Annotated in this window: 53 protein-coding genes (1 of these 53 only partly in view); 27 read left to right on the top strand and 26 right to left on the bottom strand. The window is 68.8% G+C overall.

Going from position 1 to position 55,727, the window contains the following annotated elements:
- From QZ607_RS02335 to QZ607_RS02265, 15 genes are all read left to right on the top strand, one after another.
- Positions 1-510 carry the 3' portion of an N-6 DNA methylase gene (locus QZ607_RS02335; protein ID WP_295879213.1) on the top strand. It extends 1,251 nt beyond the left edge of the window, so 510 of the gene's 1,761 nt are visible here — the last part of the coding sequence; the start codon falls outside the window, past its left edge; its stop codon occupies positions 508-510.
- A complete protein-coding gene (locus QZ607_RS02330; RefSeq protein ID WP_295879209.1) occupies positions 507-2,435 on the top strand; it encodes a restriction endonuclease subunit S in 1,929 nt (642 codons plus the stop codon). The genes QZ607_RS02335 and QZ607_RS02330 overlap by 4 nt, the downstream gene beginning before the upstream one ends.
- A complete protein-coding gene (locus QZ607_RS02325) occupies positions 2,435-4,141 on the top strand; it encodes an AAA family ATPase (RefSeq protein ID WP_295879207.1) in 1,707 nt (568 codons plus the stop codon). The genes QZ607_RS02330 and QZ607_RS02325 overlap by 1 nt, the downstream gene beginning before the upstream one ends.
- On the top strand, positions 4,138-5,037 hold the full coding sequence (locus QZ607_RS02320) for a hypothetical protein (RefSeq protein ID WP_295879204.1): 900 nt from the start codon (positions 4,138-4,140) through the stop codon (positions 5,035-5,037). The genes QZ607_RS02325 and QZ607_RS02320 overlap by 4 nt, the downstream gene beginning before the upstream one ends.
- Positions 5,034-6,437: an AAA family ATPase gene (locus tag QZ607_RS02315; RefSeq protein WP_295879201.1), complete on the top strand. Its 1,404-nt coding sequence runs from the start codon at positions 5,034-5,036 to the stop codon at positions 6,435-6,437. Before QZ607_RS02320 ends, QZ607_RS02315 begins: the two co-directional genes overlap by 4 nt.
- Positions 6,434-7,123: an HNH endonuclease gene (locus QZ607_RS02310; protein WP_295879199.1), complete on the top strand. Its 690-nt coding sequence runs from the start codon at positions 6,434-6,436 to the stop codon at positions 7,121-7,123. The genes QZ607_RS02315 and QZ607_RS02310 overlap by 4 nt, the downstream gene beginning before the upstream one ends.
- A gap of 202 nt (positions 7,124-7,325) precedes the next feature.
- Positions 7,326-7,625 (top strand): nucleotidyltransferase domain-containing protein, encoded by a 300-nt coding sequence (locus QZ607_RS02305; RefSeq protein ID WP_295879197.1) that lies wholly within the window; start codon positions 7,326-7,328, stop codon positions 7,623-7,625.
- A complete protein-coding gene (locus QZ607_RS02300) occupies positions 7,622-7,771 on the top strand; it encodes a hypothetical protein (RefSeq protein ID WP_295879195.1) in 150 nt (49 codons plus the stop codon). Before QZ607_RS02305 ends, QZ607_RS02300 begins: the two co-directional genes overlap by 4 nt.
- 278 nt (positions 7,772-8,049) lie before the next feature.
- Entirely contained in the window at positions 8,050-8,643 is a 594-nt protein-coding gene (locus QZ607_RS02295) for an ankyrin repeat domain-containing protein (RefSeq protein WP_295879193.1), read from the top strand.
- A 143-nt stretch (positions 8,644-8,786) separates the two neighbouring features.
- Positions 8,787-9,641, top strand: coding sequence for a hypothetical protein (locus QZ607_RS02290; RefSeq protein ID WP_295879191.1), 855 nt, complete (start codon positions 8,787-8,789; stop codon positions 9,639-9,641).
- A 205-nt stretch (positions 9,642-9,846) separates the two neighbouring features.
- Entirely contained in the window at positions 9,847-11,976 is a 2,130-nt protein-coding gene (locus QZ607_RS02285) for an adenylate/guanylate cyclase domain-containing protein (RefSeq protein ID WP_295879190.1), read from the top strand.
- A gap of 12 nt (positions 11,977-11,988) precedes the next feature.
- Entirely contained in the window at positions 11,989-12,534 is a 546-nt protein-coding gene (locus tag QZ607_RS02280) for a hypothetical protein (protein WP_295879188.1), read from the top strand.
- Positions 12,531-13,067: a hypothetical protein gene (locus tag QZ607_RS02275; protein WP_295879186.1), complete on the top strand. Its 537-nt coding sequence runs from the start codon at positions 12,531-12,533 to the stop codon at positions 13,065-13,067. Before QZ607_RS02280 ends, QZ607_RS02275 begins: the two co-directional genes overlap by 4 nt.
- Before the next feature lie 421 nt (positions 13,068-13,488).
- Complete coding sequence (locus QZ607_RS02270) at positions 13,489-13,935, top strand: DUF2189 domain-containing protein (protein ID WP_295879184.1); 447 nt, start codon at positions 13,489-13,491, stop codon at positions 13,933-13,935.
- An 89-nt stretch (positions 13,936-14,024) separates the two neighbouring features.
- Positions 14,025-14,471 (top strand): nuclear transport factor 2 family protein, encoded by a 447-nt coding sequence (locus tag QZ607_RS02265; protein WP_295879182.1) that lies wholly within the window; start codon positions 14,025-14,027, stop codon positions 14,469-14,471.
- Between the two features lie 21 nt (positions 14,472-14,492).
- Here the strand turns inward: QZ607_RS02265 and QZ607_RS02260 are convergent, their stop codons facing one another.
- The 5 genes from QZ607_RS02260 to QZ607_RS02240 form a co-directional block, all read right to left on the bottom strand.
- On the bottom strand, positions 14,493-16,055 hold the full coding sequence (locus QZ607_RS02260; protein WP_295879179.1) for a sodium/solute symporter: 1,563 nt from the start codon (positions 16,053-16,055) through the stop codon (positions 14,493-14,495).
- Positions 16,056-16,140: 85 nt separating this feature from the next.
- Entirely contained in the window at positions 16,141-16,734 is a 594-nt protein-coding gene (locus QZ607_RS02255; protein ID WP_295879177.1) for a hypothetical protein, read from the bottom strand.
- Positions 16,735-16,743: 9 nt separating this feature from the next.
- Positions 16,744-17,136, bottom strand: coding sequence for a glutathione S-transferase N-terminal domain-containing protein (locus QZ607_RS02250; RefSeq protein WP_295879176.1), 393 nt, complete (start codon positions 17,134-17,136; stop codon positions 16,744-16,746).
- Positions 17,137-17,461: 325 nt separating this feature from the next.
- Positions 17,462-17,926: a DUF4870 domain-containing protein gene (locus QZ607_RS02245; RefSeq protein WP_295879174.1), complete on the bottom strand. Its 465-nt coding sequence runs from the start codon at positions 17,924-17,926 to the stop codon at positions 17,462-17,464.
- A gap of 35 nt (positions 17,927-17,961) precedes the next feature.
- Positions 17,962-18,651, bottom strand: a complete 690-nt coding sequence (locus tag QZ607_RS02240; RefSeq protein WP_295879172.1) for a tellurite resistance TerB family protein — start codon at positions 18,649-18,651, stop codon at positions 17,962-17,964.
- Positions 18,652-18,755: 104 nt separating this feature from the next.
- Here QZ607_RS02240 and QZ607_RS02235 point away from each other — a divergent pair, with 104 nt between their 5' ends.
- The 3 genes from QZ607_RS02235 to QZ607_RS02225 all read left to right on the top strand — a co-directional run bounded on the left by QZ607_RS02235 (position 18,756) and on the right by QZ607_RS02225 (position 21,051).
- Entirely contained in the window at positions 18,756-19,364 is a 609-nt protein-coding gene (locus tag QZ607_RS02235; RefSeq protein WP_295879171.1) for a nucleotidyltransferase family protein, read from the top strand.
- 150 nt (positions 19,365-19,514) lie between these two features.
- Positions 19,515-20,228, top strand: coding sequence for a VWA domain-containing protein (locus tag QZ607_RS02230; protein ID WP_295879169.1), 714 nt, complete (start codon positions 19,515-19,517; stop codon positions 20,226-20,228).
- Between the two features lie 37 nt (positions 20,229-20,265).
- Complete coding sequence (locus tag QZ607_RS02225; RefSeq protein WP_295879167.1) at positions 20,266-21,051, top strand: DnaJ domain-containing protein; 786 nt, start codon at positions 20,266-20,268, stop codon at positions 21,049-21,051.
- Positions 21,052-21,083: 32 nt separating this feature from the next.
- Here QZ607_RS02225 and QZ607_RS02220 read toward each other — a convergent pair whose 3' ends face one another.
- Positions 21,084-21,254, bottom strand: coding sequence for a hypothetical protein (locus tag QZ607_RS02220; RefSeq protein ID WP_295879164.1), 171 nt, complete (start codon positions 21,252-21,254; stop codon positions 21,084-21,086).
- 11 nt (positions 21,255-21,265) lie between these two features.
- Here QZ607_RS02220 and QZ607_RS02215 point away from each other — a divergent pair, with 11 nt between their 5' ends.
- Positions 21,266-22,576: an alpha/beta hydrolase gene (locus QZ607_RS02215; RefSeq protein WP_295879162.1), complete on the top strand. Its 1,311-nt coding sequence runs from the start codon at positions 21,266-21,268 to the stop codon at positions 22,574-22,576.
- Positions 22,577-23,416: 840 nt separating this feature from the next.
- On the opposite strand, the gene QZ607_RS02210 is transcribed toward QZ607_RS02215, so the two are convergent.
- The 17 genes from QZ607_RS02210 to cutA form a co-directional block, all read right to left on the bottom strand.
- On the bottom strand, positions 23,417-24,004 hold the full coding sequence (locus QZ607_RS02210; protein WP_295879160.1) for a hypothetical protein: 588 nt from the start codon (positions 24,002-24,004) through the stop codon (positions 23,417-23,419).
- 237 nt (positions 24,005-24,241) lie between these two features.
- Entirely contained in the window at positions 24,242-25,426 is a 1,185-nt protein-coding gene (locus QZ607_RS02205) for a penicillin-binding protein activator (protein WP_295879158.1), read from the bottom strand.
- A 260-nt stretch (positions 25,427-25,686) separates the two neighbouring features.
- Positions 25,687-26,337, bottom strand: coding sequence for a L,D-transpeptidase (locus tag QZ607_RS02200; RefSeq protein WP_295879156.1), 651 nt, complete (start codon positions 26,335-26,337; stop codon positions 25,687-25,689).
- A gap of 161 nt (positions 26,338-26,498) precedes the next feature.
- The gene (locus QZ607_RS02195) at positions 26,499-28,559 is read right to left on the bottom strand and encodes a transglutaminase domain-containing protein (protein WP_295879154.1); all 2,061 of its coding nucleotides are present in this window, start codon (positions 28,557-28,559) and stop codon (positions 26,499-26,501) included.
- 39 nt (positions 28,560-28,598) lie between these two features.
- A complete protein-coding gene (locus tag QZ607_RS02190; RefSeq protein WP_295879152.1) occupies positions 28,599-29,432 on the bottom strand; it encodes a symmetrical bis(5'-nucleosyl)-tetraphosphatase in 834 nt (277 codons plus the stop codon).
- Between the two features lie 214 nt (positions 29,433-29,646).
- Positions 29,647-30,030 (bottom strand): Co2+/Mg2+ efflux protein ApaG, encoded by a 384-nt coding sequence (gene apaG / locus QZ607_RS02185; protein ID WP_295879151.1) that lies wholly within the window; start codon positions 30,028-30,030, stop codon positions 29,647-29,649.
- A 123-nt stretch (positions 30,031-30,153) separates the two neighbouring features.
- Positions 30,154-30,930, bottom strand: a complete 777-nt coding sequence (lpxA, locus tag QZ607_RS02180) for an acyl-ACP--UDP-N-acetylglucosamine O-acyltransferase (protein ID WP_295879149.1) — start codon at positions 30,928-30,930, stop codon at positions 30,154-30,156.
- A gap of 112 nt (positions 30,931-31,042) precedes the next feature.
- Positions 31,043-32,611: a bifunctional phosphoribosylaminoimidazolecarboxamide formyltransferase/IMP cyclohydrolase gene (purH, locus tag QZ607_RS02175; RefSeq protein ID WP_295879148.1), complete on the bottom strand. Its 1,569-nt coding sequence runs from the start codon at positions 32,609-32,611 to the stop codon at positions 31,043-31,045.
- Positions 32,612-32,923: 312 nt separating this feature from the next.
- Positions 32,924-33,256: a helix-turn-helix domain-containing protein gene (locus QZ607_RS02170; protein ID WP_295879145.1), complete on the bottom strand. Its 333-nt coding sequence runs from the start codon at positions 33,254-33,256 to the stop codon at positions 32,924-32,926.
- On the bottom strand, positions 33,253-34,506 hold the full coding sequence (gene dusB, locus QZ607_RS02165; RefSeq protein WP_295879143.1) for a tRNA dihydrouridine synthase DusB: 1,254 nt from the start codon (positions 34,504-34,506) through the stop codon (positions 33,253-33,255). Before dusB ends, QZ607_RS02170 begins: the two co-directional genes overlap by 4 nt.
- Positions 34,507-34,716: 210 nt before the next feature.
- The gene (prmA, locus tag QZ607_RS02160) at positions 34,717-35,643 is read right to left on the bottom strand and encodes a 50S ribosomal protein L11 methyltransferase (RefSeq protein WP_295879140.1); all 927 of its coding nucleotides are present in this window, start codon (positions 35,641-35,643) and stop codon (positions 34,717-34,719) included.
- A 143-nt stretch (positions 35,644-35,786) separates the two neighbouring features.
- Positions 35,787-37,127 (bottom strand): acetyl-CoA carboxylase biotin carboxylase subunit, encoded by a 1,341-nt coding sequence (accC, locus tag QZ607_RS02155; RefSeq protein WP_295879138.1) that lies wholly within the window; start codon positions 37,125-37,127, stop codon positions 35,787-35,789.
- Entirely contained in the window at positions 37,124-37,585 is a 462-nt protein-coding gene (gene accB / locus QZ607_RS02150; protein WP_295879134.1) for an acetyl-CoA carboxylase biotin carboxyl carrier protein, read from the bottom strand. The genes accC and accB overlap by 4 nt, the downstream gene beginning before the upstream one ends.
- A gap of 67 nt (positions 37,586-37,652) precedes the next feature.
- Complete coding sequence (gene aroQ / locus QZ607_RS02145; protein ID WP_295879131.1) at positions 37,653-38,102, bottom strand: type II 3-dehydroquinate dehydratase; 450 nt, start codon at positions 38,100-38,102, stop codon at positions 37,653-37,655.
- Between the two features lie 359 nt (positions 38,103-38,461).
- On the bottom strand, positions 38,462-39,022 hold the full coding sequence (locus QZ607_RS02140) for a TlpA disulfide reductase family protein (protein ID WP_295879129.1): 561 nt from the start codon (positions 39,020-39,022) through the stop codon (positions 38,462-38,464).
- Positions 39,019-41,385, bottom strand: coding sequence for a protein-disulfide reductase DsbD (dsbD, locus tag QZ607_RS02135; RefSeq protein ID WP_295879127.1), 2,367 nt, complete (start codon positions 41,383-41,385; stop codon positions 39,019-39,021). The genes QZ607_RS02140 and dsbD overlap by 4 nt, the downstream gene beginning before the upstream one ends.
- Before the next feature lie 140 nt (positions 41,386-41,525).
- Entirely contained in the window at positions 41,526-41,867 is a 342-nt protein-coding gene (gene cutA / locus QZ607_RS02130; protein WP_295879125.1) for a divalent-cation tolerance protein CutA, read from the bottom strand.
- A gap of 300 nt (positions 41,868-42,167) precedes the next feature.
- Between cutA and QZ607_RS02125 the strand changes: the two genes are divergently transcribed.
- From QZ607_RS02125 to QZ607_RS02105, 5 genes are all read left to right on the top strand, one after another.
- On the top strand, positions 42,168-42,599 hold the full coding sequence (locus QZ607_RS02125) for an FxsA family protein (RefSeq protein WP_295879123.1): 432 nt from the start codon (positions 42,168-42,170) through the stop codon (positions 42,597-42,599).
- A 415-nt stretch (positions 42,600-43,014) separates the two neighbouring features.
- Entirely contained in the window at positions 43,015-43,305 is a 291-nt protein-coding gene (gene groES, locus QZ607_RS02120) for a co-chaperone GroES (protein WP_295879120.1), read from the top strand.
- A gap of 82 nt (positions 43,306-43,387) precedes the next feature.
- The gene (gene groL / locus QZ607_RS02115) at positions 43,388-45,031 is read left to right on the top strand and encodes a chaperonin GroEL (RefSeq protein WP_295879117.1); all 1,644 of its coding nucleotides are present in this window, start codon (positions 43,388-43,390) and stop codon (positions 45,029-45,031) included.
- Between the two features lie 280 nt (positions 45,032-45,311).
- Entirely contained in the window at positions 45,312-46,634 is a 1,323-nt protein-coding gene (locus tag QZ607_RS02110; RefSeq protein ID WP_295879114.1) for an AAA family ATPase, read from the top strand.
- Between the two features lies 1 nt (position 46,635).
- Entirely contained in the window at positions 46,636-47,418 is a 783-nt protein-coding gene (locus tag QZ607_RS02105; protein ID WP_295879112.1) for a hypothetical protein, read from the top strand.
- Between the two features lie 113 nt (positions 47,419-47,531).
- On the opposite strand, the gene QZ607_RS02100 is transcribed toward QZ607_RS02105, so the two are convergent.
- Together QZ607_RS02100 and QZ607_RS02095 are read right to left on the bottom strand one after the other, a co-directional pair.
- Positions 47,532-50,204 carry a hypothetical protein gene (locus QZ607_RS02100; protein WP_295879109.1) on the bottom strand — a complete coding sequence of 891 codons (2,673 nt, stop codon included), beginning with the start codon at positions 50,202-50,204 and terminating at the stop codon, positions 47,532-47,534.
- A 15-nt stretch (positions 50,205-50,219) separates the two neighbouring features.
- Positions 50,220-52,511: a right-handed parallel beta-helix repeat-containing protein gene (locus QZ607_RS02095; RefSeq protein ID WP_295879106.1), complete on the bottom strand. Its 2,292-nt coding sequence runs from the start codon at positions 52,509-52,511 to the stop codon at positions 50,220-50,222.
- Between the two features lie 766 nt (positions 52,512-53,277).
- Here QZ607_RS02095 and QZ607_RS02090 point away from each other — a divergent pair.
- Positions 53,278-53,829 carry a Uma2 family endonuclease gene (locus QZ607_RS02090; protein WP_295879103.1) on the top strand — a complete coding sequence of 184 codons (552 nt, stop codon included), beginning with the start codon at positions 53,278-53,280 and terminating at the stop codon, positions 53,827-53,829.
- 135 nt (positions 53,830-53,964) lie between these two features.
- Here QZ607_RS02090 and QZ607_RS02085 read toward each other — a convergent pair whose 3' ends face one another.
- The gene (locus tag QZ607_RS02085) at positions 53,965-54,435 is read right to left on the bottom strand and encodes a hypothetical protein (protein ID WP_295879098.1); all 471 of its coding nucleotides are present in this window, start codon (positions 54,433-54,435) and stop codon (positions 53,965-53,967) included.
- A 218-nt stretch (positions 54,436-54,653) separates the two neighbouring features.
- Between QZ607_RS02085 and QZ607_RS02080 the strand changes: the two genes are divergently transcribed.
- Together QZ607_RS02080 and QZ607_RS02075 are read left to right on the top strand one after the other, a co-directional pair.
- On the top strand, positions 54,654-55,259 hold the full coding sequence (locus QZ607_RS02080; protein WP_295879095.1) for a DUF6036 family nucleotidyltransferase: 606 nt from the start codon (positions 54,654-54,656) through the stop codon (positions 55,257-55,259).
- Positions 55,256-55,717, top strand: a complete 462-nt coding sequence (locus QZ607_RS02075) for a hypothetical protein (RefSeq protein WP_295879092.1) — start codon at positions 55,256-55,258, stop codon at positions 55,715-55,717. Before QZ607_RS02080 ends, QZ607_RS02075 begins: the two co-directional genes overlap by 4 nt.
- Positions 55,718-55,727 lie beyond the last annotated feature (10 nt).

Genomic DNA, 55,727 nt, shown 5'->3' with positions numbered 1-55,727 from the left:
AAACCCATTCAGGACTGGTGGGGCAGCGAGACCGACGGCTTCGCCAGCCGCGTTGAGACCGAGCAGGCCTGGCGCGTCGACTTCAAAACGCTAAAGGCCGAAGCAATCGCGAAGGCGCAGCCCCACTGGGACGAGGCCGACCGGCTCAACGTCGAGGCCAACGACCTCAACGAGCAGGCCAAGACCCTGCGCGCCTCCATCCGCGGCGAAAAGGACGCCCACGAATGCCGGCCCGTCGAGGACCAGCTCGCCGAACTGACCCAACGCATCGAGACCCTGCGCCAACAGGCCAAGGAGGCCCAAGCCGCCGGCGACCGCCACTACTGGCCCATCTACAACCTGGACCGCAAGAACCACAACGCCCCGGAGGAAGAGAGCCACGACCCGGACGTCCTGCTGGCCAAATACAAACAGCTCCTGGCCGAGATCGAGCAGACCGAGAACCAGCTACGCGACGAGTTGGCCGAGGCGCTGGCACATCGGATCGAGGCGGAGGAAGCCGGGTCGTGAAGGTTTCGGAGTTCTTGGAGAACTTTCGGTATGTGGCGGAGGCACCGAACGGCGTCACGAAGCTTCGCGAGCTGGTCTTGAGTCTTGCGATGAGAGGTGAGCTCGTCCCGCAGAACGCCAACGACACTTCAGCTCAGCAGGTCATTCGCCAAATGGAACAGGAGAGGCGGGCAGCACACAGAAATGTACGAAGGAGGCCGCCAAAACAGCAGAGCGATCTAAGGGCCACGGACATACCATACCCAATACCCGAAACCTGGCAGTGGGTCGCCTTCGGCAGCATTGCCCGTCACAATGCCGGCAAGACTCTGGACAAGGGCCGCAATTCTGGTCGTCCGCGGAAGTACATCACCACATCCAACCTCTATTGGGGACGATTCGATCTCAACGACGTTAGAGAAATGTTGATCCGCGACGACGAGCTAGATCGTTGCACAGCTCGCCGGGGTGATCTTCTGATTTGCGAGGGCGGCGAGGCTGGCAGGGCCGCCGTCTGGGATTCCGACGAGGAGATCTGTTTTCAGAACCACATCCATCGTGCGCGCCTGCTGGGTGGTATCGATCCCTACTATGCCTTTCGTTACTTACAGAAGCTGGACGCGACACAAGAAATCAATAAGTATCGCAAAGGCGTAGGAATCTCAAATCTGTCAGGCAAGGCGCTGTCGTCCATTCCGTTCCCGCTTGCACCTGTTGCAGAGCAAAAACGCATCGTCGCCAAAGTGGATGCGCTGATGGCGCTGTGCGACAAGCTGGATGCACAGAAGCAAAAGCTTGAAACGCGATACTTCTCGCTTTCCAATGCTCGTGAAGCCCAATTCTCTGAAGCTTCTACACATCAAAATTTGTTGCAGTTATCTGTGCCTCCCGTTTCCGGAGATTCGATCCGAAACGCCCTGCTCCTCGCGGCATTCAAAGGTTTGATCTCGCAAAGACTCCCTGAAGATCAGAGCGTCGCAGAGATGCTTGCGAACGCTGCCTCCGAACAAGAAAACTTGCTTGCAGCCAGCAAGCGAAGGCGCCCGCAGTGGCAGCGCAAGCTTGCGAGAGCAAGAGCGATCTTTGCCCTGCCGTCGAGCTGGACCTGGGTAAGGGTCGCAGATGTTGTCGAGCGTGTTACGGTCGGTTTCGTAGGTTCGATGGTTCAGCACTATCGAACGGAGGGGATACCATTCCTGAGGTCCCAAAACGTACGCCGGAATCGTTTCGACGCGACGGGGATGGTCTTTATTTCTAAGGAATTTCATGACTCCATTGCGAAGTCTGCGCTCGCGCCGAACGACGTCGTAGTAACTAGGTCAGGCAGCGTTGGGGTAAGCTGCGTGATCCCAAAGGCAGTCAAAGAAGCGAACTGTTCTGATTTGGTTGTGATCAAAAATCCAATTGCTGTGGTGCCAGAATTTCTCTGCTACTACTTAAACTCGGTGGCGAGCACGCACATCGCAGCGGGAAAGGTCGGTATCGCTCTGACCCATTTCAATACAAAATCTGTTGCTGAGCTTTCTCTGCCCCTACCGCCGTACAACGAACAAGTACGTATCGTTGAAACGATTGACGCGGTTCTCAATACCATCGCTTACTTCGAGAACCAGCAACTAAGGCGACGGAAGCTTGGGACGCAACTCGCGCAAGCGTTCGTCGCCGCCATCACCGGCACCACCAGCGAGGACGCCAAGCCTATGAAAGCCCCAAAGACCGAGCTGATCACACGCTTGGAGGTCGAAGCCAGGGATGCGCGGCCGGGCACCGACCAGCCACTGGCCATCCTGCTGGCTGAGGCAGACGGCCCGCTATCGGCCAAGGCGCTATGGCAACGCTCCGGCCTCCCGATAGAGACGTTCTACCAACAGCTCAAGACGGAGAAAGCCGCCGGCTGGATCATCGAGCCGGAGCCGGCCCGAGTGCGCGAGATCAAGGAGGACTGATGCACCTGCAACGTCTCAAGCTGCGCGCCTTCCGCAACCTCCGAGACTTGGAGGTCCGCTTCTCGGCGTCGGCGCGGGATGCCGAGGGCCGGGACCTGCGGCTGCAAAGCCACGCCATCATCGGGCCGAACGGCTCCGGCAAGTCCAACCTGCTGGAGGCCCTGGTCACGATCTTTCGCGATCTGGACCTGAACCAGCCGCCGGGCTTCGACTACGAGCTGGACTACGAAATCCGCGGCTATTCGGTCGCCATCCGGGCGACCGCCGGCGAGCCGCCGCGGGTGCAGATCGACGGCGTGGCGACCGACCCCTTCGAGCTGAGCGATATACGCCGCGAGCATCCGGAGACGGGCCGGATGGAGCGAGGCAAAGCACGGCGCTACCTACCGTCCAACGTCTTCACCTACTACTCCGGGAAGAACGAGCGCCTGGAGGCCCTGTTCCGGGAGCACCAACAGGCGTTCATCAACAATCTGAACGAGGTCGACGCGCACTGCGACGATGCCACAGGCTTCGACGACACCTCGGCCGCCGATGCCCTGGTCCGGCGCCTGTTTTACTGCCGCCATCCCCACGCCAAACTCGTGCTGCTCTCCCTGCTGCTGGCACCGGAGCAGCCGCTGAAGGAGATTCTGGACGATCTGCGCATCGTCGACCTGGACTCGGCCCTTTTCGTGCTCAAGCAGCCCTGGCGCTTGACCGCTGAGAAGCTGACCCGCGAGGACATCCGTCAGGGCAGCCCGCGCTTCTGGTACGACCGCACTCGCTTCACGGAAGAGCTGCTGGAGAAGCTATGGGAGCTCGCGGTCGCCCCTATCGACCATACCGCGGAGCAAACCATCGACTTCCGCGGCCGGGTGGAGGAGCAGGCGCTGCTGTACCTGTTCGTGGACTCTCGGGACAAGCTCACCGAGCTAAAGAACCACGTCGGCGACTCCTACCGCTTCTTCCGCTTCCTGGAGGGCGCCTACATCGCCGACCTGCTGGAGGACCTGCACCTCTATGTGCGTCACCAACAAGCGGACGGGCTGATGACCTTCGACCAGCTCTCCGAGGGCGAGCTGCAACTGCTGACCGTGCTCGGCCTGATGCGCCTGATCCACGGCAGCGACTGGGACCAATGCCTGTTTCTGCTCGACGAGCCGGACACCCACCTGAACCCGCTTTGGAAGCTGCGCTACTTCGAGCGCGTCGAGCAGGTCCTGCGGGAACAGTCCGACGGCCCACTGAAGGGCGACTCGCAGATCATCGTCACCACCCACGACCCGATGATGATCGGCAGCCTGCGCCGGGAGCAGGTGCACATCCTGCGTCAAGGGTCGCGCGGCGTAATCGAGGTGGACCAGCCCATCGTGGACCCCAGGGGCATGGGTGTCGCCGGGCTGCTGAAGAGCGAGCTGTTCGGCCTGCGCTCAACCGTAGACACGGAGACGCTGCGCCGGCTGGACCGGCGCAATCTGCTGTTCGCCAGGGGAGAAGAGCGCACCGCCGAGGAAACTGCCGAGATGCAACGTCTCAGCGATGAGCTCTCTGAGCTCGGCTTCGCCCAGGACTTCAAGGAACCGTACTACGCCTTGTTCGTCCGCAAGATGGCCCAGCACACACGGTTCCACCAGCCCACGCTGACGCCGGAGCAGATGGCGGACCAAGAGGCCATCGCGGAGCGCATTATCAGAGAGGTCTTGGCGGAGGACGCTGGCAAATGAGGTGGATCGAGTTTGATAACAAGCGACCGACGGATGCATTTCCGGGCTGGGAGCCTTGGAGTCAGGAGGAATGGGACGCCTGGCTGCAGCGCTCCGCGACTTTTTTGGCGCAGGTGAAGTTGATGACCGAAGAGGCCGATGCTTTGCGGCGATCTGGAGACGAGGAGTCTGCAAGGGAGAAGCTGAAGGCGCGCAACGACTTTATGCGGAAGAAGAGCAACCACTGGGGCAAGCTGAAACCCTGGCTGCTTGCGCTGTCGCACGGCAAGTGCTGGTTCTCCGAGTCCAAGGATATCTACTCTGACTACCACGTCGAGCACTTTCGACCTAAATCCGAGGCCAAGGACCTAGATGGCAATACTCGCGACGGCTACTGGTGGCTGGCCTTCGACTACAGCAACTACCGAATCTGCGGCAGCGTCGGAAACAGTAAGAAGGGCGGGTGGTTTCCGTTGCGGGAGGGTTCAATGCGTTCTTGCTTTGCGAACCAGTGCGAAGAATCCGAAGCCCCCTACTTGTTGGATCCGACAGACCCAGTGGACGTGGAACTGCTTGCGTTTGACGAGGAAGGCAAGGCGATCGTGGCGCCGCACGTGGACGACGCTTGGGAAATCCGGCGGGTGGATGTATCGATCCACCGGTTGAAGCTGAACGAGCATGAGGCGCTGACCGAGGCACGTCGGGCAAAGTGGCAGGAAGTCGTACGCGAGATCGACGGCTACTATCGAGACAAGCAGCGCTGCGCCTCAGGCTGCAACCCTGCGGCGAAAGAGCGCTTAAAAAACCGTATTCGTACGATCAAGCGCTTGGCGAGCGCGGAGGAGCCCTTGTCGTCAGTCGTACGCTGGTGCCTGAGCTTTCGGAACGACAAACAGTTGCTGAGACTCGCCTCATGACCCTGCGGGTCGGCGTTTCGCTTACCACGTCTAAAGCCGCGAGGTACGATCCCATGCGAATCGACCGGCTCAATGTCCAGAACTTCAAGCGCTTCGAGGAGCTTCGCCTGGATCTCGACCCCCGCTTCACGTTGCTGGTCGGGGACAACGGCGCGGGCAAGACGTCGGTTCTGGACGCGCTCGCGGTGGCCGCGAGCATTTGGCTGGTAACCCCTCCTGACCGGAGCCTCTCCGGCAGTCGCCGCGGTATCCTGCCGAGCGAGATTCGGTTGGAGCCGGTGGTCGCCGGCGACCGGACTCAGTTCGTCGAGCGGAAGCCAGTGTTGGTGCACGCCATCGGTGAGATTGCCGGCGAGCCGCTTCAGTGGACGCGCGGGATTCCGAAGGGTGGAGTCAAGACATCCAGCAAGCAGGCCGGGAAGGCGACCGCGTTGATCCAGGAGGTCTTCGAGGTCGGTGCCGACGGCGCCGGGGTGCTGTGCCCGGTGCTGGCCTATTACGGCGCGGGGCGCGCGTGGCTGCCGTCCCGGGCGCGTGTCGAGAAGGGCGCTCCGTCTGGTCCGGCCCGGCGCTGGGACGCCTTCTATGATTGCTTCGAAGAGCGGATTCGCATTGGCGACTTGGTGCAGTGGTTCCAGCGCGAGGCCATCGCCGCCGGCAACCGCAAGGGCCGCTGGCGGCCCGGCTTCGATGCCGTGCGGCTCGCCATCCTGCGCTGTGTGCCGGAGGCGGATGCGCTCTGGTTCGACGGCGACCGCTCGGACATTGTGTTGTCGATGAGCGGCGAGGCGTGCCCGTTCTCGAACCTCAGCGCGGGACAGAAGATGATGGTGGCGCTGATCGCGGACATCGCCATCAAGGCGGTGACGCAGAACGCCTATCTGCTGCCGGAGGATGAGCTGGACACGGATGGGGAGGACCTGCCGGACGTGCTGCGCCGCACGCCCGGTCTGATCCTCATTGATGAGCTGGACACCCACCTGCATCCCATCTGGCAGCGGCGCGTGGTGGGCGACCTGAAGGAAACCTTTCCGGCGATGCAGTTCGTCTGCACGTCGCATTCCCCGTTCGTGATCCAGTCCTTGCAGCCCGGCGAGCTGCGCACCCTGGACGCATCCGGCCCGGTGCTGGTGGAGTACGCCAATCAATCCATCGAGGACATCGCCGAGGATGTGCAGCACGTCCCCGTGCCGCAGAAGAGCCGGCGGGCGCAGGAGCTTGCCCGGGCAACGGGGCGCTATTTCGATCTGCTGGAACGGGCTGGTGACATGAGCTCCGAGGATTTCCGGAACGCGGAACGGGACTATCGCACCGCTGTAGAACGCTACTCCGACAACCCCGGGCTCAGCGCATTTCTGAAGCTTCAGGCCATGGCCGCGGAGAAGGAGGGCAAGGAATGAGGCCCATCGAGCGCGGGCCGGCGCCGCGTGTTTATGCCGAGTACGGCGATGCCATCGACGACTTGGTTGACCGACTCGGGCGCTATTGCAGCTATTGTGAGCGCCGGCTCCCGGTGAGCCTGGCGGTCGAGCACATGACGCCCAAGCACCTCCATCCGGACCAGGAGCTGGACTGGGACAATTTCCTGCTGGGCTGCACCAACTGCAATTCTACGAAGTCGAACAAGGACTTGAGCGATGATGAGACGCTGTGGCCGGACCGGGACAACACGCTGCTCGCGCTGACCTATGCCCGGGGCGGCTTCGTCTCCACCTCCGACGGGATCGACGACCCGGACCTTCGAGCACGGGTCAGGATGCTGCTTGATCTGGTCGGGCTCGATCGGCACGCCGCACGCGGTTGGCCACCGCCGACAGACAAAGACAAGCGTTGGCAGCAACGCGAAGAGATCTGGGAGATCGCCGAGGAGACCTTGGGGTCGTACGAGGCGCTCGAGCGCTCACAGGCCGCCTTATCGCTGATCGTCACCGCGGCGCTGGGCTACGGGTTTCCCTCGGTGTGGCTGACGGTGTTCGATGCCTACCCCGAGGTCAGGCTCGCACTCCTGGATGCCTTTCCCGGTACATCGAAGGGCAGCTTCGACGACTTGGGCCAGCCTGTGAATCGGGCCGGGGGCGTACTGTAGGACTCAGCGGTGCGGCAGACTCCGATCGAACGGCGGCGCTCAGTCCCGTTGGATACACGCGCGCAGGCTTTCTTGGCCGGCCGAGGCCGGTGTGCGGACGCCGCCGTGGCGGCGGAGACGCCGCTCCCACAGTCCGCGAGGCACGCTATCCTTCGCCAACTTTGTCCTGACGCGCCGAACTGCGCCTTGCGAGCCGAGCATTGTGCAACTCACCACCGAGCAGGCCTTGACCATTCGCCGCCCCACCGCCGAGATCTTTGGCCCTGATGCGCGGGTGGGCCTGTTCGGCTCGCGGCTCGACGATGCGGCCCGCGGGGGCAACATCGGTCTCCTGGTGGAATGCGACCAGCCCGTGGCGGACCTGGCGCACAAGCGCGTGCAGCTTGTGGCACGGCTGCAGCTGCGGCTCGGCGACCAGCCCATCGATGTGCTGGTGCGTGCCCCGGGCGCGCCGCAGGGCCCGGTGCACGCGGCAGCCGCGCGCTCAGGGGTGCGGCTGTGACGCTCGATGACCTGCTGCCCATCGAGCGCTTCCGGCAGACCCTGGACGTGGTCGGCCGCGAGGCCGGTCACCTTGCCTACAGCCGCTCGCGGCTCGCCGCGGATCAGCGCGTGCGCGATTTCGCCGCCACACGGATGCCGCAGTGATTGCCGGGCGAAGGCGGCGGATGCGCTGCGCTGAAATTTTGAACCTAGAAAGAGCAGTCAACCACGAAGTACACGAATAGCACGAAGAAGAACACGAAGGAAGACAGAGAATTAGCGACAAAAACCTCGCCTGGGTGTTCTTCACCATGTGGGTGAATGCGCAAATTTGCGTATACGCTTGGACTCCTTCGTGTTCTTCGTGCTCTTCGTGGTTCAAATCCCGGATCTAGGATCATGGTGCCATTGTCACGCAAACGCATCCCATTGCCATTTGAGCCATGCCGAAGATCCTCTGGCTGCTGCCCGTTCTGCTGATTCTGCCTGCGCTGCTGCTGGTGGGCGGGGACGACGGGGAGAGCTTGCCCCAAAGCCGTGCGCCTGATCTGCTTCAGGTGGCCGAGCGCGGCGATGTCTCGGCGCTCGACGCCCTGCTCAAGCGCCGCGCCGATGCCAACGTCCGCGACAGTTGTGACTGGACGCCGCTGATGAAGGCCGCGGTGAACGGCCATGTCGAAGCCGCAGAGCGCCTCCTCGCCGCCGGCGCAGACGTGGACGCCGCGGACAAGGGCGGTTACACGGCGCTCCTGCTGGCCGCCTCCAACAACCACGCGGCGCTGGTGGACCTGCTGCTTGCCCACGGCGCCATGATCGACGCCCAGGAGCGTACCCAGGGCTATACGCCGCTCATCTGGGCGGCGCACCGCGGCCACGCCGAGGCGCTCAAGGTGCTGCTTGCCCACGGCGCGGACGCAACCCTGCCGGACTTCGACGGCCACGCCGCCGCCTGGCATGCCGCCGCCGAGGCGCATCCCGAGGTCGAAGCTCTGCTGCAGGACACTGGGGCACCGGCCACGGCACAGGCGGGGGGCTGAGCCTTCCGCAGTCTGACGTTTGAAGTCTGAAAGAGGAGGCGGCGTCGCGGTCGCCCTTGTGGCCGCGGGATAATCGTTGCGCGCAGGCAGGTGTGCTTCAAGCTTCACGCTTCGTCTTTCAGACTTTCTTTATCATCCCGGCCATGGCCAGCCTGCGCGAAACCATGGCCCGCAACGGGTTCGAGTCCAACGACGACTACGAATTCCAGGTCCGCTGCCTGCTCCAGGGCCCCGCGGACGGCATCCGCACCTTAAGCATCGAAGGCGACGGCGAGCGCCGCAAGACCGCCTTTGCAACGGCGCTGGCCCACGCGCTGGAGCGCCCGCACGTGCTCTACCACGACTTCGCGGACCGCACCCGGGCGCTGCCCGAGGTGATCCTGCCCGAGGCGCAGGACGAGTACGGCCGCAAGGAGCCGCCCATCGAGCCCCTGGACGACATCGTGAGCCACGCCTGTGCGCTGAGCGAGGCCGAGGGCGTGGTGCTGATCCTGGACCAGCTGCAGGCGGCGGACTTCCGCGAGCACATCCGCATCCACCGGCTGGTGCGCGACCGCCGCTGGCAGGTGCGCGACGCCGGCTACGACGCCAACCCCAGGCACCTGCTGTTGTTCCTGATCAGCGAAGAGCCGCTGTACCACGCCCTGCAGCGGGCGAGCTTTCGGGTCTGGGTGAGCCGGGTCTCGGAGCGCAGGCTTATCTTCCGGCCGGCGGAATTCGGCCTGGCGTCCGATGCGGTGCCGCTGTTCGCCGCCCTGGGCGAGCTGTTCCGGGCGCTGGCGGCGGCGCCCACGCGCAGTGAGATGCAGAAGCTCCTGCACGACCTCATCCATCAGGTGCAGACGGAAGCCGACCTCTGCCACGCCGTCTTCGGGCGCTGCGAGGGGATCGACCGTCAGCGCCTCTTCGCCGCCGACACCGCGCCGGCGCTGACCGCCGTCATCGACGCGCTGCGCGCCTACATCGGCACCGAGCAGATCGAGATCGGCGGCGACTGACGCTGCCCCGTCGTCGCCGGCGGCCGGCCCCGTGGGAAGCTGGTCGCTCTGCCGGCGCCATGCGGCGTCTGTGGCGCGGTGCGAGAGTGCGCAGCAGATGCACAGGCCCCTGACCCGATTGCAAGCCGCGGTGCGGCGCCTAGGCTCAAAGGAGTGACACCGCGTTGTCCGGCGGCATGCGTCGGCGCGCGGCGCAGGAGCAGCCATGTTCGCGCCGAGCTACAAACTGGCCTTCGTCGTCCTGTTCCTGGTGCTGTTGACGGTGACGGTGGCCGGGGTCTCCAGCAATGCCTATCGGCGCGCGACCCGGGTCTCGCTGGACCTGTCCGCCGACATCCTGGCGGAGATGTCGGAGAAGCTCACCAACTGCACCGTGGGGCTGTTCGAGCGCGCGCGCGGGCTCTTGGAGTGCGACGCCGTGGCGCTGCAGACCGGGGGCGGACCGCTTGCCCAGCAGGAGCTGCTGCTGACCCTGTTCGCGCAGCAGCTGGCGCTGGTGCCGCAGATCCAGGCCCTGTACGTGGGGGATGCCGACGGCAACCTCGTGCAGATGCGCCGCTCGCCGCAGCCGGTTTCCCGCGTCATCACGCGGGTGACCGCGGACGGCCGGGCGCTTGCCCGGCCGCACGAGCGGATCATCTACCGGGATGCGGCGCTGCGCCCGCTCACAAGGCTCACGGGCAGCGGGCGGGAAGACCCGCGGCAGCAGGCGTGGTACCGCCGCGCCGTGACCGAGCAGCTGCACATCTCGGAGCTGCACCGCTTCGCCGCCGACGACCGCCCGGGGGTCACGCTGGTAAAGGCAGTGCAGACCGCGGACGGACGGCTGCGGGCGGCGCTGGGGGCGGACGTGACGGTGGCGGGCATCTCTGAGCTGCTGGCGGCGCAGCGGCTCGCGGCGGGCGGTGTCGTCGTCCTGGTGGACGCTGAGCACCGGCTGGTGGCCTTTCCGCCCTGGCTCAAGCTCACCGGCGCTGGGGCGGACGGCCTGCCGCGGGTGGAGCACCTGGATGCGCAATGGCTGGTGGACGCCTACCAGGGCTCCATGGCCGGCACGGCACGGTCGTCCGGCAACGGCACCCTCGCGTACACACTGACCCAGACCGACGGGCGTCGCTACCTGGCCCACCGCAAGGCGGTGCCGGCGGCGCTGGGCACGGACTGGACGCTGTTCATCGTGGTGCCGCAGGCGTCGCTGCTGAGCACCGCCACGCGGGTGCTGAGCGAGTCCGTGGTGATCGCCGTGATCATGCTTGCGGTGGCGGCCTTTGCGGTCTCGCTGCTGGCACTGCGCCTGTTCGAGCCGCTGGAGCGGCTGGTGCACAACACCGAGCACATGAGCGCACTGCGCTTCGGCGACGTGGAGCGGGTGCCGTCCTGGTTCCGCGAGATCCGCACCATGGACGCCGCCATCCGGCGCACGAGCCAGGGCCTCCAGTCCCTGACCAAATTCGTACCGGCGACCGTGGCACGGCGGCTGGTGCAGTCCGGCGCGCCGGTGCAGCCGCAAGCGGAGATGCGCGAGCTCGCCGTGCTCTTCAGCGGCATCGCGGATCTGGCCACCCTGTGCGGCGAGCTGCCGCCCGAGCGCATCACGGCGCTGCTGAGCGCGCAGCTCGCGGTCTTCACCGACGCCATCCTGGCGCGGCACGGCACCCTCGACAATTACCTGGGCGAGAGCATCCTCGCCTTCTGGGGGGCGCCCTTGGCGGTGGACGACGGCGTGCCGCGCGCCTGCGACACGGCGCTCGCCTGTCTGGCGGCGGAGGCGGCACTGCTGCGGGACTGGCAGCTGTGCGACCGACCCGCACCCCAGACCCTGTTCTCGGTGCATGTTGGGCGCTGCATCGTCGGCGCCATCGGCTCCAGCAGCCGCATGAGCTACACCGCCGTCGGCGACAACATCACCCGTGGCTGGAACCTGCGCTGGCTGAACCGGCGCTACGGCACGCGCATCATCATCAGCGCCGCAGCCCGGGCACAGGCTGGTGACGGCTTCTGGGTCCGGCGCCTGGACCGGCTGCCGGCACACCATCCCTTCGCGGGCGGCGAGGCGCAGGACCTGTTCGAGCTGGTGGAGCGCCGCGCCTATCCCCTCACCGCCGCACGCGCCGCCTTCATCGAGGCCTACGAGGCGGCGCTGGACGCCCTGCTGGCGGAGCGCTGGGCGGCGGCGGAGCAGGCCTTCCGGCGGCTCGCGGCGCAGGCGCCGGAGGACAGGTCGGTGGCGTTGATGCTGGAGCGCTGCCGCGTGCGCGACGCCTGCTGGTGTCCGGGTGCGGAATTCCCGCAGCCGGTGGCGACCGCTGCGTCCGGCCGCCCGGTGACGGCTTGAGTGGAGGCGAAGATGCAGTCCGATACCGACGAGCAACTGGATCAGGCCCTGGCGCGCTTCGCCGCCCTCATCGGCGACATCCATGCGCGCCAAGCCGAGCAGGAACGGCGGGTGAACAGCCTGTTCGCGCTGTCACTGGTGGCCTTCGTGCTGGTGGTGACCGTGCTGTCCTTCCTCACCATCATCCTCTCGCAGCAGGTGCCCGGCATGACCGCGGCCATCGCCGACATGAACGGGCGCTTCGCGGTCATCGCCGACGACATGGTGGCCATGGACGGCAGCGTCGCCGACATGCGCCGGCACATGGCGAGCATGCCGGACATGGTGGCGCACCTGGATGCCGTGCACGGCAGCGTCGGCTTCATGTCGGCGGACGTGGGCGCCATGGGGCTCAGTGTCGCCGCGATGGACGACAGCGTGGCGGCCATGTCTGCGAGTCTCGGCGATATGCGCCTGTCCTTCGAGGTGATGGAGCAGCGCGTGGCCCGCATGGGCGCGGACATGCGCCATCTGTCGCAACCCATGCGGATGTTCAACTTCTTCAATCCATTCCGATGACCAATCACAGCATCGCCGAGCGCGACCGCATCGAGCGCCTGGACGCGCTGCTGGAACGCCTGCAGCAGCGGGCGGACACCGCCGCTGCACCCAACCGCCGCCGTGCCCGTCGGGTGGCGCGGCTGTTCCGCATCTTCGGCCTGCTGATGGCGGCCCTTGCCCTGGCGAACCTGTACTTCGTCAACGCGCTCACCCAGGAGGTACGCCTGGTGGTCGGCGAGCTCGACCAGATGACCGGCTACTTCGTGCGGGTCTCCGAGCGCATGCACGACATGCGCGGGTCCGTGGCGGCCATGGAGGCGGAGGTGCGGCTCATGCCGGTGATGGACGCGCAGGTGAGCGCCATCGCCGGGCAGCTTGGCCCCATGACCGACGGCGTCGGCGCCATGGAGCGCAGCACCGCCGCCCTGGACAGGAACGTCCGCGGCATGCGCGGGGCCATGCACGACATGGCGCTGCGCTTCCGCGCGCTGAACGCCCGGGTTGGCGCCATGGGGGTGGACGTGCACGAGATGGCCAAGCCCGTGCCCTGAGGGCGCCCCCCCGGCTGCGTGTCTGGACGGCGGCGCTTGCGGTGGCTTTTTGTCTGGGAGGCGCGCAGCGGGTCGTCATCGCTTGCTCCGGCTGTGCTGCCGGACCGCGCTGCTGGAATGGATCATGCCCGCTGCCGCCGGTCGCCGGCCGGGCTGCCCGATCACCGCAATCCCTGTTCTTTCCGCCGGGACCGTCTAGGCTTATGGCAAAAGCCCGAGCATGGCGCTTGGGTTTCACCCTTGCGGCGGGCGGCATGTGCGACGGCGCGGTTGACCTGCGGCGTCGGCGGCAGCCGGGTCGGGTGGACTGCCCCCGGTCCCGTGCGCCGCCCGCCGCAGCGAGCATCGGAGGTGATCCATGGCTCTTCTGACCCATCCGGGCGTCTAGACGAAGACGCCCGTCCAGATCGCAAGCGTCCCGGTGGAGCAGCCGCTGGAGTGGCTGCGCCGCGGTTGGGACGATCTGCGCCGGACACCCGCCGCGAGCCTGGTGTACGGCCTGCTGGTGTCGCTGTTCGGCGCTCTCATCCTGACCCTGTGGAGCCATCCGTTTCTGATCGCGGCCAGTATTTCCGGCTTCCTGCTCGTGGGGCCGCTCCTGACCACCGGGCTCGTGGAGCTCTCGCGCCGCCGCGAGCGCGGTGAGCCCGCAAGCTTCGATGCCTCCCTGTCTGCGCTGGGCAGGCACCGCGGCGCGCTGCTGCGCTTCGCCGCCGGGCTGCTGCTCATCGCCGTGCTGTGGTTCGCCGCGTCCACGCTCATGCTCGCGATGGCGCTCGGCTTCGCGAGCTTCCTCGTGGGCATGGTGGTTGTCTTCCCGTTGCTCGGTCATGCCACCTGGCATGCGTACCGGGATCTGGTGCAATGAAGGGTGCAGCGCCCGCAACCGGTCGTCCGGCGCACGGGCTTGCCTTAGAATCGGCGCCTGTCGTCACGGTCGCGAGCGGGAGTTCGCCGATGTCCGCCCCTTTGTCTGCCGGTTCGCCTGCCGGTCCGTCCGCTGGTCCATCCGCCGGCGCCTCTGCCGACGCAGGCCCCAACGCCGCGCTGCGCGTGGTGGAGCGCTACCTGGATGCGCTCGTCGCGCACGACCACGATGCGGTGGCGGCACTGATTGCTCCGACGGGCTTCAGCTACCTGAGCCCCATCGCCCGCATCGACGACACCACCGCCTTTCTGAACTACATCATGATGACGGGCGGCATCCTGCGCGGCATCAGCCGGCGCCACGTCTTCGTGGACGGGGACCACGTCTGCCACTGGCTGGTGCTGGAAACCCAGGTGTCCGAGCGCGTCTCCACCCGGGCCGCGCAATGGGCGACGGTGCAGGACGGTCAGATCGTGCAGATCGAGCTGCTGTTCGACCCCCATCGCTGGCGGCTGCTGTTCGAGACCGGGGATTGAGGGGTCGGGTCGGCAGTCCTCTCACAGGAAGCCCCAGACCACCGCGACCGTCAGCACCAGCACCAGCACCGCGTGCAGTCGGTAGTCGCGCCACCAGACCGGGCGGGGCACCGGCTGCATGAGCGCCGGCCGCCACAGCGCCTGCGCCGGCGCGGTGGCCGGCCGCAGCCGGCTGGTGATCAGGAAGATGGCCACCGCCGCCGCGAACAGCAGCGCCGCCACCAGCGTGAAGTGGAGCGTCAGCGCCCCCGCGAGCCAGAGCAGGAACAGCACCGCCGAGAGTGCGTGGCCGCCGAGCAGGGTCGCGAGCGCGCTGAAGCTGCCGGCCCGCCGCGAAAAGATGCCGAGCAGAAACACGGCGGCCACCGGCGGCACCAGGTAAGAGAGGGCCGTCTGCAGGTAGTGAAAGAGGCCCTCGAACCCGCCGATCTGTGGTGCGATGAACGCCGCCAGCAGCATGAAAACGCCGATGGCGCCGCGGCCGATCCAGGCCAGCGCGCGGGGGCTCAGGTCCGGCCGCAGCGGCTTGATGAAGTCGAGCGTCAGCAATGCCGAGGCCGAGTTCAGTGTCGAGTCGATGCTCGACATGAGCGCCGCCGCCAGCGCCGCCAGGATGAGCCCCGAGAGGCCCGCCGGCAGCAGCTCGGCGATGAGCGCCGGGAACACCTGATCGCCGTTCTCGAGCGGCGGCAGGATCTGCACGGCCATCACCCCCGGCAGCACCATGATGAACAGCACCGGCAGCTTCAGGAGCCCCGCCAGCAGCACGCCGCCGCGGGCGTGCCCAAGGTCGTGCGCCCCCAGCACCCGCTGGACGATGAACTGGTTGGTGCACCAGAAATAGAAGCCCAGGATGGGCACGCCGATGAGCGTGCCGAGCCAGGGCAGATTGGGGTCGTCCAGCGGCAGGAAGAGGCGGAGCTTGTCCGGCTCCGTGGCGGCGACGAAGCCCGCCCAGTCGAAGTCGAGCCGCGCGAAGGCCAGCACCGTCACCAGCACGGCGCCGATGAGCAGCATGATGGCCTGCAGCACGTCCGTGTAGACCACGGCGGCAAGACCACCCGCGGCGGTATAGGCGGCGGCGAAGGCGGCGAGCAGCAGCGCCGCCGTGAACAGGTCCAGCGCCGGCACGAAGGCGGTCAGCACCACCGCCCCGGCGAACAGGGTGCCGGCGGTGTCCACGACGATATTCGCGAACAGGGTCAGTGCCGAGAAGTAGCGCCGGACCCGGGCGTCGAAGCGATGCTCCAGGTACTCCGGCACCGTGCCGATGCGAAGACGCAGGTACACGGGCGCGAAGACCAGCGCCATGAGCACCAGGATGGGGGCGGCCATCCATTCGTAGTTCGCCACCGCCAGGCCCCAGGTGTAGGCGGCGCCGGCGAGCCCGATGAGGGTCGTGGACGAGATGTTCGAAGCGAACAGCGAGAAGCCGATGGGCACCCAGGTGAGCCGGCGCCCGGCGAGGAACAGGTCCTCGCCCGAGTGCGTGCGCCGCGCCGTGACCACGCCGATGACGATGACCACCACCGCATAGGCGGCGAGGAAGGCGAGGTCCAGGGGGCTGAGATCGATGGTTTCCATGGCAGCGAACCTTAGCGTCCCCGCTCGTGTGTCGGAAAGGGGTCCTGTTCGTCGCCGTCCACCCCGACGCGGCCGGCGTAGACGCTCAAAGGCCGGTGACGCCGGCGCCGACTGGATCGCTGAGACGCCGCTGATCCGGTGCGTCCGGGTCGATGCGGGCCTGACGCGCCAGCAGGCGCGCGAGCCGGCGGCGGGCGTCGTCGAGCTGCTCAGCGTAGCGCGCCTCGATGGCGCGGCGCCGGGCGGCGCGCAGGTCCGGATCGAGCAGCGGCGAGGTCTTCGCGGGCCGGGACATTGTCGAGGATTCAGCCGGGCTCGCCTCTGCCGCGCCCGAGCCCGCGGCGGCAGTCGAGCGTGCACCTGCCCGGGCCTCGGCGATGGCGGCATCGAGCCCCGAGAGCGCCGTGTCGCGGGCCTTCATGAGGTCGCTGATCCGGCCCTCGGCCCGGGAGATCTCCCGGCGCAGCGGGATTGGGTCCAGGGCATCGATGTCCTCTGCCATCGGGATCCCGGGCACGGGCCTCGGCGTGGGCTCTGCCGCCGCCGCATCGGGCTCCGCGGCACCGTCCGCCGCCGGCAGCAGCAGGGCGAGGGCGCCCAGCGTGAGGGACTTGGGCGCCGCCGGACAGCGACGGGTGCCGCCCAGGGGCGTCGGTGCCGTCCTGCGCTGCTCCGCCACCGCGCCCGCTCAGCCCGGCTGCTCGGCGGGTGCCGCGGCGCCGAAGCGCTGCTCCAGATAGTGAATGATGTCGGCGGACTCGTACACCCACCGGGTGCCGTCGGCCGCGTCGATGCGCAGGCAGGGCACCTGGATGCGCCCGCCTTCGCGCTCCAGCGTACTGCGGTGCTCGGGGTCGTTCTGTGCGTCGCGGAGCTCCAGCGGCAGGCTCAGGCGGTGCAGCGCCCGGCGCGTTTTGATGCAGAAGGGGCAGGCGAAGTACTGGTAGAGCGACATGCCGGAAATCGCCTCCTCCACTTGCCGCTGTGCCTCGGGGCTGCGCTGGAGCGGGGTGGGCCGCGTGATGGAATCGACAAAGGCGATGGTCCGACCGAGCCCTTCGCGGACGAGCTTGAGCAGCATGGCAGTGCCTCTTGTTAGGTCTGGTTGATGGCGGAGCGGGATTGCCGGGGCCGAATCGACGGCGGCTGCCGCGGTGTCGGCCTGCGTGCTGAAGGTGGATTGTAAACACGACGGCGGGCGGCACGTCCGCACATCGGCTGCGGAAAGCGGTTCGGGCCGTGGGTTGGTCGGCGCCGCGGCATGACGCGGGCGGGCGCGCGGGCAGACGCGAGTTAAGTGTACTGTCACCGAAAATTCTCGGGAGGTTAAGGTTACCGTCCCCGCTATTGGCGTCGCCGCTGTTGCCCCGTTACTGTCGTAGACCGGGGCTGCGGCCACGGGACGATTACTTCAGGAAGTCGATGCTCAGCGGATAGCGCCACAGCTCGCCGGCGTTGGCCTTGACGCCGCCGATGATGGGGAAGACCACCGCGAGCACCAGCAGCGCAAGCAGCAGCGGCACGCCCACCACCACCAGCACCAGCAGCGCGGCGCCGATGAGGTAGATCAGCTCCGACAGCACCCAGTTCATGACCACCTTGCCGTGGGCGTCGAGCGCCGGCAGCTCGTCCTTCTTGAGCTGCCAGATCAACAGCGGTGCCACCAGCCCGGCCAGGGGCAGCACGAAGCCCAGCAGCTGGGACAGGTGCAGGAACGTCGCCCACTCGCGGGTGGACGCCTCGACGCTGCCGGGCGCGGCGGGGAGGGCACCGGCCAGCACCCGCTGCTTGGCCTGCGCGAACTCCTCCTCGGTGATAGCGCCGGACGCCTTCAATTGGTACAGGCGCTCGATCTCGTCGGCGATGGTCATGGTCTGAGGCTCCGCTCTGGTTGGTGCCGGTGCGCTCAGTGCGCCGCGCTCGCCTGCTGCTCCAGCTGGCGCGTCAGGTCCGGGTGCAGGTCCAGCGCGGTGGCAAGCCGGTCCAGATAGCTGCGCTCGGCGGGGTTGGCGGTGTCGATGACGAAAAGCGAGGCGAGGTAGAGCTCCGCCGCGGCCTCCCTGGAGTCGGCGCCGGCGGCGACCTCGGCCACGTCCAGCGGCCGGGCCAGCTCCGCCTCCAGCATGAGCTTGGTGTCGTCGTCCAGGTCGAGGCCTTTGATGGCATCATGGATGGCCTGGCGCTCGGCGTCGTCCACGTGCCCGTCGGCCTTCGCGGCGGCGATCATGGCCTTGAACAGGGCCTGACTGCGCCGCTCCGCCTGTGCGCCGGGCAGCGCCTGTACCGGCGTGCCCGGGTCCGCGCCATCACCCTGGTCCGCCTGCCAGGTCTTGTAGGCGTCGTGCGCGACCTTGCCGAGCAGCCCCAGGCCACCGAGCGCTGCGGCCGTGCCCGTGAGCTTACGCCCGAATTTGGTGCCGAGCAGGGCCACCAGGGCGCCGCCGGCGAGGGCGCCCTTGCCGAGGTTGCCGAGCATCGCATCGCGCTCCGGTCCCGCCGGCGGCAGGCTCATGTGCTGCTCCGCCATGGTGGTGCCCTGGGCGGCGAGGTCCTTGCCGGCGGCGAGCATCTGGTCGAGCATCTCTTTGAAGGCCATGGGTCGATTCCTCAGGTGTGGTGTGTGCGTCATGGTCAAACGCTGTTGTTGGGGACGGCCTGGCTGCGTGCCGATGATGCGCGTCCGGGCATGCGGGCGGCAAGGTGTCTGAGGCGGCGGTCGGTGACGGCGGTGCTCGGCGGCTCTGTGCCCTGTTGCTCGCGGCGGGCGCCGGCCGGCGCTTCGGCGCCGACAAGCTGTCGGCGCCCCTGGCGGACGGCACGCCGGTGGCCGTCGCTGCCGCACGCAGCCTGCTGGCGGCGGGGTGTGAGACGCTGGCGGTGGTGCGCTGTGCGCAGACGGGCATCGGGCCGGAGCTGGCGCGGCTCGGCGTGCGCCTGGCTGCCTGTACGGATGTCCGGCTCGGCATGGGCCACAGCCTGGCCTGTGGCGTGCGCGCGAGTGCGGACGCCACAGGCTGGCTCGTGGCCCTGGCGGACATGCCTTATGTGCAACCGGCGAGCATCGCCGCGGTGGCGGCGGCTCTCGCGGCCGGTGCGCCCATCGCCGCGCCACGCTGCGCCGGCCGCCGCGGGCATCCGGTGGGCTTTGCGGCGGGCTTCCGTGCCCAGCTGCTGGCGTTGCGCGGGGATCAGGGTGCCCGCGGATTGCTCCGGACGCATGCAGACCGCATCGTCAGCGTGAACCTGGACGACCCCGGGATACTGCAGGATGTGGATGTGCCGGGGGACCTGCCCAGCGCCACCGGCTGAGTCCGGGCAGTCGGGCACCCCGACGGCCCGCGCTGGTCCAAGCAACCGCCGGTCGCTGTTGCCCTGCGCCCGGCGGCGCCGGCCAAAGACGATCTGACCAAAGACGATGTAACAGAACCCGATCTGACAGGGCATGCTCCGACGAGACTCATGACCGCCTCCCGCAAACACCTTGAGCGCACCGCAAGCGACGGCGAGATCGACGCCTTCCTGGAACAGGTGGCGCGCACGCCTCAGCGCGCCCGGCCGGGCCCCCGCGGCCGGCTCATCTTCGCCATGGACGCCACCGCCAGCCGCGAGCCCACCTGGGACCGCGCCGCGGACATCCAGGCGGCCATGTTCCAGGAGACCCGGGACCTGGGCGGCCTTGAGGTCCAGCTCTGCCACTACGGCGGATTTCGGGAGTTTCACGCCTCGTCCTGGTGCGCAAGCGCCGACGAGCTGCTGCCGCGCATGACCCGGGTGCGCTGCTTGGCGGGGCTCACCCAGATCGGCCGGGTGCTGGACCATGCCAAGGCGCAGGCCGCCCGCAAGCCGGTGAATGCCCTGGTGTTCGTCGGCGACTGCGTCGAGGAAGACCACGACCGGCTCGCCGGCGCCGCCGGCGAGCTGGGGCTCCTCGGCGTGCCCGTATTCGTGTTTCAGGAGGGGCGCGAGCCCCAGGCAGAGCGGGTGCTGAAGGACATCGCCCGGCTCTCGGGTGGGGCGTGGTGCCCCTTCGACCACCGCAGCCCGCAGGTGCTGAAGGACCTGCTGAGCGCCGTGGCGGTGTTCGCCGCCGGCGGGCGCAAGGCACTCACAGACTTCGGCCGCCGGCGGGGTGGGGCCGTGCTTCAGCTCACCCGCCAGCTCGATAAAGGATGACCTGGATGCCGACCGCAGCCGCTGACGGAGACCGTGCATGGGCCGGCTGATTGTTCTGCTCGCCCTTGGCGTCGCCCTCTGGTGGCTGCTGCACTGGTTCCGCAACACCCCACCGCAGCAGGTGGCGGCGGTGCTGCGCAAGTCGTTCATCTGGATTGCCGTGGCGCTGTTGCTGCTCGCGGTGCTGAGCGGGCGCCTGAACCCCCTGTTCGCCGCCCTGGCGGCGGCGGTGCCGGTGGTGTTCCGCGCGCTCAACCTGCTTCAGGCTCTGCCGGCGCTGCACCGCATGCTGCAATCCCTGGGGCTGGTGGGGCCGGGGCCGATCGGCGGCGGTTCTTCCGGCGGCGGCGGCAGCGCGCGGCAGTCGTCCATCCGCACCCGCTACCTCGACATGTCTCTGGACCATGACAGCGGCGCCATGGACGGCGAGGTGCTGGAGGGCCCCTTCGCCGGCCAGCAGCTCTCCCGGCTCGGGCTGGCGCAGCTGCTGCGCATGCTGGAGCTCTACCAGGAGTCCGACGCCCGCTCCGCGGCGGTGCTCACGGCCTACCTGGACCGGGAGCACCCGGACTGGCGTGAGGACGCGGCAGCCGCCGGCGCCGGCGGCACAGGGCAGGGCAGCGCCGGCCCGGGCCAAGCCCCCGCCCGCGGCATGACCAAGGAGGACGCCTGGTCCATCCTCGGCCTGGAGCCCGGCGCCAGCGCCGAGGCCATCCGCGCCGCCCACCGACGGCTCATGCAGCGACTGCATCCAGACCGCGGCGGCAGTGATTATCTGGCCGCCCAGATCAACGCGGCGAAGGACTTGTTGTTGGGGGAGTAGCCCAGACCACCCACGAGCAGCCCCTGTACGTGCTAGCCGACGAGCGACAGCGTATCGTCACCCGGTATTTCACCGAGCAGGTCGGCGTCGATCCCGCCGGCGTTTGCGATTGCCGTTTCCCATTTGATCCGAGCGATCAGGGTTATCCGCGCGCCGAGGTTGTGTTTTGATGTTTCGACGAACAGTCCTGCATGCGAGGACATGGCGCCCGGGCGTGCTGACCTGCGTGCTGCTGCTGGTGGGCTGTGCCTCCACACCGCCGGACCGCACCGAGCTGATGCCGGTGCCGGCGGTGCTCGAAGGCGGTCGCTTTGACCCGTTCGCCGATGTGCCGCCGCAGGCTCGTCGTCTCCAGACGGAGATCCTGTTCGCCACCGACCGCGATCCGGCCGACGCCGGCGACCTGGAGCACCACTACGCGAGCCGCCGCGGCTACCTGGTGCGCCTGGGCCGCGCGCGCATCCTGCACGGTGACGGGGCGCTCGACTGGGACAGCGCGACGCGGCTGTCGCTGCAACCGCAGCGCAAGCCGCCGTACCGACTGCGCGTGGGCGCGGTAGAGGAGATCGGCATTCTTGCCAGCACCGCGTCCCCCTTCACGGACCCGGCGCTGCTTCCAGCCGATCCGGATGCACCGGCTGCGGCCTTCGCCGCTGCCGTCGACCGCAAGCTGGCACGCGCGCAGCAGCCCGACATCGTCGTCTACGTGCACGGCTTCAAGGTGCCGTTCGAGAACCCGCTGCTGGTGGCCACGGAGCTGTGGCACTTCATGGGCTACGACGGCGTTTTCATTCCCTACTCCTGGCCGGCGACGCCGCGGCTCCTGGCGTATTTCTCAGACGTCGAGACCACCGCGCTGAGCGCGCACTACCTGAAGGAGCTCATCCAGTTTCTGCGCCGGCGCACCGCGGCGGAGCGCATCCATATTCTCGGCTACAGCGCCGGAACCCGACTGGTGCTGGACGCCTTGTCCATGCTCGCGCTCAGCACAGCGCCTGCCGTCGGCGGTGCGCGCATCGGCGAGGTGATCCTGGTCGGCAGCGATGTCGACACGGGGTTGTTCGCCGCCGCGCTGACCAACGGCGTCCTCGACACCAGCGAGCGGCTCACCGTCTATCTGTCCGGCATCGACGGCGCGCTGCGGTTCGCGAACCTGGTGTTCGGCCGCGAGCGGCTCGGGCAACTGCTGGATCACGATATGCCAGCGCATGTCGCCGCAACACTCGGTGCGGCTGACGAACTGGTGCTGATCGACGTCACAGACGCCGAAGACGCCGATGCCCGCAGCGGCCATTCCTACTTCCGCGAGAGCCCCTGGGTGAGCAGCGATATCCTGGCGACCCTGGCCACCGGCCTCGGCCCCGCGGAGCGGGGGCTGGTACGAGATCAGCCGGACTTGCCCATCTGGAGCTATCCGCCGGACTTCATCGCCCGGCTTCAGCGCGCCCTTGGCAAGGCGGCATCGGCATCGGATAGACGTGACGGGTCGTTGCAGTCTGCCGAGGGGTCCGCACGGGTGCCGTAATGTGAAGACCGCTTGGCGCTGCGCACCCTTGCCATGCCTCGGCCTGTGGACGCTGTGGATACCGCTGTTGGCCGGCGCGGCTGACACCGGGCCCCCGGTGCCCGGGTGCGGTCACCGTCGACATCTTCCTGCTCGATCTCGATGCCATCGACGGCGCGGCGCGGAGCTTCGACGCCAACGTCTACGTGGAGGCGCAATGGAGGGATCCACGCCTGGCGGACCCCAGTCAACAGGCGCCCCGGACGCTGCCGCTGGCCGCGCTCGCGCGCCAGTCGTTTTGTCTCCTCCGGCGGGTCGATGCCGACTCAGGTCCGTGATCAGCGACCATTGGCCCCGCTGCACCAGGAAGGTCCCGGTGAACACGCCTTCGAGAGCGTCCAGGATGTCCCCGGCATCCAGGTCGGCGCTGCCGCCGGCCAGCATGCCGATGTTGAACATGCCGTTGCGGAGCATTACGGATCATTGTCCAGAATGCGGCGAGCGGCGAGCGGCGAGCGGCGAGCAGGGCGTGGGGCGGCCCGCGAGGAACGGCCATGGCATCGTCAAGCAACTGTTGGACGGCTCATGCGTTCTGAGTCATCCCCCCGGGAGAACTTTCCATCGCCGCTGATCGTCCATCGCGCGACGATGGCCCGAGCCGATGCGGAGCCATGGCCCACGCGTCACCGCGCGCGGTGCGATATCTGTGGCTGCGCCGACGCCCGCTCCGCCGGCAGGCAGAGATCGGGGTCGGCCGTGGCAGACCAGACCGGGAGCCGCTCGCGGACTCGGCGTCTAGGGAGACACCGATTCATTGGGCATCCTACCCGGGCGGGAATCGCCGAATACTTCGGCGTTTACCTAGTCGTCATCCTCCTCCCGCTCCTGATTCGGCTGGATGTACTTCTGAATTTCAGCCGTACCATCCTGGACAACACCCGTGTGCGCATCAAGCACGATGTCATCGCCGACGAAGACGACGCAGTCGAGGGCGTTGCTGACAAAGCTGGTGTGGGCTTTGTATTCATAGCCGTCGTAATAGGAGGTCTCTTGATTCGAGACGCCCTTGGACGTCATGTAGCCGCTGGCTTCGCACTCGAAGACGATGGACGCAGGCAGCGAGCTGAACCAGCAATACGCGACGTCATCTGCATCGATGGCGATGACTGCGCTTTCTGCTTTGCCGTCGATTTCCAGCAGATCTTCGTCGTAGTCCAATGCACAGTCGAAATAGAACCCCTCGACGTTGCCCGACACCCAGCCGTACGCGTATCCATCAGCGTATTCGTGACGATACACATGGATGTACGAGGTCCGGTCGTCACTGTTCTCCGATGCACTCAGGTAATCGGAGAAGCTGCCGGTCGCCCCGGGATCCCCACCTGGACCGCTGGCAATGGCGGCGAGAGAGAACAGGGTCGCTGCCAATCCTGTAACAAGCGTCTTCATCACAGAGTCCTCCCTGTGAACAGCGGGCGCTGCGTGCCTGAGGACCCATGGGGACAGACTGCCTGCGCAGCATCCCGCAACTCTCTGCCCGTCCCGACCTCAGACTCCTTAAAGAAAGTATAGGCAGTGGCCGACGTGTCACTGTCGGTCGCGGTTGGACGGCGCAAAGCCGGCGACGAGGCAGGCTTCCGTGTCCGGGTGCCACCGGGTCTGAGCGGCCGTCAAGGTCCTTGGCTGCTATCCTGCGTCCGTGTCAGTGTCCTCCGCCTGCGCCATGCTGCCGAGCTCGACCGCGGCAGCCAGCTCCTCGACCGTGGCCGGGCCGGTGACGCCGTTCTCACCCATGCGGCCCAGGTCGAGCCGGCGGCGGAGCAGGCGTCCGGTGGTGGTGAAGCTCAGGTCACCGGTCATGCCGGCGGGCAGCGTGATCGCCGTGCTGTCGCCGGCGTCGGCGACCAGGGCGCCCAGGTAGTAGGCGTCGATGCCCATGGCATAGAGCCGGCCCATTTCGCCGCTGGTGTAATCCGAGTCGGGCGTGTCCGGGCTCCGCGCGATGAACTCCCGGGCCATCTCCCGGTTCACGAGCCAGGGCACGTCCACGTAGAACAGGCCCTCTTTCTCCGCGGCGTCGGCTTTGGTGTCCGTCGCATGCGATGTCGCAATGATGGGTCTGCCCGCGCCGCTGCCGCCGAGCCCGGCGTAGACGCCTGCGGCAGCATCTGGTCGTGCGACCATGAAGACGATATCTGCGCCTGCAACCCGGTCGCCCAAATCGCCGACCTGCCCGCCGGCATAGGCGACTTCCGCCACCGGCGCTTTGTCCAGCGACCCGACGAAGGCCGCGCGCATGCGCTCGCCCCAGCTGTCCGCCTGTGGATAGACAATCGCCGTACTCACCGAGCCGGCTTGCGATGCTGCCAGCGCGTTGATCAGCTCGGCGGCGGTCCGGGCCTCTTCCTCCGGCGCCAGCGCGAACTGGACCATGCCGGCGCTTGTCTGATCGGCCTGGTTCAGCGCCAGCATCGCCGGACTCGTGTCCGAGCGTGCCTCGGCAATGGCGTTGACGTTGTTCTTCAGCAGCGGGCCGATGATCAGCGGCGGCGGTGATGTGCCGGCTGCTGCCTGGTACGCCGCCAGTGCGTCGCCACTGGTATCTTTGGTCTCCGGCTTGCGGTTGTTGGCGGGATCCCGCCCGAGAGCGGCCGCATACCCGGCCTCGATGGCATCCACCGCAGCACCCAGGCGTCCTTCGGCGCTGATGGGCAGCAGCAGTACGACCGCCTGATCCTTTGGATACTTCGCCGATGTCGGCAGGCCGGGCGCGACCTGCGTACCGAGGTTTGCGCAGCCGGAGACGGCGAGTGCCAGCAGCGCCGGCATGATCAGGCGCGCCGAGAGGATCGTCATGGGTGGAATCGTCATTGGCAGGATGCCCCTGGTCTTGTACGAGCGGATGGATTGCAGGAAAGATGGGCAGCACCCGCGCAGCCTGATGTCGGTTGCACGCAGACTGGAGGTGCAGCTGTAACCGGTGTTCAGCCTTGCGTCGCCGATGAGCGCGGTGCGTGCCTGCGACCGCGTTGCTGAGGCATTCCGATGGCGCGGGTCAGCCGGTCTCGCCACCGATCAGCGCGCCGTCTGTCCCGTTGACGCCTCTGCGTCCGCGAGCCTGGCCGGTGCCCTCAATCCGTGAGCGCAAAACCCTGATAGGCCGTCGTTGCCAGCTGTCTGCGTGCGTACTGCTGGACTTCCGGGCTCTTGAACAGGGACTCGCGCATGACCTTGACCTCCGCCCCTTCGCCGACCTGGTTATACAGATCGATGACATCCTGCATGCCCATGCGGATACAGCCATAGGAGGCCGGCCGCCCGAGCCGCCACTCCTCGGGTGTGCCGTGGATGTAGATGAAACGCTTGAAGGTGTTGCTGTTGTGGTGGTCCTTGCCGTTGAGCCAGAGGATACGGCTGACGATGGGGTCGCGCCCCGCGGCGTTCGGCGGGAGGATCTCGCCGGTGGGGCGGCGCCCTTTGAAGACCATGCCGGTGGGCTGGCCGTCGCCGATCTTGCGCGCAATCTCCATGCTGCCGAGCGGCGTGCGGTAGCTGCCTTCCTGTGAGCCGAGGCCGAACTTCGACGTGGAGACGGGGTAGCTCTTGAGCGGCTTGCCGTCACGCAGCAGCAGCATGCGCTGGTCGCTGACGCTCACCAGCAGCTTGTGGCGCGTGTCCTTGCCTGTGGGCACCTTGCCCGTGCTGCCGCAGCCGCCGAGCGCCAGACCGCCCGCGAGCAACAGCAGGCCGACGCACAGGTCCCTCAGAACGGCTGGCTTCATGATGGATGGACGCATGACGCTGACCTGGCCGCAACACTGCGGCTGATTGAGGTGCGAGCTTAGGGGGGGCAGAGAGGCCGGTCAAGGCGCCGCAGGGGCCGGGCGGAGGTTCCGAGCGGGCAAGGTCAGGCTTCCACCGACGCGCGGGGCTCTCTGGATGTTCACACGGGCCGCACCGCAGCAGCGGCGGACGACCAGCGGCGGGCGCAGATGCCCAGCAGATGCCTGAGCCGGCGGTGCGCGTCCGGGTCGAGACCGGCGGGGTCGAAGCGGCTGCGGTAGTGCAGCTGCACGGCCTCCGTCAGCGCCGCGGCGGTGTGCACACCCTCGGCGTGCAGCCGCCGGGCCCATTCCAGCAGGGTCTCGCCCTCGCGCCGCCCATGGCCGTGGCGGGCGGCGATGCGCTCAAGCTCAGTGAAGGCGCTGGAGTCTTCCGCGCCTGTCCGCGCCGGCGCCCGGCGCCCGCGGCGCTCACCGCGCTGCGCGCGCCGGACGATACGCCAGGCGAGGATGACCACCAGCATCGCCAGCGGCAGCAGCAGCCAGTTGCGGTCGGCGCGGTCCTCGGCGGCGGCGCCGGACAGCGCGAGCCGCAGCCAGGCGAAGAAGTCGCCGATGTCCTGGGTCCACGGGCGCTCGGCGGCCTCGAGCGCGGCCCAGTCGGGCGGGGTGGGGTCGAAGTCCTGCCAGCGGCCGTCCAGGTACACCTGCACCCAGGCATGGGCATGGCTGTCGCGGGCGATCCAGGCGTCCTCCAGCGGGCTGTACTCCTGCACCGACCAGCCGCGGGCGTAGCGGCTGGGGATGCCGGCGCTGCGCAGCAGCAGGGCGGCGGCGGTGGCGAAGTACTCGCAATGCCCGGCGCGGGCCTTGGTGAGGAAATGGGCGAGCGGCCCCGTGTCCGCCGGCGGCTCCGGCAGCGTCAGGGTGTAGCGGAAGTCGCGCAGGAAAAAGCGCTCGAGCAGGCTGAGGGCCTGTTCGGGCGACACCTTCGCCAGGCCCAGTTCGTCGGCGAGGGCAGCGATGGCCGCCGCATCCTGCCCCACCACCCGCAGGTCTGCCGCCGTGGGCGGTGCCGTGAGCGCGTGCGCAGCAGCCGCGGCGGCCGGACGCACCCGGTAATTCAGCAGCGGCTCGGTGATGGCGGCGGTGTAGCGCACCGTGCCGTAGTCGTTGCGGTGCAGCTCCCGCTCCGGCATGCCGCTGATCAGGGCTGCATCCGGTGGCAGCGGCAGCAGGCCCTCGGTGCGGCGCAGCAGCATCACGATGCGCTGCTCACCGGTGCCTGTGCCGGCGGCCGGTCCCAGCAGCGGGCGGCGGCCGCTCTGGTCCGGCACCGGCTCGAACAGCGAGCCCGTGGTGAACCAGGTACCGTTCACATAGCGGTCGTAGCTCGCGGTGCGCAGCAGCAGGGCGTCGTCCAGCGGTGTGTCCGGGTAGACGCGCAGCAGAATACGCTCGGAGCCCTTGAGCCGCCCCACCTCGCCGATTGCGGTGGTGGCCCGATAGGGATCCAGCGACGGGCCGAGCCATTGCTCCATCCAGCGCAGCACCGCCCGCTCGGCCTCCACATGGCCCCAGCGCAGGCCCGCCGCCAGCGCCAGCGATGTCGCCAGCGCCAGCACCAACAGCACCGCGAAGAGCCCCCGGCGCCCCTGGGCTGCCGGTGCCCAGGGCAGCAGCGCCGCCGCCGCGAGCAGGGCCAGCGATGGCAGCAGCCAGGGCGTCTGCGGCGGGATCATGGCCGCTGCGATGATGCAGATGAGGACATAGGCCCAGCGCAGGTCGAACAGTACCTCGCTGCCCGGGCGGTGCTCGCCGCGCAGGCTCATGAACAGCACGGACAGCTCAAGCCCCGGCCGGCGGCCGTAGAGCTGCACCGCCAGCAGCGGAAAGAGCAGCCCCGGCAGCCATTGGATGAGCAGGATGAGCGCGCTGCCCAGGCGCGGCTGGTTCAGGACGAGCCAGGCGCCGGCGAGCGTGATCATCACGGTGCACAGGTCCGCCACCCGGCGGCGCTCCTTGACTTCCAGCTCGAAGCGCCAGCCGCGCCAGCCGGGCAGGGCCGCCAGCAGCGCCAGGGGCAGCGCGAGCCACCAGAGCCCGGTGTGCAGGCCCCAGAAGGCGAGCGCCGCCGGCACCAGCCAGGCCGGCGGCTCGCGAGCGCCGGCGTTGGGCACTGCGGCTGCGGCGGGTGCGTCGAGCTGAGGCGCGCTGTTCATGGCCGGATGCGCACCGGTGGCGGCGAGCGCAAATGCGGCTCAGCCCGGCGTCTGATGGCCAATGCAGTCCAGGTCGTAGACCTTGATGGGCCGCTTGCGGCGCACCCGCACGGCGGTGAGGCTGCCGCCCCAGACGCAGCCGGTGTCGAGCGCCCAGACGTTGTGCTCGGCAATGTAGCCGAGCGTGGACCAGTGGCCGAACAGGATGCGGGTCTCGCGGCTGGCACGCCCCGGCACCTTGTACCAGGGCAGCACGCCGTCCGGCTCGGTGCCGGGCAGGGACTTCTCGTCCAGCAGCAGCCGGCCGTCGGCGGTGCACCAGCGCAGCCGCGTCAGGCAATTGGTGATGAAGCGCAGCCGGTCCACGCCGCGCAGGTCCTCGGACCATTGATCGGGCTGGTTGCCGTACATGGCCTGGAGAAAATCCGCACAGCCGGGTCCGCGCAGCTCCACCTCCAGCTCCTGGGCGCAGGCGCGGGCCTGGGCCAAATCCCATTGCGGCGGCAGCCCGGCGTGGATCATGGCGAAGCGCTTGTGGTCGCTGTGGTGCAGCAGCGGGCGGTGGCGCAGCCAGTGCAGCAGCTCGTCGCGGTCCGGGGCCGTCAGCACGTCGTCCATGGTGTGCTTTTTCGCCTGGCGCTCATTGCCGGCGGCCAGCGCCAGCAGATGCAGATCGTGATTGCCGAGCACCACCACGGCGCTGTCGCCCAGGGCCTTGACCCAGCGCAGCACGGCGAGGGAGCCGGGCCCGCGGTTGACCAGGTCGCCGACGGACCAGAGCTTGTCGTGGGCCGGGTCGAATTCGATGTGGTCCAGCAGCCGCCGGAGCTCGTCGTAGCAGCCCTGGATGTCGCCGATGGCGTAGGTGGCCATGATGTCACTGCAAGCTGGCGCCGGGGTCGGGCCGCGCGCGGCGGCTGCCGGGATGCGCGCAGAGCGGCGGCGCCTGGTCCGCTCGCGCGCGCAACGCCGCAGCGGGCAGCGCTGCGTTGCACGAGCCTATTGTCACGCGCCGCGCGGAGCGAATGAAGGGGTCTCGATCAATGCAGAAGCACCGCCGGGCTGAGCCCCGCGACGCGCACGCAGGTCAATGCAGGCGCCCGCGGTCTCCCAGCGAGAAGGCCGGGATCTCGGCGTCGAAGCGGGTGCCGTCGTCGGCGAGCATGTCGTAGGTGCCGTGCATGCTGCCCACGGGGGTGGCGATCTGGGTGCCGCTGGTGTAGCGGAAGGACTCGCCGGGCGCAAGGTGCGGCTGCTCGCCCACCACGCCGGCGCCGCGCACCTCCTGCACTTTGCCGTCTGCGTCGGTGACGATCCAGTGCCGGTTCAGGAGCTTGGCGGGCACCTGCCCGGTGTTGCGGATGGTGATGGTGTAGGCGAAGACGAAGCGGTGAGCGGCCGGGTCCGATTGCTCAGCGATGTAGTCACTGACCGCGCTCACTTCGATGCGATAGGGCTCGTCGGCTGCCATCTGCGGCTCCTGTCGGGTGTCTCTCTTTGTGGAATGCGTCGCTGCCCACCGCCGATGCCCGTGACTGCGTTGCAGCAGACGCGTCGCGCCCGACGGCATGGCAGCCGGCGGCGCGGCATCGGCTCAGGCGAATCCGGTGATGCCCCGCTCCGAGCCGCGGCAAAAGGCGATGATGCTGTCGGTGTCCGGACCGGGCAGCTCCTGCTCCGCGCGCGCCAGGGCCTCGGCGAGGCGCAGGCCGGATCGGAACAGGAGCTTGTAGACCGCCTTGATGCGGTTGCGCCGGGCCTGATCGAAGCCGTTGCGCCTGAGCCCCACCAGGTTGAGGCCAATGATGCGCGCGCGCTGGCCGTTGGCGATGACATAGGGCGGCACGTCCTTGGGCACGCCGCTCACCCCGCCCAGCATCACATAGGCGCCGATGCGGCAGAACTGGTGCACCGCCACCTGACCGGAGACGAACACATGGTGGTCCAGCTCGACGTGCCCGGCGAGGGTCGCGGTGTTCGCGAAGATGTTGTCGTCGCCCACGGTGCAGTCGTGTCCGACGTGGCTGTAGGCCATGAACAGGTTACGGCTGCCGATGCGGGTGCCGGTGGCGTACTTGACGCCGTGGCTGATGTTCACGCCCTCGCGAAACTGATTGTCGTCGCCGATGGTGAGCGGTTTGGCCTGTTTCGCCGTGTAGCCCAGATCCTGCGGCGGTGCGCCCAGCGTAACGCCGTGGCAGACCCGGTTGTTGCGCCCGAGTCTGGCCTGTCCGTAGATGCGCGCGCAGCTCTCCACCACACAGCCCTCGCCGAGCACGGCGCCGGACTCGACGATCGAGTAGGGGCCCACCTGCACGCTCGGATGCAGCTCGGCGCCGGGCTCGATGATGGCGGTGGGGTGGATCGGCATGGATGAAGTACGGAGTACGAAGTACGCGGCGCCGGTCTATGGTCGCTGGCCGCATGCGGCCTGGGGTCAGCTGGTCTGGGTGGGTCTATCCTCAGCCCTCAGCCCTTCTTCTTTAGTGTCGAAAGTGCCGCATCCCCGTGAACACCATCGCCATGCCGTGCTCGTCGGCGGCGGAGACGACCTCGTCGTCGCGCATGGAGCCGCCCGGCTGGATGACGGCGGCAATGCCGTTGGCGGCGGCCTGGTCGATGCCGTCGCGGAACGGGAAGAAGGCATCTGAGGCCATGACGGCATCCTGCACCGGGAGCCCCGCCTGCTCCGCCTTGATGCTTGCGATGCGCGCCGAGCTCACCCGGCTCATCTGCCCGGCGCCGACGCCGATGGTCTGCCCGCCGCGGGCGTAGACGATGGCGTTGGACTTGACGAACTTCGCCACCCGCCAGCCGAACAGCAGGTCCTGCATCTCGTCCGCGGACGGCGCACGGCGGGTGACGATCTTGAGCTCGCCGGTGAGGGCCAGGTCGGCGTCCTGCACCAAGAGCCCACCGCCCACGCGCTTGAAATCCAGGTAGGGTCCCGGTGCCGATTCCCAGGCCCCGCAGGCCAGCAGGCGCACATTCTTCTTGGCCGCCACGGCTGCCGCGGCCTGGGCCGTCACCGTCGGTGCGATGATCACCTCGACGAACTGGCGGTCCACGATGGCTTCCGCCGTCTCCCCGTCCAGCTCACCGTTGAACGCGATGATGCCGCCGAAGGCAGACTCAGGGTCGGTGGCGAAGGCGCGCTCGTAGGCCTGCTTCAGGCTGTCGCCATAGGCGACGCCGCAGGGGTTGGCGTGCTTGACGATGACGCAGGCGGGGCCGTCGGTGAACTGCTTGACGCACTCCAGCGCCGCGTCGGTGTCGGCGATGTTGTTGTAGCTGAGTGCCTTGCCCTGCAACTGCTCGGCCCCGGCGACGGAGGCCCTTGGCACCTCGCGGGCGGCGTAGAAGGCGGCGCTTTGGTGCGGGTTCTCGCCGTAGCGCATGGGCTGGCGCTTGGTGAACTGAAGATTGAAGGTGCGCGGCAGGCCCTCGGGCTTGCCTTCAGGGTGCTCGACGATGGTGCCCAGGTAGTTGGCAATGGCGCCATCGTAGGCGGCGGTGTGCTCGAAGGCCTTCACGGCGAGGTCGAAGCGGGTGGCGTCGGTGACGGCGCCGTCGTGATCGGCCATCTCGTCCAGCACCCGGCCGTAGTCGGCGGCGTCCACAACCACGGTGACATCGGCGTGGTTCTTGGCCGCCGCGCGCAGCAGCGTCGGGCCGCCGATGTCGATGTGCTCCACGGCCGTCGCGAGGTCGCAGTCGGGCTTGGCGACGGTGGCCTCGAAGGGATAGAGGTTCACCACCACCAGGTCGATGGGCTTGATCTCGTTCTCGTGCATGACCCGCTCGTCCACGCCGCGGCGGCCGAGGATGCCGCCGTGGATGCGCGGATGCAGGGTCTTGACCCGCCCGTCCATGATCTCCGGAAAGCCCGTGTGGTCCGAGACCTCCTTGACGGGGACGTCCGCATCCGTGAGCAGCCTGGAGGTGCCGCCCGTGGAGAGGATTTCCACGCCCCGCTCGGCGAGGCCCCGGGCGAAATCGGCGAGGCCGGTCTTGTCGGAGACACTGATCAGGGCGCGGCGGATGGGGTGCATGGCATGCCTCGCGGGAGCTTGGTTGGACGCGGCGGGGCTCGTCTGCCGGGACTCGCCTGGGGCCTGCTGCCCACGCCGGGGAGCGCCGAGCCGGCACCCGGGCCTGCGTCGGAGCCTGAGATTATGCCACTGCGGGCGGGCGCGGGGGCAGGTCTGGGCAGCGCCCCCGGCGCGCCTGTTTGCTCGGGCTTGCTGCCGCGGGCGGGCGCAGCACAGGCGTCATACGGTGCCGGCAACCGGGCGCCCCACCGCCTGGCCGTGTCCGCAGCGCTTGGTCCGCCGCCTGCGGCCCGCGTGCAGGCCGTTGGTGTGTCAGAGCTTGGGCTCGGCGTCCGCTGCCGCGTAGGCGCCGAGCTTCTTGCGCAGCGTGCTGCGACTGATGCCGAGCATGCGTGCGGCGACGGATTGATTGTTGCCGGCGGCGTCGAGCACGGTTTCGATGAGCGGACGCTCCACCTCGTCCATGACGAAGCGGTGCAGTCCCTGCACATCCTGTCCGGCCATGTGACTGAGGTAGGTGCGCACCGCGGCGCGCACGCAGTCCCGCAGCGGCTCGCCGCGGTGCGTGGGGACGACCGTCAGTGCTGCCCGGTCCGTGTCGCCGTCGTCGCTCGGGGCGACCTGCGCTGCCGTTGCTCTTGTCATGCCGCATCCTCCAGGGCCGCGTGCTGCTCCAACAGCGTACGGACCGCGTCGATTTGTTGTTCCGGCGTAGCGGCCCGGTTGACCCGGCACAGGTCGAGTCGGGCCGGTTCGTCCGGTTTCTGATCCTTGCCCCTCGATGGCGGCTCGGGAGCCTCGCTGTCGATCGGGTGTGTCCCGGTTGTCTGCCCGGTGTCAGCGGTGTCCTGCATCCCGCGCAGGTACCAGCCGATGTGCTTGCGCGCGATGCGCACCCCCCGCTCGGTGCCGTAGAACCGATACAGCGCGTCCAGGTGCGCAAGCAGGGTCGCGCAGATCCATGCGGGGTCGGGCGGCGGCAGGCGCGTGCCTGTCGCCAGGTAATGGTCGATCTCGCGGAACAGCCAGGGCCGGCCCTGCGCCGCGCGGCCGATCATGATCCCGTCGGCGCCGGTGCGGGCCAGCACCTGCGCGGCGTACTCGGGGCTCGTGATGTCGCCGTTGGCCACAAGGGCCAGATCTGCGGGGAGGTCATGCTGTGCCCGCAGCGCCCGCAGGCTGTCGAGCTCCGCCCGCCCGCCGTAGCCGCAGGCGCGGGTACGGCCGTGGACTGCGAGCAGCGCGATGCCGGACTCCCGTGCAATGTGGGCGATGCGCGGCAGGTTGCGCGTCTGCGGTGACCAGCCGGTGCGGGTCTTGAGCGTCACCGGCACGTCCACAGCCGCCACGACGGCCTCCAGAATGCGCGCCACCAGCGCCTCGTCGCGCAGCAGGGCCGAGCCGGCGGCGGCCTTGCAGACCTTCTTGGCCGGGCAGCCCAGGTTGATGTCGATGAGCTCCGCACCCCGGCCCACGTTCAAGCGCGCCGCCTCGGCCATCCAGTGCGGGTCGGCGCCGGCGATTTGCACCGCAATGGGGCCGGGCTCGCCGCGGTGGTCGGTGCGCTCGCGGCTCTTGCGCGAGCCCGCCAGCGCCGGGTTGGCCGAGACCATCTCGGACACGGCAAGCCCGGCGCCGAGCCGCCGGCAAAGCGTCCGGAACGGCCGGTCCGTGACCCCCGCCATCGGCGCCAGAATCAGGCGGTTCTGGAGCCGGATGTTGCCGATCAGGAGCCCGCCTTCACGGGCGTCGGCGGCCGTCGTGTCCGTGCGCTGGGGCGCTGGACATGCAGTTGGGTGCGCGCTCTGGCGCTTGGCTCGGCGCTCGGTCGGGAGCGCACGCGCACCAAGGCCGGCGCTGCCGTTGGCGGGGGGGCTCGTCGGCATGCGGGACATGGATCACCGGGGCGGGGCTGAGCGCGAAATTCTAGCCAAGTTCGGCGTCGGCGACAGCGGTCGAATCCCGACATTGTGACGGTGTATCGCCGACAAAAACACGATACGTGTACATCGTGCCCGCATCGAATCCGGACGTGGGCGCGCAAGCATCTACGCCTGCAAGAGATGTTGACGATCTGTGATCGATTGTAGGCGACTCGGCAGGTGTCAGCGCCGACGCCCGCTCAGCAGGGCCCATTCCTCGCGGGTTTCCGCGGGCTCCATGACGAAGTGGTGCGCGTAGGCATCGGCGACCCGGCCGGCCTGATGGGCGAGGATGCCGGAGAGACCGAGCCGGGCGCCGGGCGCTGCCAGCGCCGCCAGCTGCGGCGCGAGCTCCAGCAGGGGGGCCGCGAGGATGTTGGCCACCACCACATCGGCCGGCGTTGGCGGCACCTGCTCCGGGCGGGCCACGGCGAGACGGTCCACCACGCCGTTGTCGATGGCGTTGTCGACGGTGGCGTCCAGGGCCTGGGGGTCGTGGTCCACCGCCAGTGCCGATGCGGCGCCGAGCTTGAGGGCGGCGATGGCGAGGATGCCGGAGCCGCAGCCGTAATCCAGCACGCGCTTGCCCGCGAGGTCCAGTCCGTCCAGCCAGGCGAGGCAGAGCGCCGTGGTGGGATGGTGGCCGGTGCCGAAGGCGAGCCCCGGGTCCAGGTCCACCACGACGCCGGGCCAGTCCGCCGCCTCGGCGCCGGCAGGCCGCTCGCCGCGGGGGCAGACCCAGAGGCGGCGGCCGAAGCGGGTGGGCCTGAAGTCATCCAGCCAGAGGCGCTCCCAGGGGCGATCGTCCAGGCTCGCGAGCGTCGGCGGCGCCAGCGCCAGCCCGGCCAGCTGCTCCGCCGCCTGTCGGGCTGCGGCGGCGCCGGCATCGTCATCCTCGAACAGCGCAGTGATCCGCAGCCGCCGCCACAGCGGCTGGGTGGCCGGCGCAGGCTCCCAGATGCCGCCCGCGGCGGGGTCCAGAGGGGCGTCGGCGGGCTCGTCCGCGGCGTCGTCCAGGGTCACCGACAGCGCGCCCGCGTCCTCCAGGGCTGCTTCCACGGACGCGGCCTGGTCGCGGTGAACGATGAGGGAGAGCTGGAGCCAGGGCATTCTTGATGGGAAGTGTCGAGGGGCGAGGGGCGAGGGGGCGAGGGGGCGAGGGGGCGTCGGGGGCTGAGGGCGCGTGGATGCTTTGTGGTTGGCCGAAACCCTGGGGTGGGGCAGCCCTCGCCCCCAGCTCCTCGAACCTTCCCCTACATTCCCAATTTCTTCTCCAGGTAATGGATGTTCGCGCCGCCCTGTTGGAAGGCGGAGTCCTTCATGATGTGGCGGTGCAGCGGGATGTTGGTGTCGATGCCCTCGATGACGGTCTCGCGCAGGGCGTTGCACATCCGCGCCAGTGCGGCGCCGCGGTCTTCGCCGTGGGCGACGAGCTTGCCGATCATGGAGTCGTAGTAAGGCGGCACGACATAGCCCGCGTAGATGTGGGTGTCGATGCGGATGCCGGGGCCGCCCGGGGCGTGGAACTCCTCGATGCGCCCCGGGCTCGGGCGGAAGGTCTCGGGGTGCTCGGCATTGAGCCGGCACTCGATGGCATGGCCTTGCCAGCTGATGTCCGCCTGGTGCCAGCGCAGCCGCTCGCCGGAGGCCACCAGGATCTGCTCCTTGACCAGATCCACGCCGGTGATCATCTCCGTCACCGGGTGCTCCACCTGGACGCGGGTGTTCATCTCGATGAAGTAGAACTCGCCGTCCTGGTAGAGGAACTCGAAGGTGCCGAGCCCGCGATAGCCGATCTGCTCGCAGGCCTTGGCGCAGCGCTCGCCGATGAAGGCGCGCTGCTCGGGCGTGATGCCGGGCGCCGGGGCCTCCTCCACCACCTTCTGGTGGCGGCGCTGCATGGAGCAGTCACGCTCGCCCAGGTGAATGGCGTTGCCGTACTGGTCCGCCAGCACCTGGAACTCCACGTGGCGCGGGTTTTCCAGGTACTTCTCCATGTAGACCATGTCGTTGCCGAAGGCTGCACCCGCCTCCGCCTTGGTGAGCGAAATGGCGTTCAGCAGCGTGGCATCGGAGTGCACCACGCGCATGCCGCGCCCGCCGCCGCCGCCGGCGGCCTTGATGATGACCGGATAGCCGATCTCCCGCGCCAGCTCCAGGGTGCGCTTGTTGTTGCTGTCGATAGGCCCGTCCGAGCCCGGTACGCAGGGCACGCCCGCCTGCTTCATGGCCTTGATGGCGGAGACCTTGTCGCCCATGAGGCGGATGGTTTCGGGCTTGGGCCCGATGAACACGAAGCCCGAGCGCTCCACGCGCTCGGCGAAGTCCGCATTCTCGGACAGGAAGCCGTAGCCGGGATGGATGGCGACGGTGTCGGTGACTTCCGCGGCACTGATGATGGACGGGATGTGCAGATAGCTGTCCCGCGACGGTGCCGGGCCGATGCAGACGGACTCGTCGGCGAGCAGCACGTGCTTGAGGTCGCGGTCGGCATCCGAGTGGACGGCGACGGTCTTGATGCCGAGCTCGCGGCAGGCACGCTGGATACGCAGTGCGATCTCGCCGCGGTTGGCGATGAGGATCTTCTCGATCATTCGATGACGAAGAGCGGCTGGTTGTACTCCACGGGCTGGCCGTTCTCCACCAGGATGCGGCGCAGGACGCCGGCCTTCTCACACTCGATCTGGTTCAGGATCTTCATGGCTTCGATGATGCAGAGCGTGTCACCGAGCTTGATGTCCTGGCCCTCTTCGACGAAGGGCTTGCTGCCGGGCGACGGCGCCCGATAGAAGGTCCCGACCATGGGGGAGCGGACCAGCGAGCCCTCGTCGGTCTCGGGCTCGGCGGCTGTGTCTGCACCGATGGCCGCCGGGGCTGCCCCCGGCGCCGCAGCGGCCGGGGCGCCCGCCGCCGGCGCCTGCATCATGAAGGGCATGGGCGTGCTGCCGTGGCGACTGATGCGCACGGATTCTTCGCCCTCGTGGATCTCGATCTCGGCGACGTTGGATTCTTCGAGGAGCTCGATGAGCTTCTTGACCTTGCGGATGTCCATGGTGTCGTGATTCCGGGTCTCGGGCCTGGAGGTATGATTGCGGTGTGCGCGGCGGCGTCTGTTGCGATCAGCCGGCGCGGGCGTCCAGTCGGCGCAGCGCCGCCGTCAGGGCAAGCTCGTAGCCCAGCGCGCCGAGCCCGCTGATGGTGCCCTCGGCGATGTCCGAGAAGTACGAGTGCTGCCGGAACGGCTCGCGGGCATGGACGTTCGACAGGTGCACCTCGATGAAGGGCAGCCGTACCGCGAGCAGGGCATCGCGCAGCGCAACACTGGTGTGTGTGAAGCCCGCCGGGTTCACCAGCGCGAAGGCGACGCCATCGGCCCCCGCCTGCTGCACGGCATCGATGAGCGCGTGCTCCGCGTTGCTCTGCACCAACCGCAGGCCGTGGCCAGCGGCCTCCGCCTGCCGGGTCAGGCGCGCGCCGATGTCGGCGAGGCTGTCACGACCGTACTTGTCCGGCTCGCGGGTGCCGAGCAGGTTCAGGTTGGGTCCGTTGAGGCAGAGGATCTGGGCCATGTGGCGGAGCCATTCGCAATTGGGCCGGCGGATGCCGCGGGCACGTGGGTGTGCATGCGCGGCGCCCATTGGGGGCGGGCGGGCGCGTACGCCGCAGGTGCCACGCCCGGCGCGGGAGCCCTGCAAATGCACGCCATGCCTGCGGCAGCGGCACCGCAGGCGACGCGGCCCGGCACCCCGCCCCAGCACTGGTCTTAGGCCGCACAGGCTCGAAATGTGGGACTTCAGGCCATGAACTGCTGCGATCGGCCGAAAACGGCGCCGCCGTTGTAACGGCGCACAATGTAAGCGAATCGCCGCAGGATTACAAAGCCGGACTTGTCAGTTTTCGGCGCAGATGGGCGCGGGATTGCGCCGGATCAGCCGGTTTCCAGCTTCAGGAGAGGGATCACGTGCTCACGCACCAGACCGGGCGTGATCTCGCCGGTGCGGCTGTAGACGCGGCGGCCCAGGGGATCGAAGACGACGGTGAAGGGCAGGCCGCCGGTGCGGTTGCCGAGCCGGCGGGAGAGCTCCACCGCATCCAGGTCGCCGAGCAGGATCTGGTAGCCCACCTGATTCTCCGCGAGGAAGCGCTCCACCGCATCACGGGCGTCGATGGCGATGCCCACCACCTGGAGCCGGCCCGGGTCCACGCCGCGCTGAAGCTCGTCGAGCATGGGCATCTCGCGCAGGCAGGGCGGACACCAGGTGGCCCAGAAGTTGAGCACCACGACCTTGCCGGCCCAGGCGTTGCTCGCGATCTGCTGGCCCGTGAGGTCCGGCAGCCGCAGGTCCGGCAGGATCGCGATGCGCCCGTCGTGGCTGTGCCCGCCGAGGTCCATGTCCTGCTGGGCGAGCCAGCGCTCGCCGAACAGGGCCGCGCCGATGCTGAGCGTGCCGGCCAGCACCGTCACCACCAGCACCTTGGCCGGGTTCATGGGGCGATCTCATTCAGGTGGGCGGCGAACTCGTCCGCCGGCACGAAGCCCACCAGCCGGTAGCCGCGCAGCTCTTCGCCGCTTTCATCGAAGAACAGCATCGCCGGTGGCCCCGGGATTCCGAAGCGCTCCTGCATCAGGGCCTTGTCCTCGGCGTCGTTGGCGGTGACATCGGCCTGAAGCACGACGAACTGATCCAGGGCGGCGATGACATCCGGGTCCGGGAAGGTGTAGCGCTCCATTTCCTTGCAGGACACGCACCAGTCGGCGTAGAAGTCCAGCATCACCGGCTTGCCGGCGGCGCTGGCGGCGGCGATCTCCCGCTCCAGGTCGGCCACAGTCTTGATGGGCGTGAAGGACTTGTGGGCCGCCGCCTGGCCGCCGCCCGCGGCGACGATGCCGCGCAACGGCTGGATGGTGTCGCGTCCGCCGGCGGCGGCGCCGACGATCATCAGCACGCCGTAGACCAGCAACGCCAGCCCGAGCGCCTTCCACAGCTTGGTCCAGCCGCCGGCCTCCTGCGTGATGGTGGTGAGCGCACCCATGTAGACGCCGGAGGCGATGAGCAGCAGGCCCCACAGCAGCATGGCCACCGCCGGGGGCAGCACGCGCTCGATGAGCAGGATGGCCACCGCGAGCAGCAGTACGCCGAACACGGCCTTGACGGCGTCCATCCACATGCCGGCGCGCGGCAGGAGCTTGCCGGCGGAGGTGCCGATGGCGAGCAAGGGCGCACCCATGCCCAAGCCCAGACCCAGCAGCGCGAAGAAGCCAAGCACCGCATCGCCGGTCTTGCCGATGAAGATGAGCGCGCCCATCAGCGGCGGCGCCACGCAGGGGCCGACGATGAGGGCCGACAGCGCACCCATGATGGCCGCACCGGCGAGGGTGCCGCCCTCCTGCTTGTTGCTCATCTCCGTGAGCTTGCTTTGCCAGCTGCTCGGCAGCTGCAGCTCGTAGAAGCCGAACATGGACAGGGACAGCGCCACGAACACCAGCGCGAAGGCGCTCAGCACCCAGACGTTCTGGAAGGTGGCCTGGAGATTGGCGCCGAAGAGCCCGGCGATGACGCCGACAATGGCATAGGTCAGCGCCATGGCCAGCACATAGGCCAGCGACAGGAAGAACGCCTTGCGGGTGGTGATGCTGTCGCCCTGGCCGGCGATGATGCCCGACAGGATCGGAATCATCGGGAAGACGCAGGGCGTGAAGGCCAGCAGCAGCCCGAGGCCGAAGAAGATGGCCATGGCGCCCAGGATGCCGGCGTTGGCCAGGCGGGCGGCGATCTGGTCCTGCTCGGAGACGCGCTCGGGTGGGCCGCCGGCGGCGTCGCCGTCGGCGCCGGAAGCGGCGCTCGCAGGTGCCACCTCGGCCAGCGCCACGGTCTCGGTGGCGGCGGGCAGGGCCAGGGCGATGCGCTCGGTGACCGGCGGATAACAGATGCCGCGCTCGGCGCAGCCCTGGTAGTTGGCCACCAGCGTGACCTCGGTGGGCTCGCTGGCGCCGCGCCGCAGCGGCACGTCCAGATTCAGGGTGCCGTGGTAAATGGCCACGTCGCCGATGGTGCCGTCCGGGCGCACCGTGTCCGGCTTCACCTCCGCCTCCGGCAGGCTGTACTCGCCGATCTGCACGCCGTCGGCGTCTTCGAGGGAGAGGGCGATCTTCTCCTGATAGAGATAGGTCTCCGGCGCGATGTCCCAGATGAGTGCCAGCCGGTCCGGCGCCGCCACCTCGGCATCGAAGCGGAAGGCCTCCTCCACCGGCAGGATGTCGTCGCCGATGCCGAGGCCGAGGGACTGGGTGACCCCGCCGCCGCCACCACCGCTCAGCGCCTGCGCCATGCTCTGGGCGGGGGCACCGGCCGGGGAGGCGGACCCGTCTGCCGAGCCGGCGCTGTCCGCCGTATCCACCGCCGCCAGCTTCGGCAGCTCCAGCAGAATGCGCTGCTTCTGCGGCGGATAGCAGAGCCCGGCGTCGGCGCAGCCCTGGGACTTGGCCTCGATGGCGACGACGTCGCCGGCGTCGGCGCTGCGCTCCACCGGCAGCCTGGCCTCGACGCGGTCGCGGTAGATCTGCACCTCGCCGAAGAACTCGTCCTGCTTGGTCTCGGACGGCGGCAGGTCCGGGCGGCCGAGGCTGATGCCGGGGCTCTCGCTGTCGAAGCGGAACTTGCTCCGGTACATGTAGTAGCCGGGCTCGATGTCCCAGCGCACGGTGACCGCGTCCGCACCGGCGGATTCGCCCGAGATGCGGAAGGCCTGGTCCGGCTGCCGGAAGTCATCGTCCGTGGCGGCCGTGACCACCCCATGCGCCAGCACGAGCAACAGCATCGCGGCCAGGCTGACCAGCGCCGGCGTCGTCATGCGCGGGCGCGCAGCACCAGGGGCGTGCGTCGGCGCAGACGCCCCCCATGGCGAGGCGGGTGCCGGGCGGCGCCGCGCTGCGCCAAGGTTGCCCGGGCTGCGTCGCGCCGCGCGCAGCAGCGGAGCGAGCACCCAGGCGATCAGGCAGTGGTGGTTGTGCATTGTCTCACCCAATCAAGGTAGCGGTCGTGGCCGGCGGTGATGGGGTGGGCGATCACCTCCGGCACGTCATAGGGGTGCAGCGCGCAGATGCGCTCGGTGAGCGTCGGCAGTCGCGCGCCCGTGGTCTTGAGCATCAGGAGCACCTCGCTGTCGCGCTCGATGCGGCCCTCCCAGCTGTAGATGGACACGGCGCCGGGCAGCAGGGTGGCGCAGGCGGCAAGTCCTGCTTCGACCAGTGCGCCGGCGAGAGATTCGGCGACGCCCTGGTCCGGGCAGGTGCAGAAGACCACATGGACATCGGCGGCGTTGCGCTCGGACATCGGGGCGGCTCCGGGTTGGGGGTGTTGGGCTGGTGATGCTGGGCTGGGGTTGGAAACATTCAGTGCGCCTGCGGCGGGCGAGCCGGCCTCAGCGGGGCGATGCAGCGGCCGCCTTCGGCAGCGGGCGCATAGCCTAACGGAATTCGTGCCGATGGGCGGCGGGGTTTGAATCCGCTTTTACCGGACAGACCTTCGGGATTTGCAGCGCTTCCGGGCAGCGCAACGCGGGTCGCCGCGGCGCCGGCAGGCCCGCAACCCCGGCATCTCCGCCCGCGACCGTCATTCTCCGAGACCGTGCTCATGTGGCTTTTTCTTCTGCTCTTCGTCGGCGCACCGCTGGTGGAGCTCTACTTTCTGATCCAGGTGGGCTCCGTCATCGGCGCACTGCCCACCATCGCCCTGTCGGTGCTGACGGCCGTCATCGGCGGCTACCTCGTGCGCATGCAGGGGCTCAATGTGCTGCTGCGCGTGCGCCGGGCCATGGAGCGGGGCGAGACGCCGGCGCTGGAGCTGCTGGACGGCGCCGTGCTGCTGGTGTGCGGCTTTCTGCTCCTGCTGCCGGGCTTCGTCACCGACATCGCGGGCTTCCTGTTGCTGATTCCGCCGCTGCGGCGTGCGCTGCTGCTGCGCTATGTGCGGGTGGAGGCCATCGGCCCGCGTCGCGATGACGATGACCTCGGTGGCGGCCACCGCCCGCGCATCATCGACGCGGACTATCGGCGCGAGGACTGAGCCCGGCGCGTCCGGGCCGCTCAGCCGAGCCCCTGCCGCCGCCGACTGTCTGCCTGTGGCGAGGCCGCCGCTCGCCGCAGTCGTCGGCACCGCCCCCGCTTGGTCATGCCCGAGCCGCTGTCTGCCGCTGGCCATGCAGCTCACCCGCGGGTCCGGCGTCGGCGCCCGGCTGCTGGTTGCAGGCATCCCGAAATCACCCGTCGCTGCTGGCGCAAACGCCACTTGACACGCCACCGCCGCGCCCTATTATTAGCAGCCGCTACCGTTGAGTGCTAACACGCTCCGGGCGCCGGTCGGATCAGGCGCCAGCGGATCAGGCGCCAGCATCAGGTCTGACGCCCCCACTGGAAACCGGCCGTCGGCGCCCGGCGTTTCACCACCCGCAACCCATCCACAAGCTGAGGGGAAAGCAAGCATGAACATCCGCCCACTGCATGACCGCGTCGTCGTCCGTCGTATGGAGGAGGAGCGCACCTCCGCCGGCGGCATCGTCATCCCGGACTCCGCCACCGAGAAGCCCATCCAGGGCGAGATCATCGCCGTCGGCAACGGCAAGCTGATGGACAACGGCGACACCCGCTCGCTCGACGTGAAGGTCGGCGACCGCGTGCTCTTCGGCAAGTACTCCGGCACCGAGGTCAAGCTCGACGGTGAGGATTTCCTCGTCATGCGCGAGGACGACATCATGGGCGTCATCGAGTCCTGAGCCTGGATCTGCGCCCGCATCCGGGCCCGTCCACATTCGGCTGAACCATTCCCCTGCTAACGAACACTGAGGTATCTGCCCCATGGCTGCCAAAGAAGTCCGCTTCTCGACCGACGCCCGCAACCGCATGATGGAGGGCGTCAACATCCTGGCCAACGCGGTCAAGGTCACCCTCGGCCCCAAGGGCCGCAACGTCGTGCTGGAGAAGTCCTTCGGCGCGCCCACCGTCACCAAGGACGGCGTCTCCGTCGCCAAGGAGATCGAGCTCTCCGACAAGTTCGAGAACATGGGCGCACAGATGGTCAAAGAGGTCGCCTCCCAGACCTCCGACGTCGCCGGTGACGGCACCACCACCGCCACCGTGCTGGCCCAGGCCATGGTCCGCGAGGGTCTGAAGGCGGTCGCCGCCGGCATGAACCCGATGGACCTCAAGCGCGGCATGGACAAGGCCGTCGAGGCCGCGGTCGGTGAGCTCGCCAGCCTGTCCAAGCCCTGCTCCGACAACAAGGAGATCGCCCAGGTCGGCACCATCTCCGCCAACAGCGACGAGTCCATCGGCGAGATCATCGCCGAGGCCATGGAGAAGGTCGGCAAGGAAGGCGTCATCACCGTGGAAGAGGGCAAGAGCCTGCACAACGAGCTCGACGTCGTCGAGGGCATGCAGTTCGACCGCGGCTACCTGTCGCCGTACTTCATCAACAACCAGCAGAGCCAGACCGCCGAGCTGGAGGACCCCTTCATCCTCCTGCACGACAAGAAGATCTCCAACATCCGCGATCTGCTGCCCGTGCTGGAGGCCGTCGCCAAGGCCGGTCGTCCGCTGATGATCGTCGCCGAAGACATCGAGGGCGAGGCCCTGGCCACCCTGGTGGTCAACTCCATCCGCGGCATCATCAAGGTCTGCGCCGTCAAGGCGCCGGGCTTCGGTGACCGCCGCAAGGCCATGCTCCAGGACATCGCCATCCTCACCGGCGGCACCGTCATCAGCGAGGAAGTCGGCCTGACGCTGGAGAAGGCCACCCTGAACGAGCTCGGCTCCGCCAAGAAGGTGCAGATCAGCAAGGAGGAGACCACCATCATCGACGGCGCCGGTCAGGACGACGAGATCAAGGGCCGCTGCGAGCAGATCCGCGCCCAGATCGAGGACACCACCTCCGACTACGACCGCGAGAAGCTTCAGGAGCGCCTGGCGAAGCTCGCCGGCGGTGTCGCCGTGATCAAGGTGGGTGCCGCCACCGAGGTCGAGATGAAGGAGAAGAAGGCCCGGGTCGAGGACGCCCTGCACGCCACCCGTGCGGCGGTCGAGGAGGGCATCGTCCCGGGCGGCGGCGTCGCCCTGGTGCGTGCGCTGACCAAGATCCGCGGCAACGTCGCCGGCGCTAACCACGACCAGGACGTCGGTGTCAGCATTGCGCTGCGCGCCATGGAAGAGCCGCTGCGGCAGATCGTCAGCAACGCCGGCGCCGAGGCCAGCGTCGTGCTGCACAACGTCGCCGACGGCGAGGGTAACTACGGCTACAACGCCAGCAACGGCGAGTACGGCGACCTGGTGGACATGGGCATCCTGGACCCCACCAAAGTCACCCGCACCGCACTGCAGAACGCCGCCTCCGTGGCCGGTCTCATGATCACCACCGAGGCCATGGTCGCCGAGGAGCCCAAGGAAGAGACCCCGATGCCCGCCGGCGGCGGCATGGGCGATATGGGCGGCATGGGGATGATGTAACAGCAGATTTTTCGCCTGACGGCGAAAACGCCGCTACGGTCGCCAGGGAGGGCGACGGAGAAAGCCCCGCTTCGGCGGGGCTTTTTGCGTGTCAGCTCCAATGACGGTACCCGCGCGCGTAGAGAAACCCGAGCGTCGGGCGACGAGTGGCCAGAAATCCAATACCCTGCGCTTTCACCTCAATGCCATCGAGTGCCCCCTCGATTCTGCGACCCCTCGCTTCCAACCACCAGAATCCGCGACTCGGATCACCGCACCGGCATCAACCCGAGGCGACAGCATGAGCCAACCCGACCAAGCTGCCTACCTGGGCTCCATCTCCGTTGAGAACCTCGCATGCTTCGGGCCGAGGCAGACCCTCGATCTGACCCTGGACGACGGTCGACCTGCGCCTTGGACGCTGATCCTCGGCGACAACGGGACGGGAAAGACGACGCTGCTGCAGGCGATTGCGGGGATGACGCCCGTGGTCATGCCCCCTTTGGTCAAGGACGTCAAAGCACGAGCTTGGATCCTTGGCTGGCCACCGCTGCGGTCCATGCTGCGGCCGCATACCGGTTCCGGACTCGCGATCAGCGCCGACTTCCTCCTTGGCGCCCACCCGGACTGCGAGCCGACTGAGCTGGAACGCGTCGCGGTGCGCGCGGGCTTAGAGCCAATGGGCGGTTTTGCGGGGGTCGGTTGGGAGATGGTCACGCGGCTCGCGGATGCCGGCTGCTTCGGCTACGGCGCCACCCGCAACGCCGGTCGCAGCCAACTCATCGACGGCGACCCGGAGGGATTCGACGCCGCCACCCTGTTCGACGACGAGGCGACCTTGATCAGCCCGGACGAGTGGCTGGCGCAGATGGACTATGCGGCTGCGAAGCAAGACGACCGGAACGGCATCGACTACGCCGCGCGCCGGGATCAGGTGAAGACCTTGCTGGTGCGCCTGCTGCCGGACGTGAGCGATGTCGAGATTCGCGTCAAGGACGGTCCGAGCGCGGAGGTCGTCTTCGAGACGCCCTATGGACGGGTGCCATTCCAGCGCATGGGCCTCGGTTACCGCACCATGACGACCTGGGTGGTGGACCTGGCGGCGCGCATGTTCCGCCGCTGGCCCGACGCCGCAGACCCACTGGCCCAGCCCGCCGTGGTACTGGTGGACGAGATCGACCTGCATCTGCATCCATCCTGGCAGCGCCGGCTGATGGACTGGCTGTCGGAGCTCTTTCCGAATGCCCAGTTCATCGCCACCGCCCACAGTCCGCTGATCGTTCAGGCCGCGCGGGATGCCCGCATCGCGGTGCTGCGGCGAGAGAGGGATCATGTGCTCATCGATCAGTCCTTCGCGTCGGTGACCGGTTGGCGGGTGGATCAACTCCTGACCAGCGAGTTGTTCGGCCTGCCGACGGCGCGGGCCGCGGTCTATGACAGCACCATCGCCGAGCGCACCGATCTGCTGTCCAAGTCGGCGCTCTCCGGTGAGGACAGGCGGCGCCTGGCGGAACTGGACCAGGAGCTGACGGCACTGCCGGCGGGGGAGAGCGCCGCGGACATCGAGGCCATGGACATCATTCGACGGGCCGCCGAGGCGCTGAAACGCGAAGGCGGGGATTGAGATGATCCGCATTCGCCGTACGTCATCGGCGCCCGCGGTGCTGCGGACCAAGGGCAAGAACAAGCGCCGGGGTCATTCCCTGAGCTATACGGCGAACCCGGCGGCTTACGACAGCGGTGCCCTCAAGTTCGAGTTCGATGGGGATATCTATGCCCACGACGACGTCAAGGCTGTACTGAAGGCAATGCAGCACGACAAGTGCGCCTTCTGTGAGTCGAAGGTGTCGCACATCGCCTATGGAGACGTAGAGCATTACCGGCCCAAGGGCGGTTTTCGCCAGCACCAAGCCGATGTCCTCGGGCGCCCCGGCTACTACTGGCTTGCCTACGAGTGGGACAACCTGCTGTTCTCATGCCAGCTCTGCAACCAGCGCTTCAAGAAGAACCTATTCCCGTTGATCGATCCCGCGGCGCGGGCGCGCAACCATAAGGACGCACTGCGGCGGGAAGCGCCGGTCATGGTTGATCCGTCCAAGGAAGACCCTGCCGATTACATTGGTTTTCGGGCCGAGGTCGCTTACGGCCTCGATGGGACCGGCGGACGGGGTGAGCAGACCCTCAACGCCCTGGGTCTGAACCGGGTGGAGCTGGTTGAGGTGCGGCGGGACAAGCTGAAGTACCTCCATGCCTTTGGTCAGATTGTCCGTACTGCCGCAGATCACCCGCAAAATGCGGCGCTGCGAGAGGTCGCAGAACGCGCTCAGCAGCAATTGGACCGGGCGGTTCACGACTCGGCCGAGTTCGCTGGCATGGTGCGTGGGACGGTGGCGGATCTGGGAGGCTGAGCCGCGCTGGTGTGGTTCCGGATGGATCTATCGGGCACTTGTTCGTCCGCCGACTATCAGTCCACGCATCGACCCGGTCAAACCCAGAGCCCCGCGCTGGCCCCCACCCGGCCTCAGCCCGACGCCCCAAGCAACCGCTCCGACAGCCCCTCGATCACCCGATGCACCGCGTCGCGACTGCCGAGGGCGATGCCCTCCGGTGCCTCGGCGCCCGCCTCGTCCAGGCCGAGCTGGTGGCGTCCGCGTTGCAGGGCGGTGCGCTCGGCGGCGCCGCGCTCGGAGAGCTGGTGCAGTCGTTCGCGGAAGTCGCGCTCCTCCAACAACGCCAGGAGCGGCGCCGTCTGCGCCGGTTGGAACGATGGCGGCGGCAACAGGGCGGGGATCGGCTCATTCTCACCGCCGTGGCGCACGCGCATGGCCTCCAAAAAATCTGCGATCCGCAGCAATGCCGTATCCGAGCTTGGCCCCGCATCCTTGGCGCCGTCCGCCTGGGAGCGGACCTGCGCCAGCGCCAGCCAGGCCAGGCCGCCCAGCACCAGCAGCGGGCGCTGGCGGTGGTGTTCCGCGACGGCGAGGATGGCCGCTGCCGGCTCGCCCGCTCGGCAGGCCCGGGCCAGGGCGCCGATCAGGCGCGTGCCGGCCTGATCCAGGCAGCGCTGACGCAGGCGTGCCTTGATGCGCTCCGGCAGTGGGAACCAGTCCCGCCGCAGGCGCGTCTCCAGCAGCAGGCGGCCCAGGTCCGGCTCCAGGGCGTCGATGCGGTGTTGCAGCGCTCGCGCCGCGGCCTGGAAGCGCGCTCGGGCGTCCTGCTGGCATGCGGCGCGGTCGTCCGGATCTTCCGCTGCGTCCAGGGCTTCGTCCAACTCCGCCAAGCAGGCGTCCAACCGCTGCGGAAAGCCGAACGCCTGCACGTCCGCGCCGGACGCCTCCACCAGCCCCAGCGCCGCCAGATACAGCACCCAGGCGTGGCCGTGGTCATCCGCCAGCGCCATGACCGACGGGCTGGTGAGCCGTGCGTGCAGCCGCCGCCAGGCATCCACCAGCAGGGGGTGCGGCGGTTGCGATGCGGCCAGGCTCAGGCGCTCGCGCAGCAGGAACAGCGCCGCCTTCAGCAGCGGTGCCAGGTGGCCGGCGTTGCGTCGTGTCGCCCAGGGCGGGGATGCGCCCTCCAGCAGGTCGCAGGCGCATCGCAGATGGTGCAGCTCGCCGCAGGCGATGAGTCGCGGCAGGTCCGCCGCCGCGGTGTCGCCGGCATAGTCACGCAGGGCCTGGGCCAGGTGCAGCCGATACCCGGCGCGCCCAACCAGCCGCCGCCATTGGGTCCATCGGCCATCGACGGGCACGTCCCCTTGTTTCTCCAGCAGCAGCGCATCCGCATCCATGGCGTGCCGGAGCAGGGCGTCTTGGGCCATGTCGTCGAGGACTGGCGGCAGGTCCCGGCGACCGGTGCAGAGCAGCGCATGGTACGGGCTCAGCTCCTGCTCCCAGAGGTCGGACAGATGCGCCAGCCCCAGCGGTTGGTGCAGCTCCATCGGTGCCGCCGGCGCGGAGCCGAGCACCAGCGCCGCCAGCAGCTGCAGAGGGTCATAGCCGTGGGCGCCCAAGCGCTCCAGCGCCTTGCCCAGGGCATCGCGATCCTGGTCGCGGGCGCGCTCGTCCCGGCTTGAGGGTGGCGCCGTCGGCGGGGCGGCGTCGGGCGGCGGGCGCAGCCGGGCCAGGGCGTCCGGCGCCAGCAGCCCCAGCAGCTCGGCGAGCCGTAGCGCCGCCTGTGCCCGCCGGGCCGGATCGGGGCAGCGGGTGACCGGAGCGGGCGTGGGCGACGGCAGCAGGTTGCCGTCCGCGCCGATGTGCAGCGCAAAGCCGGTGCCAGGCGCCTCAATGAGAGGTGCCGGCGGGATGTGTACCGACTGCGGCTCCTGCACCATCCAGAGCCGCTCCGGCGCCGGCCCCGCCGCCTCCCAGACCTTGATGTAACAGCCCTCCAGGCTCGAGGTGTCGGCGCTCTGGGACACCAGCAGCAGGCCCTGGCGGGGTCGCTTCAGCGCCGCCAGTGCTTGCAGCCAGGGGATGTCCTCGTCTGCGAGCCCGTCCATGTCCCGCAGCATCAGCAGCGCCAGGTCCGGCGGCGCGGCGAAGGCGTGCCGGCGCCCGAACAGCCGCCGCCGCAGCCAGCGCCGCCGCGCCCGCCGCTCCAGGTGCGCCGCCAGCCGCGCCAGCGGGCCGGGTTGGTGGCCGTCGTCCTGCTTGGATGAGAGAAAGGAGAACAGGTTGTTGACCAGCACGGCCCGCAGCCGGCGCTCCTGCCAGAAGCGCAGATGCAGCGCGCTGGGCAGGGCCAGGTTCAGGCCCTGCACCCAGAGCCACAGCGCCGCCAGCGGCCAGAGCAGCCAGGCCGGGGCGCCGAACACCCCGAGGCCGAGCCAGGCGTCCGCGAACCCGGCGCCCAGCGCCGCCGCCAGCGTCGGCCAGTCCGCGGGCGGGGCCTCGGCCAGCGTCAGCAGGTCCGCCCAGCGCAGCAGCCCCGCCTCCTGCGCGCCGATCAGCACCCCGCCCGCCAGCAACAGGGTCCACACGCCGAGCCCCAGCAGCGCCGCCGGCGGCAGGCCGCGGAGCAGGCGCCGCCGCTCCCGTCGGCGCGCCCGGCGCAGCTCGGGTGCGGACAAGGCGCCGGGCGCGCCGGCAGCGCGCCGCCGCCCGGTCGTCGCGCCCCACTTGCGCCCGCCGAAGGGCCAGCGGCGGACGCGCCGCCCGGCGCTCGCCTCCGCCAGGGCGCGCCGCAGCAACATCCGCTCCAGCGCCCGTCACAGGGCGGAGCCGGGTCGGCGGCCCGCCGCCGGCTCCGGCTCGGCGCCGACGGACGCCGCCAGGCCGTCGTCGGTCAGGCTCAGCTCCCAAGGCGCGTCCATCAGCACCACCGGCGCCTGCTCCCGGCCCAGGGCCGCATCCCGGCGCGCCAGTCGGTCCAGCCAGCGCTCCCGGTTGCGGGCATTACCGAGCTGCCGCAGCACCTTCGGCGTGTCCGGGAGCACGGAGAACAGGGCCAGCGCCCAGCATGGCCCCCGCCCGAAGGCCCCATCCAGCGCGTCCGTCTCCCGTTGCCGGCGCAGCCACTCCAGCACCCAGGCGTCGAGCCGGTCCGACAGCGGGTCCGGTGGCGTGGCGGGTTCCTCGGTGGACGGCTCGTCGGTTGCCCCCAGCGCCGGGTGTCGGCGGTCCGCCTCGGCATCTGGCCGGTACCGGGGGATGCTGAGGCCGCGGTGCTTGCGTCCGGTTGAGGCCTGTTCCGACTTTGGTCCGGCGTCCTCCGAGGCCCCAGCAACGCCACGGTCCGCAGAGCGGACCCTGCGAGCACCGTAGGGTCCGCTCTGCGGACCAATGCCGGGCCTGTCACCCTCACCACCGGCATCCGCCGCCACAACCTCATCCGCCCACCGCAGCTCATACAACTGCGGCGCGTCGGCCTCATCCACTGGCGACTCCGCCGCAACTGGCGTCTGCGCACCATCGCCCCCGCCATCCTCAGCCTCCGCCGGGCGCACCACCGCCGCCGGCCCCGCCCAGAACCGCCGCAGGCAACCGCGGCAGCCGCTGCCGAGGAAGTCCGCCAGCCGCGCCGCATCGGCCACCCCGGCCTCCGTCAGCGCCCGCACCAGCGCCGCATCCGGGCGCGCCGCCAACCGCTCCGCCGCCAGCTCGGCGGGGTCCTTCGGCGGCTTGGTGTAATGGCTGTGGATCTCCACCCGGCTCGGGCCGAGGGGGCGCGGCTCCGTCTGTTCCTTGCGGGCGATCTCGTTGGTCAGCCCGTTGGCCCAGCACCAGTTGCCCTCGGCTTGGCCGTCGGAGGACAGATAGCGAATACCGAATCCACCGTTCTGATGACAGCGATTAGCGAGCAGGGTGGGCCTGGACGGGGCTTCGGGTGCGTCCTTGCTCCGTTGCAGCGCGATGCCGTAGAGCGCATTCCCCCAGCAGTCGTTGCCCTCGGCGTGGCCGTCGGAGGAGAAGTAGCTGATGCCCGCTTCGCCATTGTCGTGGCAGCGGTTGGCGAGCAGGGTGGGGCTGGATGGGGCTTCGGGTGCGTTCTCGCTCCGTTGCACCGCGATGCCGAAGCGGGCATTCCCCCAGCAGTCGTTGCCCTCGGCGTGGCCGTCGGAGGAGATGTAGAGTATACCCGCTTCGCCGTTGTCGTGGCAGCGGTTGGCGAGTAGGGTGGGGCTGGACGGGTCTTCGCAGGCGTCCGAGTACCGTGTCACCGCGATGCCGTCGGCGGCATTCTCCAAGCAGTCGTTCCCTTCGGCGTGGCCGTCGGAGGAGCCGTAGACGATGCCCGCTCCGCCGTTGTCGTGGCAGCGGTTGGCGATGAGGTCGGCGGAGCAGGCGCGCGTCGGGGTCGTGCTGTCGCGGAAGAGCGCGATGCCGGACCACAGGTTCGTGCACAGCCGGCACCCGCTCACCCGCAGGCCGACGCTGGATATCGCGCTTAGGCCATGGCGGCAGCCGACCGAAGCGCAGTGCGTCACCTGGCAATCGTCGCTGCGCTGCAGCTGCAGCCCAGGGGCCAGCCTACCACCGTCCTCGCAGCGGCAGTGCCGAACCTCGACGCCGGTGCTGTCGATGACGTGGATCAGCGCCGTGTCGGGCCTTTTCAGCGCGTCCTGCTCGGCGATGTCCGGCCAATGCCCCACCGGGTGCAGCCCGAGGACGCGGGCGCCGTCGGCCCGCTCCAGGCGCAGCGCGGAGCCGTCGCCGTGCCAGTCCAGCCGCACCGGCAGCCCCGCGCCGGGCTGCGCCGCCGGCGCCGTTGCGGCCTCCGCCGCGGCGTCCGCCGGTGGCAGCCCCGCCGCCGCCAGCGTGACGCCGGGCGGCACCCGCAGCGGCACCTCGCCCCGGTAGGTGCCGGGCGCGATCTCCACCCGCGGCCCCGGGCCGTCGCCGGCCTCCGCGCCGGTGGAGTCTGCGCTCTGTGACGCTGCCAGGGTCCGGGCAGACACCAGCACCCGCGCCTGCTCCAGCGCCGCGACGATGCCGTCCCAGCCCGCCGTCGGGTCGCAGCGGATCACCTGCCCCATCTCGTCGTCCGCGTTGTCCGCCATGTCCACGTGAGCCCCGAAACCACTTGATAACGCGAAGATCCCTGTCCGAAGCAACGACCCGGTGGCAGCGCCACCAAGCGCAGGCACATCCGCCGCCGGCCGAGACGGCGGATGCGCCGCCGCCTATCCGGCTACGATGTGTCCGGCTGTTTCCGGATCGACTTATCAGCAAAGTGTCGCATGAGTCGTGCCCCAACGGCCTCCGCGATGCCGTCATCGACCGCGTCGAAGCATCACCGGCGCAACCACGACCAGGACCTGGGTGTGATCCGGTAGTGGCGGCATGGGCGACATCGGTGGCATGGGGATGATGTAACAGCGGATTTTTCGCCTGACGGCGAAAACTCCGCTATGGTCGCCAGGGACGGCGAGGCAAAAGGCCCCGCTCAAGCGGGGCCTTTTACCTTTTTGGGGACTACGCAATTCAAGCCCGCTCGTGACACCGCTCCGCGGTGTCACGGATCGACGGGCGCTCTGCCCCTTGCCGAAGACCTTCGTGGGGCGACCGGCAGCTGCCGCATGTCACGGACTTGCCGGCGCGCTGCACGCCCGGATGCCCGCGGGTACCGAGCGGCAGGGCCCGGAGAGATGGATGACTCGGGGAATGACGCAAGACCCGGATTCCGCTTCGCTGCATCCGCGCTGCGGCGCTCTTCACGTTTCGAAGATGGCGCTTCTTCGCTAGTATCCGGCGGGTCGGATGGCCCGGGCAGCCGCCGCCGACGTGCCGACCGTCAAGCTGCCAGCCACCACAGGAGGTCGCGCCGTGGAAGCACTGCAACTCAAGACCATCGACGATCTTCTCACCAGCCCCGAGGAGCGTGTCGAGCTCATCGACGGCGAGGTCGTGCGTCGGCCGATGGCGCGGCTCAAGCACGGTGTGGTCCAGGGCAATGCCCGGACCGAGCTCAGCTCCTTCACCCGCGGCTCCGATCCCGGTGGCTGGTGGATCGCGACCGAGGTCAGCGTCGCTTACGAGCCACACCAGTGCCCGAGTCACGATCTCGCGGGTTGGCGCAAGCAGCGTCTGCCGAGTCTCCCGACCGGCGTGGTGGATCTTGCCCCGGACTGGGTCTGGGAAATCGTCTCCCCCGGGCACGAGCGAAAGGACACAGTACAGCTACCGCTGCTGCTGCAGCGCCATCGGGTGCCCTTCTACTGGCTGATCTGGCCGGAGGAAGGCGCGCTGGCCGCGCACGAGCTGGAGGGCAACAGCTACCGCGTCATTGCCAAAGTCACGGAGCCGGGGAAGGTGCGAATCAGGCCGTTTGCCGAGATCGAGCTGGATGTTGGTTTCATCCTTGGTTTGACGGAGTGATGCGGGAGCGCGCGCAACCATGAGCGAACAGGGCGTGCCCGGATATCGCGTCTCGCCGCCGGGCTCAGTCGCCACGCTTTCTCCTCCCAACGGAACGCCGCGATCCCTCGCGGCGGATCAACTGTCAAGTGCCGATCAATTGCCGCATCCCTGGCCGGTGCCCAAGTCGCGTTTGGCCATCGATCCCCGGCGCCGGCGCAGTCCGGCGAACGACAGGCCCGCGACCGCGAACAGGAGCGCCGTCGCGGGCGCGCTGACGAAGGCGGTGATCGGGATCTGGCTCAGGCTGACCGTGCCGGCGCTGACGAAGTCGAGGCCGGTGAAAAACGCGAAGGGATCGTTCGGGTCCAGCAGGGCGTCGGTCTCGATGCCCAGGATGCGGAAGCGGTCCACGCCGGCGGTGGCGAACATGTGCTCCGTGCCGGCCGCTAGGGTGTCGGTTTCCAGATTCCAGTCAATGCCGCTCCAGAGGTACAGCTCGAACAGGTTGTCGCCGACCTCCGGCAGGGTGACACCGGCGATGTTGGGCCCGGCGTCGACGATGTAGTCGTAGCCGATGGCCACCAGCGGGTCGAAGAAGGTCCAGCTGCCGGGCTCCACGTCCACGTCGGTGAAGTCCCAGCCGCCGGTCGTGGGATCGGGGTCGGGAACCAGCGGATTGTCTGGGGTGGAGCCGGGCTGTGGAATGGTCTCCTCCTCAAGTATCCGGAACGCGTTGATGATCGCCTGCCTGCCGATCTCGGTGTCGTCGGCGCTCGCAGCGATCCACGCCGCGGCGCCCGCAGGCGCTATGCTTATGGCGAATCCGTGTTCCTGAAATGCCGATGACCGCTCCAGCGCCCGACACCGATCAGGCCCCGCTGACCCGCGACACGCCCTTCATGGCGGCGGTGCTGCGGCTGTTCGGGATCATCGCCGAATCGCTGCCCGACGGCCTCCCGGAGCCGGTTGATGTCTTCATCGCGGGTGGCGTCGCGCTGCATGCGCTGACGGGCGCGCGGGTGTCGCAGGACGTGGACAGCATCTTCTCGCACCGGATTCTGGTGCCCCAGGATCTCGTGGTCGGGTGGCGGGACGAGCAGGGTGTCCGGCGCTCGCTTTGCTTCGACTACAACTACGCGCCGGTGTTCGGACTCCTGCACCCGGACTACGCCGCGCGTGCGATCCCGGTGGCCTGGAGACATCCGAAGCCGTTGCGCCTGTACGTGCTGGCCCCGGCCGATCTGGCAATCACCAAGCTTGCCCGGTTCGCGGACAACGACCGCGGCGACATACGTCTGCTGATCGAGCGGGGCTTGCTGACCGACGCGCCGGGTTTCCGCCTGCTGGCCACCGAGGCGTTGTCCTACTACGTCGGCAACGACGCGTTCATCGTCGCGAACCTGGATCAGGTCACCGGATGGATTCAATCCGAGCACCCGACTGCATGACGCGCGGCGATGAAGCAGACGGGTTCCAGGCGAGATTCCTGGCCATCTGCCGGCAAGCGGCGGGAACGGACACGCGCGCGCTCCAGCAGGAGGTCGCCGTGCTGACCCGGGCGATGCTCGACGGCTGGTGCCCGCGCCTGGATTGCGCCGGCGGCACCGCGACGGATCTCGAGGGTGCGGCTGCCTGCCGGGCAGGCTATTGGCTCACGCTGGCCGCGGGCCTCAGCAACGACCCCATCGGGGCCGCCGGGCTGCGCGCATGCGCCGCACGACTGCGCCCCCTATGCGGCACGGACCGTCGGGCCGTGCTGCGGTTCTATCCACCCGCGCCGGGCCAACCGACGCCCGGGCATGACGAGCTGGCACGGGACTGGGGGCTCGCCGTGGGCCTGCGCCCCATCGAGCTGCTGCAGACCCTGGAGCGGCAGCGGCTGCTGGGCGGGAGCCCCGCCCTATGAGCCGGAGCGC

This window comes from uncultured Thiohalocapsa sp., from assembly GCF_913063425.1.
Classification (GTDB): Bacteria; Pseudomonadota; Gammaproteobacteria; order Chromatiales; family Chromatiaceae; genus Thiohalocapsa.
The sequence above is the reverse complement of the archived record's forward strand: the minus strand, read 5'-3'. Positions and strand labels throughout refer to the sequence as shown.

What these genes read in the sequence shown, in the direction of transcription:
- QZ607_RS02275 (WP_295879186.1), top strand. Translation starts at nt 12,531, where the DNA reads ATGACCAATCACAGCATCGCCGAGCGCGACCGCATCGAGCGCCTGGAC.
- QZ607_RS02325 (WP_295879207.1), top strand. Translation starts at nt 2,435, where the DNA reads ATGCACCTGCAACGTCTCAAGCTGCGCGCCTTCCGCAACCTCCGAGAC.
- prmA (WP_295879140.1), bottom strand. Translation starts at nt 35,643, where the DNA reads ATGCCCTGGCTCCAGCTCTCCCTCATCGTTCACCGCGACCAGGCCGCG.
- groES (WP_295879120.1), top strand. Translation starts at nt 43,015, where the DNA reads ATGAACATCCGCCCACTGCATGACCGCGTCGTCGTCCGTCGTATGGAG.
- QZ607_RS02240 (WP_295879172.1), bottom strand. Translation starts at nt 18,651, where the DNA reads ATGGCCTTCAAAGAGATGCTCGACCAGATGCTCGCCGCCGGCAAGGAC.
- QZ607_RS02205 (WP_295879158.1), bottom strand. Translation starts at nt 25,426, where the DNA reads ATGACGATTCCACCCATGACGATCCTCTCGGCGCGCCTGATCATGCCG.
- dsbD (WP_295879127.1), bottom strand. Translation starts at nt 41,385, where the DNA reads ATGACGACGCCGGCGCTGGTCAGCCTGGCCGCGATGCTGTTGCTCGTG.
- QZ607_RS02320 (WP_295879204.1), top strand. Translation starts at nt 4,138, where the DNA reads ATGAGGTGGATCGAGTTTGATAACAAGCGACCGACGGATGCATTTCCG.
- QZ607_RS02075 (WP_295879092.1), top strand. Translation starts at nt 55,256, where the DNA reads ATGACGCGCGGCGATGAAGCAGACGGGTTCCAGGCGAGATTCCTGGCC.
- accC (WP_295879138.1), bottom strand. Translation starts at nt 37,127, where the DNA reads ATGATCGAGAAGATCCTCATCGCCAACCGCGGCGAGATCGCACTGCGT.
- QZ607_RS02210 (WP_295879160.1), bottom strand. Translation starts at nt 24,004, where the DNA reads ATGAAGACGCTTGTTACAGGATTGGCAGCGACCCTGTTCTCTCTCGCC.
- QZ607_RS02095 (WP_295879106.1), bottom strand. Translation starts at nt 52,511, where the DNA reads ATGGCGGACAACGCGGACGACGAGATGGGGCAGGTGATCCGCTGCGAC.
- apaG (WP_295879151.1), bottom strand. Translation starts at nt 30,030, where the DNA reads ATGGCAGCCGACGAGCCCTATCGCATCGAAGTGAGCGCGGTCAGTGAC.
- QZ607_RS02250 (WP_295879176.1), bottom strand. Translation starts at nt 17,136, where the DNA reads ATGCTGCTCAAGCTCGTCCGCGAAGGGCTCGGTCGGACCATCGCCTTT.
- QZ607_RS02280 (WP_295879188.1), top strand. Translation starts at nt 11,989, where the DNA reads ATGCAGTCCGATACCGACGAGCAACTGGATCAGGCCCTGGCGCGCTTC.
- QZ607_RS02220 (WP_295879164.1), bottom strand. Translation starts at nt 21,254, where the DNA reads ATGTCCTCGCATGCAGGACTGTTCGTCGAAACATCAAAACACAACCTC.
- QZ607_RS02265 (WP_295879182.1), top strand. Translation starts at nt 14,025, where the DNA reads ATGTCCGCCCCTTTGTCTGCCGGTTCGCCTGCCGGTCCGTCCGCTGGT.
- QZ607_RS02295 (WP_295879193.1), top strand. Translation starts at nt 8,050, where the DNA reads ATGCCGAAGATCCTCTGGCTGCTGCCCGTTCTGCTGATTCTGCCTGCG.
- QZ607_RS02140 (WP_295879129.1), bottom strand. Translation starts at nt 39,022, where the DNA reads ATGAACCCGGCCAAGGTGCTGGTGGTGACGGTGCTGGCCGGCACGCTC.
- lpxA (WP_295879149.1), bottom strand. Translation starts at nt 30,930, where the DNA reads ATGCCGATCCACCCCACCGCCATCATCGAGCCCGGCGCCGAGCTGCAT.
- cutA (WP_295879125.1), bottom strand. Translation starts at nt 41,867, where the DNA reads ATGTCCGAGCGCAACGCCGCCGATGTCCATGTGGTCTTCTGCACCTGC.
- QZ607_RS02285 (WP_295879190.1), top strand. Translation starts at nt 9,847, where the DNA reads ATGTTCGCGCCGAGCTACAAACTGGCCTTCGTCGTCCTGTTCCTGGTG.
- QZ607_RS02190 (WP_295879152.1), bottom strand. Translation starts at nt 29,432, where the DNA reads ATGGCCACCTACGCCATCGGCGACATCCAGGGCTGCTACGACGAGCTC.
- QZ607_RS02260 (WP_295879179.1), bottom strand. Translation starts at nt 16,055, where the DNA reads ATGGAAACCATCGATCTCAGCCCCCTGGACCTCGCCTTCCTCGCCGCC.
- QZ607_RS02230 (WP_295879169.1), top strand. Translation starts at nt 19,515, where the DNA reads ATGACCGCCTCCCGCAAACACCTTGAGCGCACCGCAAGCGACGGCGAG.
- QZ607_RS02110 (WP_295879114.1), top strand. Translation starts at nt 45,312, where the DNA reads ATGAGCCAACCCGACCAAGCTGCCTACCTGGGCTCCATCTCCGTTGAG.
- QZ607_RS02245 (WP_295879174.1), bottom strand. Translation starts at nt 17,926, where the DNA reads ATGACCATCGCCGACGAGATCGAGCGCCTGTACCAATTGAAGGCGTCC.
- QZ607_RS02225 (WP_295879167.1), top strand. Translation starts at nt 20,266, where the DNA reads ATGGGCCGGCTGATTGTTCTGCTCGCCCTTGGCGTCGCCCTCTGGTGG.
- accB (WP_295879134.1), bottom strand. Translation starts at nt 37,585, where the DNA reads ATGGACATCCGCAAGGTCAAGAAGCTCATCGAGCTCCTCGAAGAATCC.
- groL (WP_295879117.1), top strand. Translation starts at nt 43,388, where the DNA reads ATGGCTGCCAAAGAAGTCCGCTTCTCGACCGACGCCCGCAACCGCATG.
- QZ607_RS02105 (WP_295879112.1), top strand. Translation starts at nt 46,636, where the DNA reads ATGATCCGCATTCGCCGTACGTCATCGGCGCCCGCGGTGCTGCGGACC.
- QZ607_RS02080 (WP_295879095.1), top strand. Translation starts at nt 54,654, where the DNA reads ATGACCGCTCCAGCGCCCGACACCGATCAGGCCCCGCTGACCCGCGAC.
- QZ607_RS02310 (WP_295879199.1), top strand. Translation starts at nt 6,434, where the DNA reads ATGAGGCCCATCGAGCGCGGGCCGGCGCCGCGTGTTTATGCCGAGTAC.
- aroQ (WP_295879131.1), bottom strand. Translation starts at nt 38,102, where the DNA reads ATGGCCCAGATCCTCTGCCTCAACGGACCCAACCTGAACCTGCTCGGC.
- QZ607_RS02125 (WP_295879123.1), top strand. Translation starts at nt 42,168, where the DNA reads ATGTGGCTTTTTCTTCTGCTCTTCGTCGGCGCACCGCTGGTGGAGCTC.
- purH (WP_295879148.1), bottom strand. Translation starts at nt 32,611, where the DNA reads ATGCACCCCATCCGCCGCGCCCTGATCAGTGTCTCCGACAAGACCGGC.
- QZ607_RS02100 (WP_295879109.1), bottom strand. Translation starts at nt 50,204, where the DNA reads ATGTTGCTGCGGCGCGCCCTGGCGGAGGCGAGCGCCGGGCGGCGCGTC.
- QZ607_RS02200 (WP_295879156.1), bottom strand. Translation starts at nt 26,337, where the DNA reads ATGAAGCCAGCCGTTCTGAGGGACCTGTGCGTCGGCCTGCTGTTGCTC.
- QZ607_RS02195 (WP_295879154.1), bottom strand. Translation starts at nt 28,559, where the DNA reads ATGAACAGCGCGCCTCAGCTCGACGCACCCGCCGCAGCCGCAGTGCCC.
- QZ607_RS02170 (WP_295879145.1), bottom strand. Translation starts at nt 33,256, where the DNA reads ATGACAAGAGCAACGGCAGCGCAGGTCGCCCCGAGCGACGACGGCGAC.
- dusB (WP_295879143.1), bottom strand. Translation starts at nt 34,506, where the DNA reads ATGTCCCGCATGCCGACGAGCCCCCCCGCCAACGGCAGCGCCGGCCTT.
- QZ607_RS02315 (WP_295879201.1), top strand. Translation starts at nt 5,034, where the DNA reads ATGACCCTGCGGGTCGGCGTTTCGCTTACCACGTCTAAAGCCGCGAGG.
- QZ607_RS02290 (WP_295879191.1), top strand. Translation starts at nt 8,787, where the DNA reads ATGGCCAGCCTGCGCGAAACCATGGCCCGCAACGGGTTCGAGTCCAAC.